We start from the raw sequence: 55,758 nt of genomic DNA on the forward strand, positions 1-55,758 counted from the left end.
ACACGCTGGTGCTCGACCGCGAGGCCGGGTCCATGTTCTTTCTGGGCGAGATCTACGTCGACATGGCTTTGCCGCACAGCGAGCCGGTCAGCGCGCATTGCGGCAGCTGCAGCGCGTGCATCGACGTCTGTCCGACGCAGGCCATCGTCGCGCCGCAACGGCTCGATGCGCGGCGCTGCATCTCGTACCTCACCATCGAGCATGCAGGCAGCATCCCGGTCGAGCTGCGGCCGGCGATGGGCAACCGCATCTACGGCTGCGACGACTGCCAGCTGATCTGCCCGTGGAACAAGTTCGCGAGGAAGAGCACGTTGCCGGACTTCGATGCACGCGAAGGGCTGACGGGGCCGCCGCTGGCGACGCTCTTCGCGTGGAGCGAAGACGAGTTCTTGCGCTTCACCGAAGGCAGCCCGATCCGCCGCATCGGGCACGAGCGCTGGCTGCGCAACATCGCGGTGGCCTTGGGCAACGCGCTGCGTGCGGGCAACGAAGAGGCGCGTGCACCGTTGCTGGCGCGGCGCGAACACGCGAGTGCGCTGGTGCGCGAGCACGTGGCCTGGGCGCTCGAGGCGAGGCCCTAGCCCGCGAATCCGCCCTCGTCCAGGAAGGCTTGCTCTTCTGGCGTAGTGTCCCGCCCCAACACCGCATTGCGATGCGGAAAGCGGCCGAAGCGCGCGATGATGTCCCGATGCAGCACCGCGAAACGCTGCGTGTTCGCGTCGAGCGCGGCGTTCAGCGCGACCGATCGCTCCTGGTCTTCCAGCGATTCGGAATGCATGAAGGGCAGGTAGAAGAAGGGCCGCAGCGCGCTGTCGACTTGCTGGTCCAGGCCAGCCGCGATGGCCGCCCGCGCCACCGCGCGGGCCTTGCCATCGGTCGCGAACATGTGGGCACTGCCGCGAAAGCCGTTGCGCGGAAACTGGTCGAGCAGCACGAGCAGGGCCAGTGCGCTCTCGGCATCGACGGCCCATGCATCGAGCGCACCGGATGCGGCGGCGTGGTGCGCGGCCTCGAAGCGGGACTTGAACTCGGTGTCGAAGGCGTCGTCCTTGGCGAACCATCGTTCGGGGCCGGCGTCGCGCCAGAAGGCGGCGACATCGTGCGCGGAGGGCAGGGGAGCAGGGTTCGTCATACGCCGAATGATGCCATCGCACGATCCCGGCACGCTCTCAAAGTCGGGCTTGCGGCCGACACGCGAAAAGCCGCGTGCTGCCTAGGCTTTTCGTTTCCGACAACGAAGGAGATCCGCACATGAACCGTTATGCCACCCTCTTGCGCGCGGCCCTGGTGGCCGGCGTGGCGACCGCGGCCCTGGCAGGCTGCGGAATGATGTCCAGCTCGAACACGTCGAGCTTCAGCGGCAGCATGAACGCCGCCAGCGAGGTGCCGCCCAACATGACGCGCGGCAGCGGGCTGGTCGAGGCCTGGCTGAACAAGGACACGAACGTGCTCAAGTACAAGATCGTCTACACCGGCCTCAGCGGGCCGGCGACGGCAGCGCACTTCCATGGGCCGGCATCGGCCGGCGAGAACGCCGGAGTGGTGCTGCCCTTCACGAGCGCAGCGAGCCCCATCGAAGGACAGGCGACGCTGACCCCCGCGCAGGCCTCCGACCTGGGTGCCGGCAAGTGGTACGCCAACATCCACACCGCGGCCAACCCGAACGGCGAGATCCGCGGGCAGTTGCTGCCGAAGATGTAGCAATCGGCGCGGGGGTGATCGCGAGTTGATCGTGCAATGGTGTCCAATGGACACCATGCGTACCACCAGCCCCCGCAAGAAGCCGCAGCATCCCGCCACCCCCTCCAAGCCCGCGCGAGGCCGGGTCGACATCAACACCGCGAAGAAGGCCCTGGTGCTGCAGGGCGGCGGCGCACTCGGTGCCTACCAAGCCGGTGTCTACGCCGGTGTGTACGAGAAGAACAAGTCGCTCGACTGGGTGGCGGGCGTGTCGATCGGCGCGATCAACGCCGCGCTCATCGCAGGCAATGCGCCCGAGCGCCGAGTCGATCGGTTGCGCGAGTTCTGGGATCTCGTTTCTTCCGGGCCGGCCCAGCGGCTGACACCCGGCTGGGGCGACCGCACGCTCTTCAATCAGTGGAGCGCGACCTCGGCGGCCTTCTTCGGCGTACCGGGCTTCTTCACGCCACGGCCGGGCGCCGCCTTGCTGCTGGGCGGTGCGTCGCCGGTGTTGAGCTACTACGACACCTCGCCGCTCAAGTCCACGCTCGAACGCCTCGTCGACTTCGACCGCATCAACCATTGCGACATTCGCTTCAGCGTGGGCGCGGTCAACGTGCGCAACGGTAACTCGATCTACTTCGACAACACCACGCAGCGCATCGGCCCAGAGCACATCATGGCCAGCGGTGCGCTGCCGCCCGGTTTCGCGCCGGTGACGATCGAGGGCGAAGACTACTGGGACGGCGGCATCGTCTCGAACACGCCGCTGCAGTACGTGCTGGACACGCATCCGCGCACCGAGCCGCTGATGGTGCTGCAGGTGGACCTGTTCAGCGCGAGCGGCGCCATGCCGCGCACCCTGGCCGAGGTGACGGAACGGCAGAAGGACATCACCTATTCGAGCCGCACGCGCCTCAACACCGACGCGCTGGCCGCCAACCTCAATCTTCAGCAGGCGGTGGCGGACCTGATCACCAAGCTGCCCGCCGCGCTGCGCAGGGACCCGAGCGTGGCCGCGGTGTGCAGCCAGCTCACGCACGAGCCGATCGAGATCGTGCACCTGATCTACCGCGACAAGCCCTACGAGATCGAATCGAAGGACTACGAGTTCTCGCGTGCCTCGGTCGACGAACACTGGGAGGCGGGCCAGCGCGACATCGGCAGCGTACTGGCACATCCCGAATGGCTGCGCAGCGCGTCGCAGGACAACGGCGTGACCACCTTCGACATGCGCGAGCCGAACGCGCCGCGCGTGCGCCGGCCGATGCAGGTGCCGATGAACGGTCCCTCGAACGCGGCGGCTGCGCAGGCCGATCAGCGCTGAACTGCGCCGAACGCCGATGAAGCGCAGTCAGGCTGCCCAAAGGAATCTGCGGCACTCTTCGTCACGGGCACGCCGCTTGCAGGCGCCACCATCCTTTTTCACCATCACCAGAGGAATCCCATGCAACTCAAGGACAAGGTTGCCTTCGTCACCGGCTCGGCCAGCGGCATCGGCAAGGAAATCGCCATCCTCTTCGCGCAGGAAGGCGCCAAGCTCGTCATCGCCGACCTGAACAAGGAAGCGGCCGATGCGACGGCCGCCGAGCTGCGCCAGACCGGCGCCGAGGCGATCGGCGTCGCGGTCGACGTGACGAACGAAGCCCAGGTCGATGCTTCGGTCGAAGAGGCGGCCAAGGCTTTCGGTGGCATCGACATCCTGGTCAGCAACGCCGGCATCCAGATCGTGCATCCGGTCGAGGAATTCGCCTTCGCCGACTGGAAGAAGATGCTGGCCATCCACCTCGACGGCGCCTTCCTCACCACCAAGGCCTGCCTGAAGCACATGTACGCGCAGGGCCGCGGCGGCAGCATCATCTACATGGGCTCGGTGCACTCCAAGGAAGCCTCGCTGCTGAAAGCGCCCTACGTCACGGCCAAGCACGGCCTGATCGGGCTGGCGAAGACGGTCGCCAAGGAAGGCGCGAAGCACGGCGTGCGGGCCAACGTGATCTGCCCCGGCTTCGTGCGCACGCCGCTGGTCGAAAAGCAGATCCCCGAACAAGCCAAGACGCTGGGCATCACCGAAGAGCAGGTGATCAAGAACGTGATGCTCAAGGAGACGGTGGACGGCGAGTTCACCACCACCGACGACGTGGCGCGCGTGGCGCTGCTGTTCGCGGCCTTCCCGACCAATGCGCTCACCGGCCAGTCGCTGGTGGTGAGCCACGGTTGGTTCATGCAGTAAACGCGGGGACCTGGGTCAGAGCTTGAGCTCCCAGGTCTCGCCCACCAGCTGCTGGCCGAAGCCTTTGTAGGCCTCCGACTTCGTCAGCTGGAAGCCGCGCGCCGCGTAGATGCCGCGCGCGGCGGTCAGGCAGCTGTTGGTCCACAGCACCATCTTCTTGTAGCCCTTGCGCCGCGCGAACGCGATGCATTCGTCGGTGAGCCGTGCGCCCAGGCCCAACCCGCGCGCCTGCGGGGCGAGGATCAGCATGCGCAGCTGGGCCACGGTGGCCGACTTGCGCACCACGAACACGGCGCCCACGCGTTCGCCACCCAGCTCGGCGATCCAGCAATGCTCCCAGTCGGGCTGGAACTTGCGCAGGAACTCGGCGCCGATCTCGGCGACCAGTGCTTCGAACTCGCTGTTCCAGCCGTACTCGCGCGCGTAGAGTTCGCCGTGCTGTTGCACCACCCAGCCGATGTCGCCGGGCCGTGGATCGCGCAGCACCGCGGTCGGGGGGCGTGACTGAGCGCCTGGCTCGGGCTCGATCAGCGTCTCGAGCTGTTGCATGGCTTCGACCAGCTGGCGCCGGCGGGGTGCCGACAGCGGCGCGAGCAGGGCGCGGGCTTCGTCGCGCGACTTCTGCTGCAGCGGCGCGAAGGCGGCGTGACCGGCCTCCGTCAGACGCAGCAGGCTCTGGCGCGCATCGCGCGGATGCGGCTCGCGCGCCAGCCAGGCCTTGGCCTCGAAGCGGCGCAGGATGCGGCTCAGGTAGCCGCCGTCCAGGCCCAGGTCCTTGCCGATCTCGCTGGCCACGGCCTGCTCGCGGTGGGCCAGTTCGTAGAGCACGCGCACCTCGGTCAGCGACATCTCGCTGCCCAGATAGGGGTCGAGTGCACCGATGTGGCGGGTGTAGAAGCGGTTGAACCGGCGCACGGCCTTGACGGCGGCAACTTCGTCGGGGGAGGGGGCAACGGCAGTCATGGCTGCCATTGTCAATCGAAATGATTGACTGAGGCAAGCAAATACGAGATCGCGGCCAGTTCGGCCCATGGCCTTCGATTCGACGGGGCAAGCCCTGGCACCTAAAATCGCGGGTTGCCCGAAACAGGGCCACCGCGGCCTGCATTGCCGCTGCACTGCCGCCTGCACCTGCCGCCAAAGTCCCCACATGAACGCCCCCGTCGACGTCTCCTTCTTCGCGCGCGCCGCCAAGCCGCTGACCAGCTACCGCAAGTACTGGGCGGCCCGCTTCGGCACCGCGCGCTTCCTGCCCACCTCGCGCGCCGAGATGGAAGCCCTGGGCTGGGACAGCTGCGACATCGTGATCGTCACCGGCGACGCCTACGTCGACCACCCCAGCTTCGGCATGGCCGTGATCGGCCGCATGCTCGAGGCGCAGGGCTTTCGCGTCGGCATCATCGCCCAGCCCGACTGGCAGAGCGCCGAGCCCTTCAAGGCACTGGGCAAGCCGAACCTGTTCTTCGGCGTGACCGCCGGCAACATGGATTCGATGATCAACCGCTACACGGCCGACCGGAAGATCCGCAGCGACGATGCCTACACGCCCGGCGACGTCGGCGGCCATCGGCCCGACCGCGCGGCGGTGGTCTACTCGCAGCGCTGCAAGGAAGCCTGGAACGACGTGCCGATCGTGCTCGGCGGCATCGAAGGCTCGCTGCGCCGCATCGCGCACTACGACTACTGGCAGGACAAGGTGCGCCGTTCGGTGGTGGTCGACGCCAAGTGCGACCTGCTGCTCTACGGCAACGCCGAGCGCGCCATCGTCGAAATCGCCCACCGGCTGGCCGCGCGCGAGCCGGTGCAGCAGATCACCGACGTGCGCGGCACGGCCTTCGTGCGGCGCGAAACGCCCGCGGGCTGGTTCGAGATCGACTCGACCAGCGTCGACCTGCCGGGGCGCGTCGAAGCGCACGTCAATCCGTACTTGATGGTGTCGGAGCAGGCCAAGGCCAACGGCGCCACCTGCGCGAAGGAAGACGAAGCGCAGGCCGTCGCAGTGAAGGCCGAAGCCGCGGCGAAGCCTGTGCAGTTCGTGCCCAACCCGGCCGTGCGGCTGAAGCCTCCGCCGCGCGACCGCTCGGTGATCCGCCTGCCGGCCTACGAGCAAGTGCGCGCCGACCCTGTGCTCTACGCCCACGCCAACCGGGTGCTGCACCTCGAAACCAACCCCGGCAACGCCCGCGCCCTGGTGCAGGCCCATGGGGAAGGCACGACCGCGCGCGACGTGTGGATCAACCCGCCGCCCATTCCGCTGACCACGGCCGAGATGGACCACGTGTTCGACCTGCCCTACGCCCGCAGCCCGCATCCGCGCTATGCCGACGAGAACGGCAGCCACGACGGCGCGACCAAGATCCCGGCCTGGGAGATGATCCGCTTCAGCGTGAACATCATGCGCGGCTGCTTCGGCGGCTGCACCTTCTGCTCCATCACCGAGCATGAAGGCCGCATCATCCAGAGCCGCTCGGAAGACTCGATCATCAAGGAGGTCGAGGCCATCCGCGACAGCGTGAAGGGCTTCACCGGCACCATCTCCGACCTGGGCGGGCCGACCGCCAACATGTACCGCATCGGCTGCAAGAGTCCCGAGATCGAGGCAGCCTGCCGCAAGCCCAGCTGCGTGTACCCGGGCATCTGCCCGAACCTCAACACCAGCCACGATCCGCTCATCAAGATCTACCGCCGGGCGCGCGCGCTCAAGGGCATCAAGAAGATCCTGATCGGTTCCGGCCTGCGCTACGACCTGGCCGTGCAGTCGCCCGAGTACGTGAAGGAACTGGTGCAGCACCACGTCGGCGGCTACCTCAAGATCGCGCCCGAGCACACCGAGCAGGGGCCGCTCACGAAGATGATGAAGCCCGGCATCGGCAGCTACGACCGCTTCAAGCAGATGTTCGAGAAGTTCAGCGCCGAGGCGGGCAAGAAGCAGTACCTGATTCCGTACTTCATCGCCGCCCACCCCGGCACCAGCGACGAGGACATGATGAACCTCGCGCTCTGGCTCAAGCGCAACGGCTTTCGCGCCGACCAGGTGCAGACCTTCTATCCGTCGCCCATGGCCACCGCGACCGCGATGTACCACACCGACCGCAACCCGCTGCGCAAGATCACGCGCGACAGCGAGACGGTCGACATCGTGCGCGGCGAGAAGCGCCGCCGCCTGCACAAGGCCTTCTTGCGTTACCACGACGCCAACAACTGGCCGCTGCTGCGCGAGGCGCTCAAGAAGATGGGCCGCGCCGACCTGATCGGCAACGGCAAGCACCATCTGATTCCGACCTACCAGCCGATGACCGACGGCAGCTACCAGAGCGCGCGGCGCAAGAACTCGACGCCACTGGCTGCCAAGCCGACGCAAGCGATGAAGCCGGTGCAGCCTGCCAAGGGCCGCATCCTGACGCAGCACACCGGGCTGCCGCCGCGCGACACCGGTGCGGGCCGGGTCAAGCCCTCGCGCAAGGCGCGCTGAGGCCACACCCGCGGATCGCGACCGGCCAAACGCCCAGTCGTTGTATCGTGCGGGGATGATCAGCCGGTCGGCATCCTCTCTGCCCCGCGCCTTGCGCGTGGGCTTGGCGTTGTGCCTTGCAGCCTGTGTTGCCTGTGTGGCCTGTTCAGTCGCAGCCCAGACAGCCGCACTTGACGCCGGCTCGGCGCCGGCCCTGCGCGAGCAGCACCAGAAGCTGGCCGGCCAGTTGGCAGCGAGCCCCCTGAAGCGGCCGATGCACCTGGAATCCACCGAAACCGACGGCGGCCTTCAAGGCGACGTCTACGCCGTGGTCGACCATCCCCTCGACGAGGTGCGCACGGCGCTGGCCAATGGCGGGCAGTGGTGCGAGATGCTGCTGCTGCACATCAACAACCGGCGCTGCCGCGTCAGCAAGCAAGGCCAGGGCGAGGTGCTGACGCTCAGCGTGGTGCAGCGCTACGACAAGCCGGTGGAGCAGGCTTTCGAGCTGCCCTTCGTGCATCGCATCACCAGCAACGGCAACGACTACCTGTCGGTGCGGCTGTCGGCCGAGAGCGGCCCGCTGGGCACCAGCAACTACCGCGTCACGCTCGAGGCCATGCCGCTCGGCGAGCGCCAGAGCTTCCTGCATTTCGGCTACGCCTACGACCACAACATGATGGCGCGGCTGGCCACCAAGGCCTACCTCGCGACCTTCGGCAGCCACAAGATGGGCTTTACCGTGGTCGGCAACAAGCCGAACGGCGACCCCGAATACATCCGCGGCGTGCGCGGGCTCATGGAGCGCAACGCGATGCGCTACTTCCTCACTCTGGACGCCTACCTCGACGGCCTCGACGCGCCGCCGCAGGAGCGAGGCGACAAACGCCTGCATCGCTGGTTCGAGGAAGCCGAGCGCTATCCGAAACAGCTGCACGAGGTCGAACTCGCGACCTACCTCGAGCACAAGCGCGCCGATCGCAAACGCGACGGCGCGAAGTCCAATTAGCCTGGTGGTCTGCTAGCCCTGGGCCTTGCGCCAAGCCTCGTAGAGGTCCTCGCCCTCGGGTCGCACGGGCAGGCTGGTGATTTTCATCTCGCGTTGCTCGACGGGCCTGGCGATCTCGACGTAGCCGCGTTCGGCCGACAGGTCGTAGGGCGCGCCGTCTTCGTTGGAATAGGCGTAGTAGACCTCCTTGACGCCCGCCAGGTACATGGCCGTGAGGCACATCGGGCAGGGGTAGCCGCTCGCGTAGACCGTGCTGCCGCTCAGGTCGGTGCTGCCTTGCACGCGGCAGGCATCACGCACCGCCTGCATCTCGGCATGGGCCGAGGGGTCGCACAGTGCGTCGACCTCGTTGACGCTGCGGGCCAGCACCTTGCCGTCGCGCACCAGCACCGCGCCGAAGGGCCACGTCTTTCGATCGCGCACGTTGCCCATGGCGAGGCCGATGGCGTCGAGCAGATACTTTTCGGTGGTGTCGTCGATGGTGGTCATGCCTTGATTCTCTTCGTGGTCGTTGCGGCCGTCGTGGTCGTGGTGGTCGTCGCGCTCTTCTTGCGGGCGATATACGCAATCACCAGCACGGCGGCCAGCAGCTCGATCGCCGCGACGATGTACAAGCCGGCGCTCACCTTGCCGGTGGCGGTCTTGATCAGGCCCATCACGTAGGGTGCGCCGAAGCCTGCCAGGTTCGAGATCGAGTTGATCAGCGCCACGCCGATCGCAGCCGCGCCGCCGGCCAGGTACATGTTGGGCAGCTGCCAGAACACCGGAATCGCGCTCATGGTGCCGACCAGCGCCAGCCCCATCGCGAGCAGCGGCACCACGGGCGGCAGGCCGGGCACGGTGAGCGCCAGGGCCAGCAGCGCCATGCCGCTCGCGCCGCAGATCGCCGCGCCGCTGAAGTGCCAGCGCACCTCGCCATGGCGGTCCGAATGGCGGCCGTTGAGGATCATGCCGGCGGCGCCGAAGATGTAGGTGGCACCGGCGATCCAGCCGACCATCATCGGCGTGACGAAGCCGGTTTCCTTGATGACCGTGGGAATCCAGAAGGTCAGCGTCGAATTGGCGCACAGCAGGCAGAAGAAGATCGCGATCAGCAGCCACACCTTGGGGTTGGTGAAGAGCTGGCGCCAGTCGGTGCCGCGCTCGCCCTGGGCACGGGCGTCGCGCTCGAGTTCGTCGCGAACGATGCGCTTCTCGTCGCTGCTGAGCCAGTGCGCCTGTTCGGGCTTGTCGGTCATGTAGAAGTAGGCGACGACGCCGGCGAGCACCGACGGAATGCCTTCGATCACGAACAGCCACTGCCAGCCCGACCAGCCCTGCACGCCGCCCATCGAACTCATGATCCAGCCGGCCAGCGGGCCGCCCAGCACGCCGGCGATGGCCGATGCCGACATGAAGGTGCCGAAGGCCTTGGCCCGGCGCTGCGACGGATACCAGTAGGTCAGGTACAGGATCACGCCGGGGTAGAAGCCGGCCTCGAAGGCACCCAGCAGAAAGCGCAGGATGTAGAACTGCGTCGGCGTGGTCACCCAGGCCTGCAGCATGCAGATGAGCCCCCAGCCGATGGTGATCCGCATCACCGTCTTCTTGGCGCCGATCTTCTGCAGCAGCATGTTGGAGGGCACCTCGAAGAAGAAGTAGCCCAGGAAGAAGATGCCGGCGCCCAGGCCGTACACCGCTTCGCTGAAGCGCAGGTCGTCCAGCATCTGCAGCTTGGCGAATCCGATGTTGACGCGGTCGAGCCAGGCCAGCACCCACAAGGCGCCCAGGAAGGGCAGCAAGCGCCACGAGATCTTGCTGTAGGTCGCGTCGACCCGGTCGGGAGCGGCGGTGGCGCCGGGTAGCGCCGCGGAGGGTGTGCTCATGTCGATTCCTTTGTCTCTGGTGTCCGTCGTTGTGGAGAGCCCGCCATGCAGGGCTGCGCCAATGGTCTTCACTCCGGGCCCTGTGCGAAACTGGGCAGGCGCAATAGGGCGCATAGCAAAGTCGATATCCGGAGCCCCACCGCACCGTGTCCCGCGCCGACGACCCCTTCGAGACCTACCTGCTGCGCGTGCTGTGCGCGCTGATCGCGGAGCAGAGCGTGTCGCGCACCGCGATCCGGATGAACCAGTCGCAGCCCGCCATCAGCGCCGCGCTCAAGCGGCTGCGCGAAGTCTTCAACGACCCGCTGCTGGTGCGCGACAAGAACACCATGGTGCCGACCGCACGGGCACTGGCGGTGGCCGCGCAGGCCCAGGCCGCGCTCGGCCTGCTCGACGGCCTGCTGCGCAGCGGCGACGGCTTCGACCCCGCGACCACCGAGCGCAGCTTCACCGTCGCCATGCCCGACTACCTGGCGCCGCCCTTCCTGGCGCAGGTGGTGCGGGCCTTCCGCGCGCAGGCGCCCCACGCGCGCCTGGTGGCGCAGCCGCTCGGGCCGCAGTACGACTACGAGATGGCGCTGCAGGACGGCACCATCGACATCGTGATCGGCAACTGGCCCGAGCCGCCGGAGCACCTGCACATGTCGACGCTGCTCGAAGACGAGGTCGTCTGCATCATGGCGCACGACCATCCATTCGCGGTGCCCGGGCAACTGACCGTCGAGCGCTTTCTTCAGGCGCCGCACCTGGTGCCCATGCCGTATTCGATCGCTCAGCGCGGCGTGGTCGAGTCCACGCTGGCCACGATGCGCGTGAGCCGCGACCGGCGCGTGCAGTGCCCGTACTTCGGCCTCGCGCCCAGCCTGCTGCCGGGCACCGACCTGATCATGACCACCAGCCGGCATTTCGCTGCCTACCATGCGCGGCAATTGCCGATCGCCATCGTGCCATCGCCGATCGAGTTCGCGCGGATGCGCTTCTACCAGCTGTGGCATGCCTCGCAGCACCGGGCCGCCCCGCACGTGTGGCTGCGCGGGCTGCTGACGGCGGCGGCGCCGGTGCTGACGGATCTGCAGGCGGGCTGAGCCGGCCCTCGGCGCAAGGCGTGGGCCACGGACGCGGCCTGTTATGCGCCGTATAACGGCACGCGCCTTTTGGATGCGGCAGCGCCTTCCTACACTGCCGCTCCATGTCCACCGAACTCCACACCCTCGACCTGCGCGCCCTCAACGCGATGGACCGCGCCGCCTTCACCGCCGCCCTGGGCGAGACCTTCGAGCACTCGCCCTGGGTGGCCGAAGCCGCCTGGGCCGCGCGGCCGTTCGCCACCGTGCAGGCCCTGCACGACGCCATGATGGCCGTGGTGCTCGACTGCGGCCGCAGCCGCCAGATCGAGTTTTTGCGCGGCCACCCCGAGCTCTCGGCCGCCGCGGTGCGTGCCAACAGCATGACCGCCGACTCGATGGACGAGCAGAAGAGCGCTGGCCTCGGCACCCTGTCCGCCAGCGAAGAAGACAGCCTCGCGCGCCTGAACAAGGCCTACCGCACGCGCCACGGCTTCCCCTTCATCGCCTGCGCGCGCCACTACACCAAGCCCGGCATCTTCGCGGAGCTGGCTTCCCGCGGTGCGCGCGAACCGGGGCAGGACCTGGGCGAGGCACTGCGGCAGATCGGGTTCATCAGCCGCATGCGGTTGGAGCGGCGGCTCGCTGCCTGAGCGGCCGTGCTTCGGCGGCGAACGGGGCTTCGCGCACGAAATTTAAGGTTCGGTGAGGGATTGCGTAAGCAATTCTTAGCGGCGCGCCGCGCCCGCGATTTCTAGACTTCTTTCCAGCAGGCAGCGCATGGTGCGCCGGCCGCACAAGCGAAAAGAAGTCCTCCCATGAACATCGATCCCCGAGAAATGCGCCAGGTGGCGCAAGCCGTCGCGCCCCGCGTCGACCTCTACGCCGGCATCCACAAGGCGCTGCGTGCGTTGATGGCCGACACCCTGCTGGAACTGGGCCGCGCGGATGCCGACGATGCGCTGGAACTGGCGCAAGCCACGCAGCGCGTGATGCAACTGCTGGACTTCTGCCGTTCGCACCTGCAGCACGAAAACACGTTCGTCCACACCGCCATCGAGGCGCGCGCGCCGGGTGCGAGTGGACAGATCGCGCACGAGCACGGCCAGCACGAAGAAGAAATCGAGGCGCTGTGCGCGCAGGCCACGGCGCTGCTGAACGGCGACTCCGCGACGCGCGAGGCCGGCGCACTGGCCCTGTACCGCGGGCTGTCGCTATTCATCGCCCACAACTTCGAGCACATGCACGTGGAGGAAACCGCCCACAACGCCGTGCTGTGGGCGCGCTACACCGACGGGGAGCTCATGGACATCCACAACGCCCTGGTCGCGTCGATTCCGCCCGAGGAAATGATGTTCACGCTGCGCTGGCTGGTGCCCTTCATGAACCCGACGGAGCGGGCCGCGATGATGGCCGAGATGCGCGCGCACGCCCCGGCGCCGGCCTTCGCCGCCGCGCTCGATGTGGTGCGGCCGCACCTGCGCGAGCGCGAATGGGCCAAGCTCGCGGGCAGCCTGGGCCTGCCCGTCTAGGCGGCGATTTCTTCGAGCAGCACCGGCCGGTCGGTGCGCAGCTTGAAGCGCCCGCGACCCGTCTTCTCGATCCGGATGTCGGCGCAGTTTTCGGCGAGCCGGCGCTGCAGCAGCACCAGCCGCGCCTCGAGGTTGTCCGACAGGTCGGGCAGGCGCAGGGCCGGGTCCAGCCGCAGTTCGCGATTGGTGAACTCGTTGCGGCCCTGGCCCGTGTGCTCGCGCAGCAGCTTGCCCAGGATGGCGCCGGCCACGCCCTTGATCAGGTAACGCTCGCCCACGAAGACGCTGTTGTTGGCGAGGTAGTGGCGCACGGCGAGCGGGGCGCCGCCGGCCACGGGTGCGATGCTTTGCGCCGCGTCTTCCGGCGCAGCGGGCTCGGCGGCGGCCTGCAGCAGGTCGAGCGTGGCGCCCAGGTGGGCCGCCACCGCGACCAGCGCGTCTTCGTCCTCGAAGCCGAAGCGCATGTCCTGCAGGCTTTCGACGAAGAGCACGCCCAGCAGCCGCCCGGCCGACACGATGGGCACCGCCAGCTGGCTGTGCGGCTCGGCCAGGCCGGGGTAGGGAATCTCGGTGTCCAGCACCAGGCCGGGCTGCAACTCGCGCAGGCTGCTGCGCACGGCGTGGCTGTACGAGGCCGCGTTGGTCATGTGGCTGATGCGCACCGGCGTGCGCTCGCGCGCGGCCGTGCCGACGACGCCGTGGCCCATCTCGATCTCCGAGCCGACGCCGGAGGTGGCGTAGCCGCAGCTGGCCACGGTGTAGAGGCGCTGCGCCGCCGCATCGAGCATCAGCACCATGGCGTGCCGCACGCCCAGGTGGTCGCTCAAGGCCGCGAGCGTGGCCTGCAGCAGCTCGTCTGTGGCGGTGCACGCGGCCAGTCGCTCGGCCGAGCGCCGCACGCCGGCCAGCAGCGGCGGGCGTGCCGGCGCCTGCAGGCAATCGCCCTCCAAGGGCTCGACGTGCTCCACCTCGTACACGTCGGAGCCGAGCAGGCGGAACACGCCGGCCATGCCCGAATGCGATGCGATGCCCGCCAGCTGCGCCTTCATGCCCTCGAAGAGCGCGCCCTCGGTTTCGGTGCGCAGGTACCGGATCTGCAGGCGGTAGAAGGCCGCGGTGACGGGGTCCATCACCAGCACGGTGCCGTGCGGGTTGGCCAGGATGTTCTGGCGCGTCTTGTTGAAGAACTGGAACGACAGCGCGATGTGGCGCTCGTCCACGTAGTAGACCTGCGAGATGTAGGCCACGTTCGGCGTGCCGTCCGCGCTGCAGGTCGCCATCATGCCGGGGATCGCACCCTCGAAGCAGGCACGGATGGCGGGCAGGGCGGGGGCGGCGTTCATCGGGCCGGCAAGGGGCTGCCGGCGCGCGGCCCGGGCGTCTGGTCGAAGGCCTGCGAGGGCCGGAAGCTGACGGCCATCATGTCCTCGAGCGGGCAGGCGAGCATGGCGCGCACGAACGGGGCGTCGAAGCCGACGCAGCCCACCTCGTGCTCCATCGATGCAAGGTAGCGGCGCAGCAACGGAAGATCGGCATCGCCCGCCGGGCGGAGCTGCGCCGCCTGCGCCTTGACCTGCACGGTGCGATGGCTCAGCGGCTCGCTGAACACCACCGCCACTTCGCCGGTGGCCGCCACGTCCTGCAGCAACTGGCGCGACTGCGTGCGCGACAGGTAGACCGTGACGTCGGCGCCATCGGGCGAGATGCTCGCACCCACGGCGCGCATGAGGCTGGGCCGGTTCGCAGCGCTGCGCGAGGCCACGATGGCCGAGACGCCCTTGTCGATCATCGCGATGTGCTCGGGCGTGAGCAGCGGGGCTTGCACACTCATGAAGAAAGGGGTAGAGACGGGCCTGGGAGGCAAGACCACATCGTAATTCGAAGTCGCCGAAAAGACGTGCACGCGCCGCGGCGGCATTGCTTTTGCTTCGGAGGAGACATGACCCACACCACCTTTACCCGCACCACGCGCCGCGGCGCGCTCCAAGCCCTGGCGGCCGGCGCCGCGGCCCTGGCCCTGCCAGCCCGCGCCGCCTGGCCCGACAAGCCCGTCAAGATCGTCGTGACTTTCGCGGCCGGCGGCTCCAGCGACATCCTGGCGCGGGTGCTGGCCGAGCAGCTCACGCGCAAGCTGGGCCAGCCGGTGGTGGTGGACAACAAGCCGGGCGCCGGCGGCACCATCGGCGGTGCGCAGGTGGCGGCGGCGCCGGCCGACGGCTACACGCTGATGCTGTCGAACACCACGCCGATCGCGCTCGGGCCCTTCGCGCTCGAGAAGCAGCCTTACGACCCGGTGGCCGCCTTCACCCACATCGCCTACCTGGGTTCGGCGCCGCTGGTGCTGATGGCGAGCAAGGAATCCGGCATCAAGAGCTTCGCCGACCTGGAAGCCCGTGCACGCAAGGACGGCCGGCTCGACTTCGGCTCCGGCGGCCCGGGCTCCGTCGGCCACGTGCACGGCGAGCTGATCCGCAAGATCACCGGTGCCAATCTGGTGCACGTGCCGTACCGCGGCGGGGCGCCCATGACCACCGACCTGATCGCCAACGTGGTGCCGGTGGGCATCGACGTCATCACCGCCTACGTGCCCTTCTTCAAGAGCGGCCAGTTGGTGCCGCTGGCGGTGACCGGCAGCGCACGCTCGCCGCTGATGCCCGAGGTGCCGACGATGGTCGAGCTGGGGCAGCCCAAGCTGGTCTTCGAGAACTTCTTCGGCCTGAGCGGGCCGGCCAAGTTGCCCGCCGACCTGGTCGGCCGACTCAATGCCGCGAGCAACGAATCGCTGGCCTTGCCCGAGGTGCAGAAGAAGCTGGTCGAGCTGGGCATCGTCTCCAAGCCCGGCACGGCCGCGCAGTTCGAGGGCTTCGTGAAGGAGCAGGTCGGCGTGCTCGGTCCGACGGTGAAGGGCGCGGGCATCAAGCTTTGACGCGGGGCGGTGAGCGCGGCTGCGTCGCCGCTCACTAGAATTCCGCGATGGCTACGAGCAAGGTCGACAAGAACAACGAAGCGCAACGACGAACCTCGCGTGGTGCGCGCGGTGAAACCCGGCTGACGCGGTCCCAGATCCTCACGGAGGCGCTTCGCCTGGTCGACGAAGCCGGCATGGCGGCGCTGAACATGCGAGAGCTCGCGCGGCGGCTCGGCGTGTTCCCCACCAGCATCTACTGGTACGTTCCGAGTCGGAATGAACTCGTGTCCGGCATGGTGGAGCTGGCCTTGTCGGACGTGGCCACGGACCTTCGCAACGGCGCCTGGCAGACACGGCTGCGGACCGTGCTGCGCCGCTTTCGCCGGGCCCTGCAGGCGCATCCGCATCTGGCCCACGTGATCGGTGCCGAGATGGTCAGCAACAGCGCGCTCGATCTCCCGCTGCTCGAATATATCGTCTCGGCATTGGAAGATGCCGGCTTCAAGGGCGCCGGCCTGGTCACGGCGTACAACACCGTCATCGCCGCGATGTGCGGTTTCGTGACCCTGGAGCTCGCGCCGCCGCCACCCGAAGACACGGCGGCGTGGGCCGGCAGCCTGCAAGAGGAAATGGCCTCGATCTCCCCCGCCGAGTACCCGGCACTGTCGAGGAACCTGAAGAACCTGGAGAACCGCGCGTTCGTTCTGCGCTGGTCCAGCGGTACCGAAAAGCCCATGGACTCGAGCTTCGACCTCTGGGTCGACGTCATGATCCAGGGGCTCGCGCTGAAGGGCGCCGGTTCGTAGCCGACTCAGCGCGAAAGCCGCGCCGCATGCGCCATGAACGGCTCCAGGCTGTGCGGATTGGCCATGGTGTCGCGATCCACCACGTCGACCGCCGTCAGGCCCAGCAGCAGCTTGCGCACGGGCACTTCCATTTTCTTGCCCGTGAGCGTGCGCGGCACCTCCTCGATGGCGTGCACCTCGTCGGGCACGTGCCTGGCCGACGCCTGCTCGCGAATGGCTTGCCGCACGCGCTGAACAAGCGCCTCGTCGAGCGACCGGCCCGGCGCCGGCACGACGAACAGCAGAAGCAGCGAGGGCCGTCCCAGGTATTCCATGTCGACGAGCAGGGAGTCGGCCACCTCGGGCAAGCTTTCGACCACGCTGTAGATCTCGGCCGTGCCCATGCGGATGCCATGGCGATTGATGGTGGCATCCGAGCGCCCGTAAATGACGGCGCTCCCGCCCGGCGTGAAGCGGACCCAGTCGCCGTGCCGCCAGATGCCCGGGTACATGGCGAAATAGCTTTCGCGGTAGCGGGTGCCGTCGGCATCGTTCCAGAACTGCGTCGGCATGGATGGAATGGGGTGCGTCACGACCAGCTCGCCGGTCTCGCCGATCACACGCTGGCCGTTGTCGTCGAACGCATAGGCTGCCACGCCCAACTCCCTGCATTGCAGCTCGCCAGCGACCACCGGCAACGTGGGTGCGCACGCCACGAAGCCCGAAGCGATGTCCGTGCCCCCGCTGATCGATGCGAGCCAGACGTCGCTTTTGACGGCGTCGTACACCCAACGATAGGCATCGGGCGGCAGCGGCGAACCGGTGGAGTTGATGGCGCGCAGGCTTTGCAGCGCCGCGAACTCGCGCGGCCGCAGCCGGGCCTTCATGCACTGCACCAGGTAGGCGGCCCCGCAGCCGAACAAGGTCACGCGATGCGTGTCGACGAGGCGCCAGACCGATGTTGCGTCCGGCCAGGCCGGGTTGCCGTCGTACAGCACCAGCGTCGCGCCAACCAGCAGTCCGCCGACCTGCAGGTTCCAGACGATCCAGCCCGTGCCGCCGAGGAACAGCAGCCGGTCTTGCGGCTGCAGGTCGTGCTGCAGGCCGAGCGTCTTCAGATGCGTGAGCACAATGCCGCCGTGGCTGTGGACGATGGCCTTGGGCAGCCCGGTGGTGCCCGACGAGTAGACGATCCACAACGGGTGGGAGAACGGCACGCGCTCGAAAACGAGCTCGGCTTCGTGGGCAGTCGCGTCGTCCCATGCCAGCACGTCGAGCGTTCCGCAGTCGATCGTGCCGGCCGCCGGGCCGCCGACGCAGATCACGGCCCGAAGGCCGAGAAGCGACCGCGCGATCTCCGCCATGACGGCGCTGCGATCGTGCACGCGGCCGTTGTAGCTGTAGCTGTCCACCGTGAAGAGCACCTTGGGCTCGATCTGGCCGAAGCGCGCCAGCACGACGCCCGTGCCCATGTCGGGCGAGCAGCTGGACCAGATGGCGCCGAGGCTGGCGCACGCGAGGAACGCGACCACCGTCTCGGCCCGGTTCGGCATGCAGGACACGACCCGATCGCCCGGCCCCACGCCGAGTGCCCGCAGCGTATGCGCCAGCGCGCCGGCCTGCCGCCGCAGGTCCTGCCAGCTCACCTCTGTTGCGCCGTCGACTTCGTTGCAGACGACGAGCGCCGGCTCCGTCGAACTGGCGCGTGCGAACGCATGCTCGGCATAGTTGAGGCGCGTGTTGGGGTACCACTGGGCGCCAGGCATCTTGCGGTCGGCCAGAACGGGCGCTCGCGAGCCCTCGCTGCGCACTTCGAAGAAGTCCCACACCGCGTTCCAGAGCAGATCCGGCTGGTCCACGGACCATTGCCACAGGGCTTCGTAGCTGTCGAACGGGCGGGCGTGCCGCTTCGACAACCATTCGGTGAACGCCGTCAGCCAGGCACGTTGGATGCGCGCCTCGTCGGGCGCCCACAGAACTTCGGCATCTTCCACGGTCATGGCGCGGCGCCTGCGATCACGGCCAGGGCCGAGATCTCGACCGCCATGCCCGGCGTGAGGAAGCCGATGCCCGTGACGGTCGCGCTCGCGGGGTAGGGCGCCGCCAGGTGTCGCTTGCGCGCGTCGTTGACGGCCGCATAGCTGGTGGCGTCGCGCAGGTAGATGGTGAGCGACACCAAGTCCGACATGCTTCCGCCGGCCGCCTCGACGATCGTGCGGATGTTGCGGAAGATGACATCCGCCTGTGCGGCAGCGTCGGGCGGCGATGTCGTGTCCTCTACGACACCCGACTGGCCGGCGATGGCCAGCAGCCGGCCCGGGGGCGCGAGGAGGCCGTTGGAGTAGGGCCCGATCGGGCGCTTGATGCCGGCCGGGTCGATGGCTTGTGCGTGGTTCATGCGAGTCTGCTGCCTGGGGTGCGGTGGGCTCGACTCAATCTTCCAGCACGATATTGGCCGTACGGGCGAGCGCCTGCCAGTTCTTGAGGTCGGCGTCCATGTAGCTGCGAAGGGCGGTGCCGGTGAGGTAGTGCGGCTCCGCGCCCGCGGCTGTCAGGTCTTTGCGGTACTCGGGGCTCGCCGTGATGCCGGCCAGTTCGCGCTTGAGGCGATCGACGACGTCGGCGGGCAGCCGCGCCGGCCCGATGAGCACGAAGTACGAAGTCGGCGTGAGCTTGGGAAAGCCCGCTTCGGCAGTCGTGGGCACCTGGGGAAGCAGCGGATGGCGAGTCGCACCGGTCTGCGCCAGCGCATGGATGCGGCCCTCGCGGCCCACCACGCTGACGGCGGTCAGCGTGCCGAAGGCGATCTGGCCCGACATCAGGTCTTGCAGCAGCGGTGCGCCGCCGCGATAGGGAACGTGCGTCATCGAGATGCCGGTCTGCGCTTCGAGCTCGGCCGTTCCCAAGTGCAGCGCCGAGCCGACGCCGGCGGAGCCGTAGTTGATGTCTTTGCCCTTGCTGCGCGCGTGGTCGACGAACTCGCCGAGCGTCCTGGCCGCGACGGCGTTGTTGGCGACGAAGACCAGCGGGTTGAGAGCGACGGTCGACACGTAGCTGAAGTCGGCTTGCAGCGACCAGGGGGACTTGCGCCGCATCGCGCTGCCGATGGTGAGGTCCGAGCTCTGCAGCATCAGGGTGTAGCCGTCCGGAGCCGCCCGCATCAGCTCGTGGGTGGCGATGAGCGTGGAGGCGCCGGGCTTGTTGTCGACGACGACCGGCTGCCCCAGGCTTGCCTGCAGCCGGTGGGCCACGGCGCGCGCGATGCCATCGGCCCCGCCGCCCGCCGGGTAGCCCACGAGCAGCCGCACTGGGCGCACCGGGTAGCTCGGCGATGAATCCTGTGCGGACACCTGTGCGGACACCTGTGCGGACACCTGTGCGGACACCGGTGCCTGCGCGCCCAGCAGCAGGCTTGCCAACACCAGCACCAGGCGCCGGCGAGAAGGCGCGAATCGATCGTCAGACTGCATGGAAATGCTCCAGTGAAATGAGAAGGGGGCGGATCAAAGTTGCAGCACCAGCAGCGGGCTCTTGCTGCGTGAAACGCAGGCGCACATGAGTCGGCCCTCGGCGCGGTCTTCGTCCAGCAGGAAGTCGTCGCGATGATCGATCTCGCCCTGCTGCACCGTGACCAGGCAGGCGCCGCAGTTGCCGGCGCGGCAATCGGCACGGACGGCAGCCCCGGCCGCGAGCAGCGCATCAAGCAAGCTCTGGTGCGGCGGCACCCGCAGCGTCAGGCCGCTGACGTCGAGCCGGACCTCGAAGGCGCCTGCGTCCTCGGTCGCGGCCGCTTCGAACCGTTCGAAGTGCACGTACGACGGCGCATGGCCGGCGTCGGCCGCATGCCGGCGCATCGCGTCGATGAAGCCCGCGGGCCCGCAAACGTAGAAGTTCGAAATGCCCGGCGTTCGCATGGCGATGCCCGCGAGCCGGCGCTCGATGTCGTCGCGCGACAGCCCGAAATGCGTGTGCACCGCCACGCCCGGCAGCGCCTCCAGATCGGCCAGGAACGCGGCCTGCTCGGCGTCGTGGCAGAAGTAGTGCAGCACGGCGTCTGCGTGCTCGCGGGCAAGCCGCTCCGCCATGCAGAGCAGCGGCGTGATGCCGATCCCACCGGCAACCAGCACGTGCGCCCCGGCATGCGGGACGAGCGCGAAGGCATTGCGTGGAGGCTCGCATTCCACGATGCTGCCCGCTCGCACGTGGGCGTGCAGATGGGAGGAACCGCCCCGGCTTCGCGGGTGGAGCAGCACGCCGATGTCGTAGCTCGGCACCGCCCGCCCGGGTTCGGGCGCGTTGAGCAGCGAATAGGAACGCGCAACGACCGCGCCATCGCCGAGCGGCAGATGCAGCACGACGTGGGCACCCGGTTCGAATGACGGGAGCACGCCGCCCCCGGCGGGGCGCAGCACGTAGCGCATCACCCGCGTCGTCTCGCGCCGGACTTCGGTCACCACGAGCTTCATGGCGACCCCCTTCGGGCATACACCGGGATGTCCAGGCCGTTCCAGCTCAGGTTGACGAATTCGTGGGTGTCGTGAATCGAGCCGTCGAAAACCTCCACGGCATCGCCCGGCCGCACCGGTCCGCCCACGACCACGTCGATCATCACGCCCAGGTCCTGGTGGCCGAAGTTCTTGACGAGTGCTTGCGGAATGCCGGCATCCTTCGTGCCCGACGCCGGATCGATCATCGTGATCGCGCAGCGGCGCGTGGGCATGATGACGTGCCCCACGGCGCCACCCAGTCGCATGGACCGGCCCACCCAGCGCAGCTCGTCCCACGGCTCGACGCCGTCGATGTAGACGTTGGCGCGAAAGCGCCTCGGGTCCAGCGCGTCGCGCTTCATGCGCCCGGCCAGGTCGCGCACGGTGGCCAGGTTGATGACGGACACGGTCGAATGCAGCCCGGCGTCGACCATGGCCATGTCGGTGAAGATGTTGCGACGGCCGCGCACGAGCCGAGGCCGTCCCTGCGGCACCAGCTGCAAGTGGTCGATCACGAAGTCGATGAAGCCTTCCACGCTTTGCGGGTCGTCGAGTCGCACGGTCACCGCGCGCCCACCCGGGGCAGCGCAAGTCAACGAACCGGACGCTTCGTCCATGCGCAGGTTCAACCTCGATAGCCCGCTGTGCGCCAGCAGCGCGATGAATTCCATCTTCGCCCTGGGCTTGTAGGTGTTGTCGTCGTAGCGCCAGGTGCCGTCGGTGACGGCGAATTCGCGGTCGAGCGGAAAGCCCTGTCCAGGAACGAGCTCGACCGCGTCGAGCGACTCGCCCGAGAAGCCCTTGACGGGATAGCGAAACAGTGAGGCGATGGCGGACAAGTGCGATTCCTGCTGGCAGTACGTTGTCGATGCCCGCGATCGTCGTCGGCGCCGTCATCGCCATCTGTCATCGCAACGACAGTTGGCCGCCGGTTCATCCGACGTCGGGCCAACCGTTCGTGCCGATGGCACGCAGACGGGCGGTGTCGAGCACCGTGATGGCGCCGTACTCCGTCGCAATGACGCCGGCTGCGCGCAGGCGCGCCAATGCGCGGTTGCAGCGCTGCCTGGAGAATCCGGTGAGGCTCGCGAGTTCCTCCTGGGAGACATGCAGCGCGCGCGACGCACCCGGATTGAGGTCCGGATGGAACATGCCGGCCAGCGCCCGCGCCACCTGGTCGTCCACCGGCATCGTGGTCCGCGCCGAGAAGCTGCCGATGAACCACTGAAGCCGATGGTTGATGTTGCGCAGCAGGGCGGCGTTGAAGGGCAGGCTCTCTTGCAGCAGCCAGTCGAAGACATCTTGCGGCATGCAGCTCACGCGGCTCTCGCGCAGCGCGACGATGTCGCCGTGCCGGGGAAACCGGCCGAGCAGCGTGCCGTGGCCGAACCAGGCGTCGACGCCGAGGCTCGAGAGCGTGACCTCGCGGCCGTCGCGGTTGCAGAGCGACCACTTGAGCAAGCCCTCCAGCACCGAGTAGGCGTGCGTGGCGACCTCGCCGCCGCGGGCCAGGTACTGACCCGGCGCCAGGCGCCGCTCGGTCATGCGCGAGGCGACCCAGCGCCGTCGTTCGCCATCGATGGCTCGATACCAGGCCGTCTGGTCCAGAAAGCCTTGCAGGCTCGTCGGGTTGCCGGGGGGAACTCGCTTCAAAGCTCGCATGTACCGCTCCTGATGCGCGAAATGGTGGCCTCCGGTTGAATGTACGGTGTACAGTTAGTGCTTGTACAGCGTACATCGAATGCGTATCATCCGGCCATCGCCGAACAACGTGGAGTCGTGCCGTGCATATCGAAGACGGGATCGACCGAGCCCTTGGCCAATGCATCGACGCGTATGTCGACCGCACGCCGGAAAGCCGAAAGCAGTTCGAGTTCGCACAGCGTCACCTGCCTGCGGGAAACACGCGCTCCGTTCTGTTCTACGAGCCTTATCCCTTGGCGATGAATCGTGGAGAGGACGCGCTGCTCTGGGATCTCGATGGCCATCGCTACGTGGATTTTCTGGGGGAGTACACCGCGGGCCTCTACGGGCACTCCAACGCCGTCATCCGTGCCGCGCTCCACCGCACCATCGATGCCGGCTTGAGTCTGACGGGGCACAACGAACTGGAAGGCCGCCTCGCCGCGCTCATCTGCAGCCGCATTGCGTCGCTCGAGCGCATTCGCTTCACCAACTCGGGTACAGAAGCCAATCTTCTGGCGGTGGCGGTTGCAAAGGCGTTCACGCGACGGTCGATGGTCATGGTCTTCGAGGGCGGCTACCACGGCGGCGTGCTCACCTTTGCGCAGGGGCCGGCGACGATCAACGTTCCGCACGATTTCCTGCTGGCCCGCTACAACGACATCGACAGTGTCGACCGTCTGTTCGAGCGCCATGGCACGGAGATCGCCGTCGTGCTGGTCGAGCCCATGCAGGGGGCCGCCGGCTGCATCCCGGGCGATCCGGCGTACCTCGAACACTTGCGCCAGCGAAGCAGCGAACACGGCGCGCTGCTGGCCTTCGACGAGGTGATGACCTCGCGGCTGGCACCTGGCGCACGCCAGGATCAGATATCGGTTCGGCCCGATCTGACCACCCTGGGCAAGTACATCGGCGGCGGCATGTCGTGTGGCGCCTTCGGGGGGCGCAGCGACATCATGGACCTGTTCGATCCGCGCAGGAAAGATGCGCTCCCGCACGCGGGAACCTTCAACAACAACGTGATGAGCATGGCCGCCGGCATCGCCGGGCTGGAACAGGTGTTCACGCCGGACGCCTGTATCGATCTGAACGCCAAGGGCGATGCGTTGCGCGATCGCCTCAACGGCATCTGCGCGCAGAGGCGGCTGCCGTTCCAGTTCAGCGGGCTGGGGTCGACCATGAACTTCCATCCGACCGGCAATGCGATCAGGTCGACCGCGGATCTTCGGAGTTGCGACACCCGGTTTCGCGATCTCTTCTTCTTCTCGATGCTCGAACAGGGCATCTATGTCGCGCGCCGCGGCTTCGTGGTGCTTTCGCTGCCGACCACGCTGGCCGACATCGACCGGTTTGCCGAGGCTTTCGACAACTTCGCCGACAAGTGCGGGCCGCTGCTGGGCTGAACGCCGAGACCCGCGCGGGGATCACGCGAGTGTGAGCAGCGGCAGGTCTCGCTCGCGCGCCAGCGCGTCTAACTCGGCGCGTGTGCGGGTGTGCAACCACGCGGCGATGGCGTCGCGCGTGGAAGGCGCCATCATGTCCTGCGTGCCCAGCCCGGCGGCGTCGCACAGGCGCGCGGCAAAGTGCGGCTCGAGCGCCGCCACCGCCACCCGGCCGTCGGCGCAGGGATAAACGCGGTAGCCCGCATGGGCCCCGCCCACGGCGCCGTGGACTTGCGTCAGCCCCCATTGCCGCGGCAGGGCCAGCCAGTCGGCAGCTGCATTGAGCGCGACTTCGAGGTAGACGCCGGCGCCCGTGCCGGCGCCGGTGCGCTTGTGAAGCACCGCCTGTAGCACGGCTTCGGTGGCCAGCAGCGCCCCGCCCATGTCGGCGAACAATGTCGGCGGCAGTTCGGTGCCGTTGACCAGGCCATATTCGGCCAGGTAGGTCAGGTCATGTCCTGGCTCCTCGGCGCGTGCGCCGGGCGCGCCGACGATGGCGACTTGCGACAGTGCCGGGTGGCGTTCATGAAGCGGCTCCCAGCCCAGGCCCAGCTTGGCCAGCGCCGAAGGCCGGAAGGAAGTCAGCAGCACGTCGGTCTGTGCCAGCGCACGGTGCAGTTGCTCGCGGTCTTCCTCCGTCTTCAGATCGGCGGTGTGGACCTCCACGCCCTCATGCAGGGCGGCGTAGGCGTCGCGGTTGTAGTGCGCCATCGGGTCGCCGGCCGGCGGCTCGAACTTCAGGCAGTGCGCGCCCATCGTGCGGCAGCGCAACAAGGCCGCCGGGCCGGGCAGGTTGAGCGCGAGGCTCAGCACGCGCACGCCGGCCAGGGGCGCGAAGGCGAACGTGGTTTCGGTGGAAGCAGGGGGCATCGGGCGTCTCCTCGGTCGCAACGGACTGTCACCTTGGGAGCTTACCGGCTCGGGCTGCCCGTTCTACGATGCGCTTGCATCCGTTCCCCAACCCGACCCAAGGAGACATCCATGTATCAGAGCGACCTGATGGCCGGCCGGCGCATCCTCGTGACCGGCGGCGGCACCGGCCTGGGCAAGGCGATGGCCGAGCGCTTCCTCGGCCTGGGCGCGGACGTCGCGATCTGCGGCCGCCGCCAGCCGGTGGTGGAAGAGACCGCTGCGCAATGGCGCGAGCAATTTCCCGGCCGGCGCATCGACGCCTTCGGCGTCGACATCCGCGACGCGCAGAGCGTGGAACAGATGATCGATGCGCTGTGGCAGGGCGGCGGGCTGACCGGCCTGATCAACAACGCCGCCGGCAACTTCGTCGCGCCGACCGAGAGCCTGTCGTCGCGCGCCTTCGATGCCATCGCCAACATCGTCTTTCACGGCAGCTTCTACGTGACGCAGGCGGTGGGCAAGCGCTGGATCGCCGAGGCCAAGGCCGGCCAGTGGAAGGCCGGCGACCCCTACCGCAGCGTGATGAGCATCATCGTCACCTGGGTCGACAACGGCGGCCCCTACGTCGTGCCCTCGGCCATGAGCAAGGCCGGCGTCGAAGTGATGACCCGGTCGCTGGCCATCGAATGGGCGCGCTACGGCATCCGGCTCAACGCCATCGGGCCGGGCGAGATCCCGACCGAGGGCATGAGCAAGCGCCTCAACCCCGGCGAGGAACCCGGTGCCCGCAGCAAGGCGAGCAACCCGATGGCGCGCACCGGCGAGATGAGCGAACTGCAGAACCTGGCCGCGTTCTTGATGGCGCCGGGCCAGTGCGACTGGCTGACGGGGCAGAGCATCATGATGGACGGCGGTCAGGCGCTGGCGACGGGGGGCAACTTTTATGAGTTGCGGGAGTGGAGCGATGCGCAGTGGGTGGAGGCGAGGGAGCGGATCGAGGCGCAGAACAGGAAGGATAAGGAGCAGAGGTGAAGCGCAAGGGAGGGGCGCCGTTCGTCTCGCATCTGATTCGTCTTGATGTTTAGAGGCTTCCATCAGAGTTATCGGCGTTCGAACGCAGCTCGGCGCGCTCGTGGCAGCTTGCGTTGAATTCTGATTATTTCTGCTTTTTGACGCGACTAGGTTTTGGGGGCGGCTAAGGTCACGGCCCCAGAGTTCGCAAGAGCAGAAAAATTGAGAAAGTTCTATGCGAGGCAGGCCGCATCTGCCTCGGATTCAGGCATATCCACGCCTGATGAGCGTGTCGACGCTTGGTGTCGCCCGTCGTCAGATGAATGCAGAGTCGCATCCAACTCGAGCGTGATCAATGCATCAGCGATGCAGCGTTCGAACGATGCCGGCTTGCGTTCGTGGCGTGATGCCTTCGCGCGTCTCCCGCGTTCAAATGAAGAGTTCTTGCCACGGGTCGAAGGACCGCTCAAAGCGTTCTTCCCTTACCGCAGATTGATCCTTGGCCACGGAGAACTGATAGCCCTATCGAACGGACACGACGGCGTCTGCCTACGGCAATTTGCAACCGCTTTGGCGTCGGAGCATCCGCGTCATTGATGCGCAAAAAAATTTACTCCCGATTTCGAGTTGAAAAGCCAACGTGTAGGCAAGCGAGGTCTCTTAATTAAAAATTCTTTCAAGTAAATTCATGATTGAAATATTTTTATTGCTAATCGGCGCTGCACTAGGTTTCTTCGGTTCACTAATGGCTGAAGGGGATGTTGCCGTCACATTGATGCGATGCGCTGCATACGCTTTAGTGGGATTTTCTGGGGCCATTTTTTTCCTTTCTTCAGCGATCAAAAATGCTGTGCGCAAACTTCCAGAGAGCGAGCGCGGCGTGATGGGCTTGCTAAATGTGGCCCTCAACGGCGAAGCAGACCGACTTAAATTGTTCATTGCATGCGTTCTGATTTGCTTTCTTTTTGTCGTAGCGGGCGTCGGTGTTGGCGCTCTGTTTTTTGTGTTTGTTGCTTCTAGGTAAAGTATGAGTGGTGTTTCGCCTTATGAGTTAGCTGGATCTCTTTCGAATCTCTCGGGTGCTGTGCGCGATTTTGCAAACAATGGAGTACTTCCGAACCTCGGAACAGCCGACGCTGCTGCAACTACGCTTGGGGCTGCACTTACAACCAGTCAAGCGACTTTGGCCTCGCTTGGCCTTTCAAGGGCTGCATTCAACTTGGGTGCAGCAGGAATCGCAGCCAATGCGCTTGCACTTGATATCGCCGAGAAGCAGACAGCACACGCTGAGGCCATCGGCGACTCATCCGGATATTGGGCGGGAGTCTTTGGTCAAGTTTCTGCTATAGGCGGAATTGTGGCTGGCGTGCCATTTTTGCCGCCCAACGTTAGAGCATTAGGTCTGGCCTTAAATCTTGGTGGCGCGCTCGCGAAGGAAGTCATTTCTAATCGAGAAGCCATCTGCAACGCCATTGGCGAGGTATTCGATGATCTCGCTCGCGAGTTGGGCAAGCTGATGGATGATCAGCCAGGAATGGGAGGAGATCCGTTCACTGGGATGCCTTGGCCCGGAATCGATCTTCAGGTCGATCAGTTGTTCGATACGGCTCGTGCCTGGCGCCAACCCGTAGACCCTCTGATGTTGGACCTCGACGGCGACGGCCTCGAGTTGAAGCGCGCCGATGGCTCCATCCTCTTCGACCACAACGCCGACACCATCCGCACCGGCACGGGCTGGATTGGCTCCGACGACGGCATCCTCGTTCGCGACCTAAACGGCAACGGTGCCATCGATTCCGGCCGCGAGCTCTTCGGCATCGATACCGTCAAGGCCGATGGCAGCGACGCCGTCAACGGCTTCGATGCCTTGGCCGACCTCGACTCCAACGCCGACGGTCAGTTGACTGCCGCCGACTTGGCTTGGGGCGAAGTCAAGGTCTGGCGTGACCTGGATCAGGATGGTGTGTCCGACGCGGGCGAGGTTGTCGGCCTCGATGCCTTGGGCATTACCCGCATCGGTGTGGCCGGCAGTGCCGCGAACACCACTGGCGGCACCCAAGCCGGTTCCACCGTCAACGGCAACCTCATCGCCCAGAGCGCCAGCTTCACCCACACCGTGGATGGTGTGTCGGTGAGTCGCACCGTCGGCGCCATCGATCTCGAATCGAATCCGTTCTATCGCGAGTTCATGGGTGTTGTGCCGCTGACCGAGCAAGCCCGGTCCCTGCCCGACATGCAAGGCTCCGGCCGAGCCCGCGACCTGGCCGAAGCCGCCAGCCTGAGCGCTTCGCTCGGCATCAGCCTTGCCGCCTTCAGCACCGCCACCACCCGAGACGCCCAACGTACCCTGCTTGATCCGCTCCTGACCGAGTGGTCGCAAAGCTCCGACTTCTGGCAGAGCCTGGAAACCACCCTGGACGGCAACGTCAAGATCAGCGGCCTGCCCGCAGGCATGACCGAAGCCCAGTACCGTAACCTCGTCGGCGTGCTCGAAGTGTTCAACGGCGAGCGCTTGTACAGCACAGGTGCACAGGGCACTGCCATGACGGCAGGCACGACCCGCACGGACAGTACTGATGCAGCAACCCTGGTCACACGCGCCGGCTACGGCCTCGCCCCACCAGCGGCCCAGTTGGCCCTGCTGCAGCAAAGCTACGACGCCCTGAAGGAAAGCATCTACGGCGCGCTGGTCGTTCAAACCCGCCTCAAGCCCTACCTCGACACCATCTTGCTCACGATCGACGAGCACGGCCTCCGCTTCGACACCGCCGCACTGGCCGGCCTGCTCGACCAGCGCAAGGCAGCGGACGAACGCAATGCCATCCTCGACCTGGCCGAACTCAATCGGTATGCCCAGCCCACCCTGCAGGCCGTGGGCTTCGTCGGCCTGGACACTCTGCGCGGCTGGGTCGAGGCCTTGCCTTCCGACTCGACGCTGCGCGGCGAACTGACCACCCTGGACGTATTCACCGCTTCATCCACCAGCGGCACCGGTGCATCGGACATCTATCTGGGCAACGCCGGCAACAACAGCTTCAGCGGCGGTGCAGGCGACGACCACATGACGGGCGGTGCCGGCGGCGACAGCCTGGACGGTGGTGCGGGCGACGACACGCTGCTGGGCGGGGACGGTGACGACGGCCTCTATGGCCAGTCGGGTGCCGACGTGCTCCTCGGCGGCGCAGGCGACGACCAGCTCTTCGGCGGCGGCGCCTACGGTGGCGGCGACTGGTTCGGTGACGACGACACGCTCGACGGCGGCGCGGGCAATGACTGGCTCACCGGCGGCTTCGGCAGCGACACATACCTGTTCGGCCGCGGCGACGGCCGCGACACCATCAACAACGACGCCGACGGCTGGAACGGCTATGCCGACGCCGATCCGAACAAGCTGGACGTGCTGCGCTTCAAGGAGGGCGTTCGCCCCGAGGACGTGCGCGCCACGCGCAACGGCGACAACCTGGTGCTGAAGATCGACGGCACGGCCGACGAGGTCACGGTCCACGGCTACTTCACCGGCGACGGCATCAGCGCGCGCGGCTGGGCTATCGACCGCATCGAGTTCACGGACGGCACCGCCTGGACACTCTCGGACATGAATACAAGGGTACTGCAAGCGACCGATGGCAAGGACGCCATCACCGGCTACGCCAGCGACGATACGCTTGCCGGCCTCGCAGGCAACGACACCTTGCAGGGCCGTGGCGGCAACGACGTGCTGCAAGGCGGCGAGGGCGACGACAGCCTGTACGGCGAAGAAGGCATCGACCTGCTGGACGGCGGTGCAGGCAGCGACAGCCTGGACGGTGGTGCCGGCAACGACACGATCGTCGGCGGCGATGGCGAGGACATGTTGTTCGGCCAGGGCGGCGCCGACGTGCTGCGGGGTGGCGCGGGCAACGACAGCCTCTTCGGCAGTGGCTACTACGGTGGCGGCGATTGGTTCGGCGATCACGACACGCTCGACGGCGGCACCGGCAACGACTGGCTCACCGGCGGCTTCGGCAGCGACACGTACCTGTTCGGCCGGGGCGACGGTCAGGACGTCATCAACAACGACTCCGACCGCTGGAACGGTTATGCCGACGCCGATCCGAACAAGCAGGACGTGCTGCGCTTCAAGGAAGGCATTCTGGCCAGCGACGTGCGGGCGAGCCGCAACGGAGAAGACCTGGTGCTCAAGATCGACGGCACCAACGATCAGGTCACGATCCAGAACTACTTCGTCGGAGAAGGTGTCGCAGCGCGCGGCTGGGCAGTCGATCAGATCCAGTTCGCCGACGGCACGACCTGGAAGCTGGAGGACGTCAAGACCCGGGTGCTGCAGGGGACCGACGGCAACGACGCCCTGGCTGGTTTCGCAAGCGACGACACGCTCATGGGCCTCGCAGGCAACGACACCCTGCAGGGCCGTGGCGGCAACGACGTGCTGCAGGGCGGTGAAGGCGACGACAGCCTGCACGGCGAAGAAGGCATCGACCTACTGGACGGCGGTGCGGGCAGCGACAGCCTGGACGGCGGTGCCGGCAACGACACCCTCCACAGCGATGCAGGCAACGATCTTCTGCAGGGCGGGAGCGGCGACGACACCCTGCGCGGCGGCTCAGGCAACGACCTCCTGGCCGGCGGCCGCTACGACACCTGGAACGGCATCTACGACGGCTCGGGCAACGACACCTACGAATTCCACCGCGGCGACGGCCAGGACCGCATCGTCGATATCGACCCCACGCCCGGCAACACCGACGTGGTGAAGTTCGGCCCCGACATCGATGCCGACGATCTCTGGTTCCGCCAGGCCGGCAACGACCTGGAGGTGAGCATCATCGGCACCGACGACAAGCTCACGATCGACAACTGGTACGCCGGCCGCGCCCACCAGGTCGAGCAGTTCAAGGTCTCGGACAGCGCGGCGCTGCTCTACAACCAGGTCGATGCCCTGGTCGCGGCGATGGCTGCGTTTGCGCCGCCCGCTTCGAGCCAGATCTCGCTGCCGCCCGACTACCAGACGGCGTTGAACCCGGTGATTGCGGCCAACTGGAAGTAAGCCCGCCCCAGGGTTGAACCGCCCCCTCGCGTTGCCCAGAAGTCAGGTCTGGCCGCAACGCCGGGGGCGTCGCAGCGCAATGAAAAGAAACACAGACTGATGGCAGACGACCACACCGACAGTGCCGATCGGCGCCTAATGATCGTCGAGCCCCCGCCCACGGCAACCAGCGAGCCCCCCGTAGCCGCCAAACCAGACACCGGCCTGGCCTGCCTCGTGATGGTGGCCCGCCTGCACGGTGTGGCAGCCGACCCTCATCAACTGGCCCATGAGTTCGCTAAAGCCGGGAGCGAGTTCGGCGTCACCGACATCCTGCTCGCAGCGAAGCGACTCGAACTGAAGGCCAAGGCGGTCAAGATCGACATCGCGCGCTTGTGCAAGACGCCGTTGCCCGCCATCGCGGTCGGCATGGACGCCGCAGGCAAGCCCCGCTTCTTCGTCCTGGCACGACTCGACGGCGACCGGCTCCTGGTGCAAGACCCGGCAACGGGCCGGCCGGAAGCATGGAGCCTGGCTCAACTGCAATCGCGCTGGACCGGCGACGTGATCCTCGTCACGTCCCGCGCCTCGATCGCCGGTGAGCTGGCGAGGTTCGATTTCACCTGGTTCGTCCCGGCGATCGTGAAGTACCGCAAGCTCCTGGGTCAGGCGCTGTTGGTGAGCTTCGTCTTGCAGATTCTTGCCCTCGTCACGCCCCTGTTCTTTCAGGTGGTGATGGACAAGGTGCTCGTCCATCGCGGCTTCACCACCTTGGATGTGATCGCCGTGGGGCTGACGGTGGTCGTGCTGTTCGAGGTGTCGCTCACGGCATTGCGCAGCTACGTGTTCGCCCACACCACGAGCCGCATCGACGTGGAACTGGGCGCGCGGCTCTTTCGGCATTTGCTCAGCCTGCCACTGAACTACTTCCAGGCGCGGCGCGTCGGTGACTCCGTGGCCCGGGTGCGCGAACTCGAAAACATCCGTGCCTTCTTGACCGGCAACGCCATCACGCTGGTGCTGGACCTGTTGTTCGCAGTGGTGTTCATCGCCGTCATGCTGTACTACAGCGGCTGGCTGACGCTGATCGTCGCGCTGTCGCTGCCGTGTTACGTCATCCTGTCGCTGGCGTTCACCCCCGTGCTGCGCGCCCGGCTGCACGAGAAATTCGACCGCGGCGCAGAGAACCAGGCCTTTCTGGTGGAAACCGTCAGCGGCATCGACACCGTCAAGGCGATGGCCGTGGAGCCGCACTGGACGCGGACCTGGGACAACCAGTTGGCAGCGTACGTGTCGTCGAGCTTCAGAACCGTCACCCTCGGCACGCTGGCCAACGGCGGCGTGAGCCTGATCTCCAGGCTGGTGACCGTGGGCACGATGTACGTCGGTGCCCGTTTGGTGATCGACGGTCGATTGTCGGTAGGGCAGCTGATCGCCTTCAACATGCTCGCGGGGCAGGTGGCGCAGCCGATGATGCGACTGGCGCAGTTGTGGACCGACTTTCAGCAGACAGGCATCTCCGTTCAGCGCCTGGGCGACATCCTGAATACCCGGACCGAGGTGACGGGCGCCAAGAGCGCTTTGCCGCCGCTGGTCGGCCGCATCACGCTGGACGGCGTGATGTTCCGCTATCGCCCCGATGGTCCCGAGGTGCTCAAGGGCATCGACCTGGACATCCGCCCCGGCGAGGTGGTCGGCATCGTGGGGCGCTCCGGCTCGGGCAAGAGCACGCTGACCAAGCTGCTTCAGCGGCTGCATGTCCCGCAAAGCGGCCGGGTGCTGGTGGACGGCGCCGACCTGGCTTTGGCTGAGGTCAGCTCGCTGCGCAGGCAGATGGGCGTGGTGCTGCAGGAGAACGTGCTGTTCAACCGATCGATCCGGGACAACATTGCGCTGGCCGAGCCCGGCGCGCCGTTGGCGGCTGTAATTCGCGCGGCCAGGCTAGCCGGTGCGCACGACTTCATTCTGGAGCTGCCCGAAGGCTACGACACCCTGGTGGGCGAGCATGGCTCGACGCTGTCGGGCGGGCAACGGCAGCGTATCGCCATCGCGCGCGCACTCATGGCCAACCCGCGCATCCTGATCCTGGACGAGGCGACGAGTGCGCTCGACTACGAGAGCGAGCGCATCGTTCAGAACAACATGAAGGCCATCTGCCAGGGCCGAACGGTGATCGTCATCGCGCACCGGCTCTCGGCGGTGCGGCATGCCGACCGCATCGTGGTGATGGACCGCGGTCGGATCGCGGAAAGCGGCAGCCATGAGGAACTGCTGAGACACGAGGCCGGCCACTACGCGCGGCTTCATCGCCTGCAGCAAGGGTGAGTGTGACCATAAACGCGAAGCCGGAGCTTCGGGCCGCCGGGGATCTGTGGCGCCGCTACACGCAGGCGTTCGCCCAGGCATGGCATCGGCAGGCACAGATGGAACCTGTGGAGCGCCTGCCGCATGAGGCGCAATTCCTGCCCGCCGCACTCTCGCTGCAAGAGAGCCCGGTGTCACCTGCGCCACGCGTCGCCTTGTGGATGCTGCTGTTGTTGGCGCTGTCGGCCCTGCTCTGGTCGGTGTGGGGTCATATCGACGTGGTGGCGACCGCGCAAGGCAAGGTGGTCCCCAACGACCGTACCAAGACGATCCAGGCGTTCGAGACAGCCACCGTGAAGCACATCCTCGTCAGCGACGGGCAGCCGATCCAGGCCGGTGATGTGCTGGTCGAGCTCGACGCCACCAACGCACAAGCCGACAGGGACCGCGTGCAGGGCGATCTGTCCGCGGTGCGCCTGAAGGTCGCACGCGCGCAGTCGTTGCTGACGATGATCGACAAGGGCGCGGGGCTCGTGCTGGCTCGCCCGGAGCAGGTGACCGACCAACAGTTCATCGGCGCGCAGCGCCTGCTGGCCGGACAACTGAGCGAATACCGCGCCAGGCTGGGACGCATTGACGCCGACGTGGCACGGCGCGAGGCGGAACTGCGTTCGACGTTGGCACTGGTGCGCAAGCTGGAACAGACCGTGCCGATCGCCCAGCAACGCGCCAGGGACTTCAAGCATCTGGTTGAACAGAACTTTGTCTCCAGGCACGGCTATCTGGAGCGGGAGCAGGCGCGCATCGAACAGGAGGCGGACCTGGCCAACCAGAGCAGCCGCCTCATGGAAATCGAAGCCGCGTTGCGTGAAGCGAGGGGCCAGCGCCATGAGCTGACGGCGGAAACCCGCCGCATCGCGCTCGACAGCATCACCGACGGGCAGCAGAAAGGCGCGGCACTCGAACAGGAGCTTCTGAAAGCCGATATGCACAGCAAGCTGATGCGATTGACTTCACCCGTCGATGGCACCGTGCAGCAGTTGGCCGTGCACACGGTCGGCGGCGTGGTCACTCCGGCACAGCCGCTGATGGCGATCGTGCCGCGCGACAACCCGCTGGAGGTCGAAGCGTTCATCGAGAACAAGGACATCGGATTCGTCAAGCCCGGCCAGGAGGCGGAGATCAAGGTCGAAACCTTCCAGTACACCAAGTACGGCACGATCCACGCGACGGTGAGCTCGGTTTCGCACGACGCGATCAACGACGAGAAACGCGGGTTGATCTATTCGACCCGGGTGAAGTTGGCCAGGTCCGCCGTGCTCGTCGATGGCACGGAAGTCAGGCTCAGCCCCGGCATGGCGGTGTCCGTCGAAGTCAAGACGGGCAAGCGGCGCGTGATCGAGTATTTTCTGTCGCCCTTGATTCAGCACGCCGGAGAGAGCCTGCGAGAGCGTTGATTCAAAACGCTAATCCACGATCTCCGCCCCGCGCTCCTTCAGCAGCGCACGCAAAAACGATCGATGGCACTTCGCCTCGTCCTCGCAATAGCAACCCATTGAAAAATCGCTCTGCTGCGACAGCGCGGCGAGCAGGTCCAGGCTGCGGCTGGCGTCGGGCTCGGCCATCTCCGACTTGAACTTGCGGCCGAAGGCGGCCCATTCCGCGGGCTTGCCGGAGGCCACGGCGGCCTGGGCCTGTTTCATGGTGTCGACCGAGGGTGCGAGGTTGGGGTACCACACGTCGTACCAGTTCTGCGAGGCGAACTCGCTCTTGGGCACGCCGCGCGGCGGGCGGCGCACCGTGCCGATGCGCAGGCCCTCGCCGGGGGCGCGCTCGCTGCCGAGGCGGACGATTCGGATGGCCATGGACTGTCTCCTCCTGGATGGCGTCGCTGTTGACTGCGCGACAGCCGCGATCATCGCCGAGCCGCGATACTCGTGGCGCCCTGAACGGAGACACACGCGCCATGAATGAACGCATCGAAGCGATCCGCCACCCCGACGGCGTGGTCGAACTGCATCTTGCCCGCGCCGACAAGATGAACGCGCTCGATCCCGCGATGTTCGATGCGCTGATCGAGGCCGGCGAAGCGCTCTGCGGCGACGTGCGTGTCCGCGCCGTGGTGATCGCCGGCCGTGGCAAGGCCTTCTGCGCGGGCCTCGACATGCAGTCCTTCGAGCGCATGGAGCAAGGGGCAGGTCCGGGGCCGGGGCCGGGCTCGGACTCGCCTAGTGCGCTGCTCGGCAAGCAGGCATCGGCCGACCTGGTCGAGCGCACGCATGGCCTCTCGAACGCGGCGCAGCGGGTGGCCACCGTGTGGCGCGACGTGCCGGTGCCGATCATCGCCGCGGTGCACGGCGTGGCCTTCGGTGGGGGGCTGCAGGTGGCGCTGGGTGCCGACATCCGGCTGGTTGCGCCGGACGCGCGGCTGTCGGTCATGGAGATCAAATGGGGCCTGGTGCCCGACATGGCCGGCATGGTGCTGATGCGCGAGCTGGCGCGTGCGGACGTGGTGCGCGAGCTGTGCTTCACCGGGCGCATCTTCTCGGGTGAAGAGGCGGTGGCGCTGGGCCTGGCGACGCGCGTGTCGGCCGATCCGCTGGCCGACGCGCTGGCCATGGCCCACGACATCGCGCAGAAAAGTCCCGACGCGATTCGTGCCGGCAAGCGCTTGCTGAATGCGGCGATGGGGCACAGCGCCGCCGAGCTGCTGCTGGCCGAATCGGTGGAGCAGAAGGCGCTGATCGGCAGCGCCAACCAGGCCGAGGCGGTGCGGGCGAACCTGGAGCGGCGTGCGCCGCGCTTCGATCTGCAACCCTGAGGCGCCGGCGCGATGCCTACGCAGTGCCGCCGGTGCCGCCGGTGTGGCCGAATGCAGTGACGATCTGCAACACCTGCACCCCGCTGGGCAGCTCGATCAGGAACTCGGGATCGCGCGCCAGGTGATGGATGCGGCGCGGGTCCGGGCCAGCGAAGCGCGACATCGCCTCGACGCTTTCCCAGTACGAGATGGTGACGAACTCGCTGTCGGTTTCGCGGTCTTCGCGCAGCAGTTGCACGCCCAGCGCTTTTTCTTCGAGCGGGCGGATGCCTTCTTCGTACAGGTAGGCCGCATAGGCGTCGGCCTTGTCCCGGGTGGTGCGGCCGCGCCAGATGCGGGCGATGGTGGGCTTCGAAGCGTGGGTCATGCGGATCCTTTGCAGAGAATGAATGACGCGAGGCCCGGATTGTCGCGGCATACTCTGCGCGATCTCAACCTGCCTGAATTCCACGTCGAATGGACAAAGAAGTCGAACCCGCGGTGCTCGCGGTCATCAATGAAAAGCGCCTGTCCGGCGAAAAGCGTACGCCGGTCGACATCATCGCCAAGATGGGCGTGCCCGACGCCCGCGACAAAGCCTCCGATCAGGCCTGGATCGCGACCGGCGACAACGTGATCGCCACGGTCTGGGCCGAACTCGTGAGCATCGGCGCCGGCGGCCGGTGGTTCTTCATCGAATCGCTCGACACGCAGCGTCGCATCGGCGGCGGCGACCGCAGCGCGCTGCAGATCCAGCGGGCCAAGGACCGGCTGGGCCTGCTCAAGCGGTCGCTCGACGCGGGGCAGGGCGTCAGGGCGGTGCTGCAGACCAACCGCGTGGCGATCCGCGAGGCCGAAAGCGACAAGGCGGCCCGGGTGTCGACCCGCGTGCCGGACGACGAGGAATGGCATGTCGCGCAGTGGGAGCCCGCGCGCAAGTTCGCGGTGCTGGTGCGCGGCGCGCGCGGCTGGCTGCCGGGCGACGAGGACATGCAAGCCGCGCGGACGCGGGCGAACATCCCCTCCGACGCGCCGGAGGCCGGGCCTGGCGGGGCATCGGCCGACGATCCGCAGGCGGCCGCGATGGGCTACCTGGCCAGCCACTTCGCGAGCTATGGCTACAAGGCAGAGGACGTGTCAGCGCAGAAGCTCGGCTACGACATCGAGGTGTCGGACAAGAAGGGCAAGGTGCTGCTGCAACTCGCCGTGAAGGGCACCGCGACGGGCAAGACCGGCTTCAGGCTCTCGGCCGAGGAACGCGCCGTCGCGGCGAAGGGCGACCCCTGGCGCCTGGCGGTGGTCACCGACGCCTTCGGGCCGGCGACGCAGCACAAGCTGTACCGGTCGTCCGAGATGGACAAGGCGCCGGGCCTCGAGCCCTTCTGACCGCTGACAGCTACCTGCCCTGATCGGCCGTCGCAGCGACGCATTGCGCGGCTGCATCGCGCGGCAGCATCACCGCGCTGCGCCGCACCTGTTTCAGGCGGCCGCGGCAGGCGCATCGCCGCCCGCGCGGCTGCCGCTCAGCATCCGGCTGAACAGCCGGGCGGTCTTCGCATCGCAGGCCATGCCGTGGTCCAGGTGCACGTTCATGGCGAAGCCGTCGAAAGCCATCAGCACCACGCCCGCGATGATGCTTCCCTGCGCCGGCGGCACGTCGAGGCATTCGCCGATCCACTGCGCGACGCGCCCCTGGAACAGCTCGCGCAGGTGCGGGCTGTAGCTGTCGCTGACGCTGCTGGTCGACAGCGCTTGCATGATGTTCTTGGCGAAGCCGTTGGTTTCGCGCGGCAGGTCGCGCCATAGCGCCGTCAACAGCCGCTCGAGCCGTGCCTCGGGCGATGCGATGCGCTTGAGCGAGCGCTCCAGCTTCTCGAGCCGCTCGGTGAGCCAGGGCTCGTAGAGCGTGTACAGAACCTCCAGCTTCGACCCGAAATACACGTACACGTTGGCCGTCGAAATACCGGCTTCGCGCGCGATCGCCGGAATCGACGTGTCGATGTAGCCCTGTTCCGAGAACAGGCGAAAAGCCGCGTCGAGGATGGCCGTTCGGACGTCTTCTTTCTTTCGTTGTGACATGTTGGTGCCGATCGTGTTCCGGGGTGGTGCGCCGCATTCTCTCAAAACTGAATGGTATTCGCTATTGACACGCGAGAGCTTGACTTCTAAATTTGTTGGAACGCTTCACGAACCTTCGACGACTCGTTCAGGAACCCCACGATGATGCAAGCTGCCATCCGCACGCAAGAGCTCAACCCGGCGATGCTCATGTCGCTCTTTCGCAAGCAGTTCGAGCTGTGCCGCGTCACGCCGGGCCAGACCGTGGCGATCGTCAGCGACCTGGGCACGCGGCGCGAATACATCCAGGCCGCCTTCGCCGCGGCGAAGGACATCGGCTTCGACATCTACGAGATGTGCGTCAACGCGATTCCCGGCTGGACCAGCGTCGGCGTGCCGACCATCGGCAAGTGCAAGGGCACGCTCGAGGCGCTGATGGCGGTCGACATGGTGCTGATCTTCCACGTGCCGCTGTTCTCCAAATGGCTGCGCGACGTGCAGGCCAAGGGCGTGCGCGTGCAGATGATCATCGACGCGCCGGACGACCTGTACCAGCTGCAGTCGCCTCCGGGCTTGAAGGAAGCCGTCCTCCATGCCACCGCGCTCTACAAGAAGACGCGCGAGGCGCGCGTCACGAGCAAGGCCGGCACCGACCTCACGTACCGCTGCGGCGAATACCCGGTGATGAGCCAGTACGGCATGGCCGACGAGCCCGGCCGCTTCGACCACTGGGGCGTGGGCCTGCTGCACACTTTTCCGAACGAAGGCAGCGCGCAGGGCAGGGTGGTGATTGCGCCCGGCGACGTCATCATCCTTCCGTACTGCCGCTACGTGCAGGACGCGATCGAGATCGAGGTGCGCGAGGGCCACATCACGAGCATCGAGGGTGGCCTCGACGCGGCCCTCATGCGCGAATGGCTGGCCGAGGGCGAGGAACATGCGGGCGACCGCGACCCGTATGCGCTGTCGCACCTGGGCTGGGGCCTCAATCCGCAATGCCGCTGGGATTCGCTGGCGCTTTACGGCGACGCACCCGAGCGCAGCCGCGCCGCGGCGCGCAGCTTCCCCGGCAACTTCCTCTTCAGCACCGGCCCGAACACGCAAGGCGGCGGCAAGCGCACCACGCGCGGCCACTACGACGTGCCGATGCGCGGCTGCACCATCGCGCTCGACGGCAACGTGGTCATCAAGGACGGCCGCGTGGTCGACCCCGAGATGATCGTCAAGCGCGTGGCCCGCTGAGGCGCTGCATCGACGCACGACAAGAAAGACACCCCATGCTGATCGAAGGCCAATTCCCCATCGCCGCATCGCGCGAGGCGCTGATGGTCCACCTGTTCGACGCGGGCCTGATGGCCTCGTGCCTGCCCGGCTGCGAGAAGCTCGAAGCCATCGATGCCGACAGCTACCGCGCCGTCGTCGTCATTTCGATGGCGGGCATCAAGGCCCGCTTCAACCTCCAGGTCGCCATCACCCGACGCGATGAGCACAACGTCTGGGCCGTGACGCGCGGCGACGAAGGCGGCAAGGCGAGCAACCTGCAGGCCGACAGCCAGGTCAACCTCGAAGACGCGGCCGAGGGCACGCAGGTGCGCTACCGCTCCGAGGTGTCGGTGACGGGCCGGCTCGGCCGCTTCGCGCTCGGCATGATGAAGAAGAAGGCGCAGAGCATGGGCGACGAGTTCGCCGTCAACCTGCAGCGCAAGCTCGAACAGGTCGGTGCCGCGGCCGCCGCGCCCGCGCACGAAGGGCATTGAACATGCCGACCCTGCAGGGGCTCTATCGCCCGAAGACCGTCGACGAGGCCACGGCCTTGCTGGCGCAGGATGCCGAGGCCAAGCCGCTGGCCGGCGGCGCGACGCTGGTCGCGATGCTCAATGCGCGGGTCATCGAGCCTGCCGCGCTCATCAGCCTGGCGGACATCGACGAGATCAAGGGCATTTCGGTACTCGCCGATGGCCGCGTGCGCATCGGCGCCTTCACGCGGCATCGCGACACCGCCGCGTGCACGCTGGCGCTGGGTGCGGCCGGCGTGGTGCCGCATGCCGCCTCGCAGATCGCGAACGCGACGGTGCGCAACATGGGCACCATCGGCGGGTCGATCTCGTTCGCCGATCCGGGGCTCGACTATCCGCCGGCGCTCGTCGCCGCGGGCGCGGTCATCGAGATCGCGTCCGTCGACGGACGGCGCACCGTGCCCGCGGCCGAGTTCTTCGTCGACTGGTACCTGACCGCGCTCGAACCCGGCGAAATGGTCACGGCCGTGCTGCTGCCGCCGCCGGACCACGGCGTGGGCATCTACGTCAAGCATGCGCGCGTGGCCGGGGACTACGCCACCGCCTCGGTCGCGGCCTGCCTGCACGACGATGGGCGCATTGCCATCGCGGTGGGCGCGTGCGGCCCCACCCCCTTGTCCGACGCCGAGGCCGATACGCTGCTGTCGTCCGACCGCAGCGATGCGGCCATCGCGCGCGCGGCCAAGATGCTGGAGCAGCGCGCCGACCCGCTCGACGACGTGCGCGGCAGTGCCGACTACCGGCGCCTGTTGATTCCCCGCCTGCTGTCGCGCGCGGTGCGTGCGGTGGAGGCCTCGTCGGCAACATCGCAGCGGAGCATGGCATGAGCAGCGCGACGACCCTCGTCACGCTCGACGTGAACGGCAACGAAGCCCAGGTCCCGGCCGCGCTTCACGACACGATGCTCACCGTGCTGCGCGACGGCCTGCAATTGACCGCTGCCAAGCGAGGCTGCAACCAGGGCGTGTGCGGCGCCTGCACCATCAGCATCGACGGCGTGCCGATGCGCGCCTGCCTGAGCCTGGCCCATGCCTGCGAGCATGCCGAGGTGCGCACGCTCGAAGGCTTGCAGGGTGGTCGCGAGATGCGCGCCCTGCAGGCGGCTTTCGCCCGATCGGGCGCGTTTCAGTGCGGCTTCTGCACCGCCGGCATGCTGGTCGCTGCGCACGCGCTGCTGCAACGCGACCCCGCGCCCGACGAGCAGGCGGTGCGCAAGGCGCTCTCCGGCAACCTGTGCCGCTGCACCGGCTACGTCAAGATCATCGAGGCGGTGCAACACGCCGCGCGGTCGCTGCAGCCCGAAGGAGTCGCATCGTGAGCGGCACCGTCATGCAGCCGCCGCGTGCGCGCGAGGCCGCCGAGGAAGACGAGTTCCGCGGCGCCGTCGGCCAGGCCATCCCGCAGCTCGAAGCCGACGAGAAGCTCACCGGCTCCGCGCAATACATCGCCGACATCTACCGCCCCGGCATGCTCTTCGGGGCGATCCTGCAGAGCCCCGTGGCGCATGCGCGCATCCGCGGCTACGACCTCGCCGAGGCGCTGGCTCTGCCGGGCGTGCGCGCCATCGTCACGGGCGACGACTTGAACGATGCCCACAAGATGGGCGCCTTCATCAAGGACGAGCCGGCCTTCGCGAAGGGCAAGGTGCGCTACGTCGGCGAAATCGTCGCCGCCGTGGCCGCCGACACCGAGGCCATCGCGCGCCAAGCCACGCGGCTGATCCGCGTCGACTACGAAGAGCTGCCCGCGGTGCTCGACCCCGAGCAGGCGCTGGCGCCCGGTGCTGCGCTGGTGCACGACGATGCGGCCTCCTACGTGTCGGTGTTCGACTCCGGCACCGACGGCAACCTGTGCTCGCGCACCTCCTTCCGCGCCGGCGATGCCGACGCGGCATGGGCCGATTGCGACGTCGTCGTCGAGGGCCACTACCAGACCCAGGCCCAGGCCCACCTGTCTCTGGAGCCCTGCGGTGCGCTCGCCGAGGTCGATGCGGCCGGCCGCGTCACGCTGTGGTCGGCCAACCAGTCGGTGTTTCGCGTGCAGGCCAGCGTCTGCGAATCGCTGGGCCTGCCGATGACGCGGCTGCGCTCGCTCACCCCGCGCATCGGCGCCGGCTTCGGCAACAAGATGGAAGCGCACGTGCAGCCGGCGGTGGTGCTGCTGGCGCTCAAGGCGCGCCGGCCCGTCAAGCTCATCCTGAGCCGCGAGGAAGACTTCGAGACGGTGCGCGCGCGCCACCCGGCCACCATCCGCATCAAGACCGGCGCGAAGCGCGACGGCACGCTGGTCGCGCGCGAGGTCGAGCTGCTGCTCGACGGCGGCGCCTACGGCGACGACAGCCCCGGCGTGCTGGGCTATGCGCTGCTGATGAACTGCGGGCCCTACCGCATTCCGCACGTCCATGCCCATGGCCGCGTGGCCTACACCAACAAGCTGCGCTTCGGCGCCTTCCGCGGCTTCGGCGTGCCGCAAATGACTTTCGCGTCCGAGACGCAGCTGGACGAGATCGCGCGTCGCTTGTCGATGGACCCGATCGCCTTGCGCCGCCGGAACATGCTGATGGGCGACGACCCGTGGTTCGGTGGCCAGCCCATTCTTTCGAACGGCCTCGCGGAATGCGTGGACCTGGTCGACAAGGCATCGGGCTGGGCCGCAAGGGCGACGGCAAGCGCGTCGCAGCCCGGCCGCCGCCGCGGTTTCGGCGTGGCCCTCACCGCCCACATCAGCGGCCTGCTGGCTTCGGGCGCCATCGTGCGCATGCTCGAAGACGGCACCGTGCTGCTCAACACCGGCGCGGTCGACATCGGGCAGGGCTCCAACACCGTGCTCACGCAGATGTGCGCGGAGGCGCTCAAGCTGCCGGTGGAGCGCGTGGCCATCGCCAGCCCCGACACCGACGGCTCGCCCTACAACTGGGGCACCACCGCCAGCCGCGTCACCTACGTGGCCGGCCGCTCGGTGGTCGGCGCGGCGGCCGAGGTGGAAGGCAAGCTCAAGGAGCATGCGAGCCAGATGCTCGAATGCGCGGTGGACGATCTCGAACTGCTGCCCGGCGGCAAGGTCGCGATCAAGGGCGTGTCGCAGCGCGCGGTGAGCTTTGCCGAGATATCCGGCCGCGCCCACTGGGCCGCCGGAGGCCCGATCATCGGCACGCACAGCTGGGTGTTCGACCAGAAGACCATCGACCCGAAGCGCGCCGTCGCGCAGGGGCTGCCGTTCCCGCAGATCGGCATCTATTCGTTCAACGCGATGGTGGTGGAGGTCGAGGTCGACGATGCCACGGGCAAGGTGCGCGTGGTCAACGCATGGTCGGCCTGCGACATAGGCCGCGCCATCAACCCGACCCTGGCCACGGGCCAGATCGAAGGCGCCTTCGTGCAGGGCATGGGCTACGCGCTCACCGAAGAAATGGTGTGGGACGGCCCGCGGCTCGCCAACCCGAGTCTGATGGACTACAAGATCCCGACCATGGCCGAGCTGCCAGAGAGCCTGCGTGCCTACATCGTCGAATCGAACGAGCCCAGCGGGCCCTTCGGCGCGAAGAGCGTAGGCGAGATCGGCATCAACGGCGTCGCCGCGGCCATCGCCAACGCGGTGGCCGATGCGACCGGCGTGCAGTTGCACCAGTTGCCGCTGACGGCCGAGCGCGTGCTGCGCGGCTTGTTGGCGCAGGAGCAAGAGCAAGCGAAGGCGGAGGCCGCATCGTGAAGCTCGAACTCTATCCCCCGCAGGAGCCGCTGTCGCCGCTGGGCCAGGCCTACCAGGCGCGCATCATGGCGCTGGGCGAGGGCGTACAAGGCCATGAAGCCGCCTATGGCGACGATCCCTACCAGTCGCTGGCCGTGTTCCCTGCGATCGATCCGAGCGGCGACGTGCTGGTCTTCTTGCACGGCGGCGGCTGGACCAGCGGCTACAAGGAGTGGATGTACTTTATGGCGCCCGCACTCACTGCGGCGGGCGTGACGCTGGTCAGCGCAGGCTACCGGCTGGCACCGGGTCATGTGTTCCCCGCGGGCTTCGAAGACGCAGCCGATGCGGTCGCCTGGGTGTATCGCCACATCGAAGCGCATGGCGGCGACCCGCAACGCATCTTCGTCGGCGGCCATTCGGCAGGCGGCCACTACGCGGCACTGCTCGCGGTGTCCTCGGCCTGGCGGCAGGCGAGGGCGCTGCCGTCGGATGTGCTGCGCGGCTGCCTGCCGGTGTCAGGCGTGTATCGCTTCGGCGAAGGCAGCGGGCTCAACGTGCGGCCGCGCTTCCTGGGCATCGGCGACGAAGCGCAGGTCGACGCCGCGGCTTCACCGATGCAGCGCATCGAGCGCGCAGCCTGCCCGCCGTTCCTGATCACCCACGGCACCCGCGACTTTCCGCACCTGATCACGCAGGCGCAGCAAATGCAGGCGGCGCTGCTGGCCGCCGGCGTTCCCGTGCAAGCCCACGTGCTCGAAGGCGCAGACCACTTCGATGCGAGCGTCGCCTGTGGCGACCCGTCCTCGGAATGGCCGGCACTCGCAGCAGCGTGGATGCACCGCATCCGCAAGCCCTGAGCCGGCGCACCGAACCCACCTCGTCAACAGGAGAACCAAGATGCAGAGCCCCACTTCGAATCGCAGGCTGGTCGTGAGCGCCATGGCCTCGATCGCCGCCCTGGCCTTCATGGCGGCGGCGCCCGCCGCGCGTGCGCAGGCCGACAAGCCGGTGCGCATCGGCTTCTCGATGGCGCGAACCGGCATGCTGGCCAACGCCACGCCTTCGCAGTCGAACACCTACGAGCTGTGGAAGGAGCAGGTCAACGCGCGCGGCGGGCTCGACGTGGGCGGGCAGAAGCGCCGGGTGGAGTTCGTCACCTACGACGACCAGTCGAAGCCGGAGCAGGCCGTGCGCATCTACGAGAAGCTGATCACCGACGACAAGGTCGACCTGCTGCTCGCGCCCTGGGGCACGCCCTTCCAGATCGCCATCGCGCCGGTGCTGGAGAAATTTAAGTTCCCGATGGTCGGCAACACCGCGGCCTCGGTCGCGCTGCGGCAGGTGAAGCCGGGCTACATCTGGTTCCCGACCTCGGCCATTCCCGACCGCATCGGTGTGGAACTCACGGCGATGCTGAAGGCCAACAACGTCAAGACGGCCGTGGTGCTGGCCAACGTGCTGCCTTTCACCAAGGAGATCAAGAACTACCTCGAGCCCGAGCTCAAGAAGGCCGGCATCGAGATCAAGCTCTCCACCGAGTACCCGCCGGACATCAAGGACATGACCTCGATCCTCACGCAGGTGAAGCAGGCCAACCCCGATGCGGTGCTGGCGCTGGCCTACCCGGGCGATTCGGTGCTCTATGCCAAGCAGGCCAAGGAGCTGGGGCTGGCGAGCCCGGTGCAGTTCATCGCCATCGGCCCGAGCGATGCCTTCTTCGCGAAGGCCGTGGGCACCTCGGCCGCAGAAGACGTGATCACCATCGCCCACTGGTCGCCGCGGCCCGAATGGAAAGGCTCGCAGGCCTTCCACGACGCCTACGTGAAGAAGTTCGGCGAAGACCCCGACTACCTGAACTCCGCGCTGGCGTGGATGTCGCTCGAGATCCTGGAGACGGCGGTCGCCAAGAATGGGCTCGACAAGCCGAAGATCCGCGAGACCATCAGCAAGGACACCTTCGAGACCATCAACGGCAAGGTCAAGTTCGAAGGCGTGCAGAACTCGATCACGCCCACCGCCTTCGTGCAGACGCAGAAAGGCAAGCTGCAGATCATCTGGCCGCAGTCGATCGCGACCGGCAAGTACGCGCCCAAGAAGTCCTGGTAGCGCATGCCTATCGTCGACGTGCTCACGTCGGGGCAGCTGCTTTTCGCTGCCCTGGTCACGGGGTCGGTCTACGCGCTGGTCGCGCTCGGGCTCAACCTGGTCTACGGCACGATGCGCATGCTCAACGTGGCGCACGGCGACCTGGTCATGCTGGGCGCCTACGCGGCCTACTGGGCCTTCAGTATCGCCGGCATCTCGCCGCTGCTCGCCGCGCCCGTGGTGGCCGGCCTGGGCGCGCTGCTCGGCTGGGCGCTGTACCGCGGGCTCTTTCGCCGGCTGCTCGCGGTGGCGCCTGCCGATGCGGGCCGCATGGAGGGCAACTCGCTGCTGCTCTTCTTCGGGCTGTCGATCATCCTGCAGAACGCGGCGGCCATGCTCTTCACGCCGAACAACCGCGCCATCCAATATCTCGACGAGGTCTGGCGCGTCGGCAACGTCGCAATGACGGGTAACCGCATCGCCACCTTGCTGCTGGCCGGCACCACCTGCATCGGCATCGCGCTGTTCCTGGCGCGCAGCACGGCCGGCCTGGCGATGCGCGCGGTGATCGAGCGGCGCGAGGCGGCCTACATCGTCGGCGTCGACGTCGACCGCGTGCAGTGGGGCAGCTTCGCGCTGGGCTTCGCCAGTGCCGCGCTGGCCGGCGTGCTGATGTCGATGCTCGAACAGTTCTCGCCGTTCTCGGGCTTCCCGTTCACCATCGCGGGCTTCATCGTGATCATCCTCGGCGGCCTGGGCAACGTGATGGCCGGGCTGGTGGCGGCGTTGCTGCTCGGCGTGATCGAAACCTACGGCGTCGCCCTGACGTCGGCCAACCTCCGCTCCGTGCTGCTCTATGGATGCTTCGTCGCCGCGCTCCTCCTCTTTCCCAACGGCCTCCTTGCCCGCACGGCCCGCCGTTGACATGAAGCTCCCACGCAGCGAGCGCGCCTGGCTGTCCGTGCTGGCCGCCGGCGTGGTGGCGCTCGCGGCGCTGCCTTTCGTGGCCAACGACTACCTGGTCGGCACCGGGCTCACGCTGCTGATGTGGCTCGCGCTCACGCAGAGCTGGTGCGTGCTGTCGAAGATGACGGGCTACGTGTCGCTCGGCCACGTGGTGTTCTACGGCCTGGGCGCCTACCTGATGGTGGTGACCTGGCAGCAGCTGCCCTTCGTGCTGGTCATCCTTTTCGCCGGTGGGCTGGCCGCAGCCTTCGCGGCGCTGGTCGGGCTGCCGGTGCTGCGCGTCAAGGGGCCGTACTTCGTGATCCTCACCTTCGGCCTGGCCGAGCTGGTGAAGTTCAGCATCATGGCGGGCGAGGCCGCCAGCGGCACCGCGAGCCGCATCCTCTTCGGCACGCCCGACCTGGTGGTCGTGTACTTCCTGATGTTCGCGCTGGCATTGCTGGCCACCGGGCTGCTCACCTGGGTCAGCCGCTCGCGCTTCGGCCACGGCCTGCGCTCGCTGCGCGAGAACGAAGAGGCGGCCGAGACGCTGGGCGTGCCGGTGGTGCGCTTCAAGCTGCTGGCCTTCGTGCTGTCGGCCGCCATTCCGGGCATGGTCGGTGCGGTGATGGCCTTGCGCTCCACCTACTTCGTGGTGGGCGGCGTGTTCGATCCGATGATCTCCATCACCGTGATCGCGATGGCCATCCTCGGCGGTGGCGACAACGCGAAGGGGCCGCTGCTCGGCGTGGTGTTCCTGTTCGCCATCCAGGAGCTGCTGTGGGCGCATGCGCCGCTGCTCTACATGATCATCCTCGGCGCGATCCTCATCACCTTCGTGCTGGTGCTGCCGAACGGGCTGGTGGGGCTGCCCGAGGCCTGGGCACGACGGCGCACGGCGCGTGCGTCGGGAGATCGAGCATGAGTCCCTTGCTGGCCGTGCGCGGCCTGGGCAAGCGCTTCGGCGGGCTCACGGCGCTGCACGGCGTCTCGTTCGAGGTGCCGGCCGGGCACATCGTCGGGGTGATGGGCGCCAACGGGGCCGGCAAGACCACGCTGTTCAGCCTGATCGCCGGCAACACGCGGCCCAGCGAGGGCCGCATCGACTTCGACGGCACGCCCATCGTCGGCCTGCGGCCGGACCAGATCTGCCGGCTGGGCGTGGCGCGCACTTTCCAGATCGTCAAGCCCTTTCCGTCGCTCACGGTGCTGGAGAACCTGCGCACCGGTGCGATGTTCGGGCATGCGCAGTTGCATCGGCGCCAGGATGCCGACGCCGCGTCGATGCAGGTGCTCGACGAGGTCGGCCTGGCCGACGTGGCGCACCGGGCCGCGTCGTCGCTCACGCTGTCGGGGCAGAAGCGGCTGGAGATCGCGCGCTGCGTGGCCACCGGCGCGCGGCTGCTGCTGCTCGACGAAGTGATGGCGGGGCTCACGCCGACGGAGGTCGGGCAGATGCTCCAGACGCTGCGGCGCATGCAGGCTGCGCGCGGGCTCACGCTGCTGGTCATCGAGCACGTGATGCGGGCGCTGATGGAGTTGTGCGGGCGAATCGTGGTGTTGCACCACGGGGAGCTGATCGCGGAAGGGACGCCGGCGGAGATCGGGGAGAACGAGAAGGTGCTGTCGGTCTACTTCGGAGCGCATGCATGACCCCCGCCATGCTCGAAATCGATTCGCTCGTCACCGGCTACGGCCAGACAAGGGTCGTGCACGGCCTCACGATGCAGGTCCGCGAGGGCGGCGTCACCGCGCTGCTCGGCGCCAACGGCGCCGGCAAGACCACGCTGATGAAAACGCTCTGCGGCCTGCTTCCCGTGCAATCCGGCGCGCTGCGCTTTCTCGGTGAAGACATCGCCAAGGTCGCCGCCAACCGCCGCGTGCTCTCGGGCCTAGTACTGGTGCCCGAGGGCCGCATGGTCTTCCCCTCGCTCACGGTGCACGAGAACCTGCGCCTGGGCGGCATCAACGACCGCGCACGGCCGCGCTGGCGGCAGAACGTCGACCGGGTGTTCGACATCTTCCCGCGCCTGCGCGAGCGCAGTGCGCAGCAGGCGGTGACGCTGTCGGGCGGCGAGCAGCAGATGCTGGCCGTCGGACGCGGCCTCATGGCCGAGCCCAAGCTGATGCTGCTCGACGAGCCCACGCTGGGCTTGGCCCCGGTGATGGCGCTCGAGATCTTCGCGCTCGTGCGCCGGCTGGCCGCGGACGGGCTCACGCTGCTGCTGGCCGAGCAGGATGTGCAGCGCACGCTCGACGTCGCGACCCATGCCTACGTCGTCGAGAACGGCCGCATCGCCGCCGAAGGCCCGGCCGCGGACATCGCCGGCGATCCGCGCATCCGGCAGGCTTACCTAGGACTTTGACCATGACCCCCACCACCCATCGCACCTATCGCATTCCCGGCACGCCCGCATTGGCCGTCGACCTGGCAGCCGACGTGGCGCCCGGCCCGCTCGCGCTCTTCATGCACGGCATCGGCGGCAACCGCGGCAACTGGCGCGCGCAGCTGCCGGTGTTCGCGCCGCACTTCTCGTGCGTGGCCTGGGATGCACGCGGCTACGGCGGCAGCGATGACTACGACGGCCCGCTCGCCTTCGACGACTTCGTGGGCGACGTGCTGCGCGTGCTCGACCACTTCGGCGTGCAGCGCGCGCACCTGGTCGGCCTGTCGATGGGCGGCCGCATCGCGATGCGCACGGCGCTGCTGCACCCCGAGCGCATCGCCACGCTCACGCTGCTCGACACGCACGAAGGCTTCGAAGCCTTCACGCCGCAACAGCGCCAGGCTTTCGTCGACAGCCGGCGCGCGCCGCTGCTGGCGGGCCAGGCGCCGGCCGACATCGCCGATGCCGTGGCGCGCTCGCTGGTCGGCCCGAAGGCCACGCCTGCGCAGTTGCAGCAGCTGGTCGACAGCATCGCCGCGCTGCACAAGGATTCGTACATCAAGTCGCTGCAGGCCACGGTAGAACAGGTCACGCTGGGCGACATCTCGCAGATCGGCGCGCCGGCCCACTTCGTCGTCGGCGCCGACGACCGCCTGACGCCGCCCGCCATGCATCACGAGATGGCTGCCAAGCTCGGCGGCGCACCGGTCAGCGTGCTGCCCGATGCGGGGCACCTCAGCAACATCGAGAACGCCGAGGCCTTCAACCGGGTGGCGCTCGACTGGCTTCTGCCGCGTGCCGGCCTGGGCGACGTGCCCACCCGCTGGCCGCTGTAGTCGCTACGACGCCGCGGTGCCCGTGCGCGGCAGCAGGGCCGGCACCAGCGGCCGGTCGAGCCGGTCGCGCCACCAGCGCAGCGCACGGCCTTCGCTGCCGGTCTTCCAGGCGAGCCAGAAGGTCTCGGGCGCGCGCGGCTCCTCGGTGGCCAGCTCCACCAGCGAGCCGCGCGCCAGCTCGCCAGCGATGCAGGCGCGCGGCAGGTGGCCATGGCCCAGGCCCTCGACCTGGCAGGCGATCTTGGCGGCCATGCTGGGCACGGCGATGCGCGGCTGCCCGGCCAGCAGGCCCACGGTGCGGTCCGAGGAGGTGCGCGCGCTGTCGCCGACCACGATGGCGTTGCAGTGGATCAGGTCGCCGCGCTGCAAGGGCTGGTCGAGCCGGGTGAGGGGATGGGTGGGCGCGACGCAGAAGGCGAAGTCCAGGCTGCCCACGTTCACCGCCTGGTAGCCGCCGCCGGCCGGCCCCTCGCCGGCGGCGATCACGATGCGGCGCGGCCTTCGCGCAGCGCCTCCCAGGTGCCGGTGAGCGCCTCGCAGCCGATGCGCAGGCGCGTGCCGCAGCGCAGGTCTTCGAAGGCGCGGATGTCGCCGATCAGCGCCTGGGTGGGAATCAGCGAGTCGTGCACCAGCCGCAGCTCCGACTCGTAGCCGGTGGCGATCTGCCGCATGCGCGATTCGAGGTCGCGGGCCGCGGTGAGCAGCCAGCGGCCCTCCTTGAGCATTTCGTCGCCCGCCGACGTGAGCGTGACGCGCGGGCCGTTGCGCTCGAAGAGCTGCATGCCGAGCTGCTCCTCGAGCTTGCCCACCGCGTACGAGATGGTCGAAGGCACCTTGTTGAGCCGCACGGCGGCCGCGGCGAACGACCCGTGGCGGGCGATGGCATCCACGAGTTCGATGGCTTCGAGGGAAAGCTTGAGCATGCGTTGCTCCGAAAAAGGTCGGCGTGAGCGATGTTCGAAAAATTCGATCGTCGACGCCTAAAAGTTTCGCCAACGACCGGGCTCGGCTTCGACATGATTGCGTCCATGCCGAGGGGAAATATTCAACAAGATCCCCGACGCAGATTGTGAATTCAATCGAATTCGAACGGAAGCAGAAGGCCATCCATTTCACACGGCCCGCTTCTTCCGCCCTTCAACGCCATGTCATCGACCCAGGAGCCTCTCATGACCGTCAAAGCCACCCCCACCGCCGGCGCCAAGCTGCTCACGCCCACCGACCACACGCTGGTGATGATCGACTTCCAGTCGCAGATGGCCTTCGCCACGCACTCGATCGACGCAGTGACCCTGCGCAACAACGCCGCGCTGGTGGCACAGGCGGCCGCGGGCTTCAAGGTGTCGACCATCCTGACCACCGTCGCCGAAAAAAGCTTCTCGGGCCCGATGTTCGGCGAGATCACCGACGCCTTCCCGGGCCAGAAGCTGCTCGACCGCACGTCGATGAACACCTGGGAAGACGCGGCCGTCATCGACGAAGTCAACCGCATCGGCAAGCCGCGCATCGTGCTGTCGGGCCTGTGGACCAGCGTGTGCATCGTCGGCCCGGCGCTGTCGGCGCTGGACCAGGGCTTCGAGGTCTACGTGATCGCCGACGCTTGCGGCGACGTGTCGGCCGAAGCGCACAACCGCGCGATGGACCGCATGGTGCAGGCCGGCGCACGCCCCATGACCTCGCTGCAATACCTCCTGGAGCTGCAGCGCGACTGGGCCCGCGGCGACACCTACGACCTCACCACCGGCATCGCGAAGAAGGTGGGCGGCGCGTACGGCCTTGGCATCACCTACGCCAAGAGCATGTTCAACGCCCACGAAGGCTGATCGTCGAGTCGAAGGCGCCGACCATGAAGCCCTACCTCGTCTCCCTTGCGCTGGGCCTGCTGGTCGGCGTGATCTACGCGCTCTTCCAGGTGCGCTCGCCGGCGCCGCCGGTGATCGCGCTGGTCGGCCTGCTGGGCATCCTGCTCGGAGAGCAGATTCCACCGCTGGTCAGGCACGTGTTCCACCGCGACACGGTGAGCACGTCCTGGCTGCATCACCAAGTCAAGCCGCATGTGTTCGGCGAGCTGCCGAAGTGCGCGCAGCCGTCGAATGCATCGGCCACCCCTTCATCCGGAGACCGAAGCGCATGACATCATCTTCCGACCCCGGGCGCCGCCGCTTCCTCGGCGCGATCGGCGCCACCCTGGCCGCACCCGGCTTCGCGCAAATCCCCAACACGAGCCCATCCGCCATGTCCGACACCCAGACGCCCGACCTGATCCTGCGCAACGGCCGCATCACGACGCTGGACCGTGCCAATCCCATCGCCAGCGCGGTGGCCATCCGCGGCGGCCGCTTCACGCACGTGGGCCGCGACGAGGACGTGCTGCCGCTGGCCGGCAGCGCCACCCGCGTCATCGACCTGAAGGGCCGGCCGGTGCTGCCGGGCCTGATCGACAGCCACCTCCACATCATCCGCGGCGGCCTCAACCACAACCTGGAGCTTCGGTGGGACGGCGTGAAGAGCCTCGCCGACGCGATGGCGATGCTGAAGCGCCAGGTGGACGTCACGCCCGCACCGCAGTGGGTGCGCGTGGTGGGCGGCTTCACCGAACACCAGTTCGCCGAAAAGCGCCTGCCCACGCTCGACGAGATCAACGCGGTCGCGCCCGACACGCCGGTGTTCATCCTGCACCTGTACGACCGCGCGCTGCTCAACGGCGCCGCGCTGCGCGCCGTCGGCTACACCAAGGACACGCCACAGCCGCCCGGCGGCGAGATCACGCGCGATGCCGCCGGCAACCCCACGGGGCTGCTGCTGGCCAAGCCGAACGCGGCCATCCTCTACGCGACGCTCGCCAAGGGCCCGAAGCTGCCGATCGAGTACCAGGTCAATTCCACCCGCCACTTCATGCGCGAGCTCAACCGCCTGGGCGTGACAGGCGCCATCGACGCGGGCGGCGGCTTCCAGAACTACCCCGAGGACTACCAGGTCATCCAGCAGCTCGCCGATGCCGGCCAGCTCACCATCCGCCTGGCCTACAACCTGTTCACGCAGAAGGCCAAGCAGGAGAAGCAGGACTTCCTCAACTGGACTTCCACGTCGAAGTACAAGCAGGGCGACGACTACTTCCGCCACAACGGTGCCGGCGAGATGCTGGTGTTCTCGGCCGCCGACTTCGAGGACTTCCGCCAGCCGCGGCCCGACATGGGCCCCGAGATGGAAGGCGAACTCGAGGAAGTCGTGCGCGTGCTGGCGCAGAACCGCTGGCCCTGGCGCATGCACGCCACCTACGACGAGACCATCACGCGCTCGCTCGACGTCTTCGAGAAGGTGAACCGCGACACACCGCTCGCGGGCCTGAACTGGTTCTTCGACCATGCCGAGACCATTTCGGACAAGTCGATCGACCGCATCGCCGCGCTGGGCGGCGGCGTGGCCGTGCAGCACCGCATGGCCTATCAGGGCGAGTACTTCGTCGAGCGCTACGGCGCCGCCGCAGCCGAGGCCACGCCGCCGGTCAAGCGCATGCTGGAGAAGGGCCTGAAGGTCGCTGCGGGCACCGATGCGACCCGCGTCGCGTCGTACAACCCGTGGGTGTCGCTGTCGTGGCTGGTCACGGGCCGCACGGTGGGCGGGCTCCAGCTGACCCCGCAGCGCAACTGCCTCGACCGCGAGACGGCGCTTCGGCTCTGGACCGAGAACGCGACCTGGTTCTCCAACGAGGAAGGCAAGAAGGGCCGCATCGCGGCCGGCCAGCTGGCCGACCTGGTCGTGCCCGACCGCGACTACTTCGCCTGCCCTGAATCGGAAATAGCCGACACGAGCGCGCTCTTCACCATGGTCGGCGGCAAGGTGGTCTGGGCGGCCGGCGACCTGGCGGCGCACGACGAGGGCTCGGTGCCGCCCGCCATGCCGGACTGGTCGCCGGTGCGCCGCTACGGCGGCTACGGCGCCTGGGGCCGCAGTGCGAACAGTGAAGGCGCGCCGCTGCAGAAGGCGATGCGCCAGGCCGCCATGTCCTGCAGTTGCGCCAGCAGCTGCGGCGTGCATGGGCACGCGCATGCGTCTGCCTGGGGCAGCAAGCTGCCGGTGTCGGACCTCAAGAGCTTCTGGGGCGCGCTCGGCTGCGCCTGCTGGGCGGTATGACGATGCGCTGGACCACTTCTCCCGCGCTGCGCTGGATCGCCTTGCTGCTGCTGTGCGCGGCCTACCTGCAGGGTGGGCTGCAGAAAGCGTTCGACTTCCCCGGGGCGATCGCCGAGATGAACCATTTCGGACTCTCGCCCGCGGCCCCGATGGCCATCGCGGTGATCGTGCTCGAGCTGGGCGCCGCGGCGCTCATCCTGGCCGGCCGCCTGCGCTGGCTCGGCGCCTCGGCGCTCGGGCTCTTCACGTTGCTGGCCACTTTCGTGGCGCTGCGCTTCTGGGAGATGCCTGCGGGGCAAGCGCGCTTCATGGCGGCGAACGCCTTCTTCGAACATCTCGGCCTGGTCGGCGGCTTCATGCTCGTCGCCTGGCAGGACCTGCGGGAGCGCGCTCATGTCTGATGTCCAGTCCGCCGCGAAAGCGGCTCCCGCGGCGGGCGCCTTCGCGCCGCTGCGCCAGCCGGTCTTCGCCGTGCTCTGGGCGGCCACGGTGCTCGGCAACATCGGCAGCTTCATGCGCGACGTGGCGAGCGCCTGGCTGGTGACCGACCTGTCGGCCAGCCCCACGGCCGTGGCGCTGATCCAGACGGCGGCCACCTTGCCGGTGTTCCTGCTCGCGATTCCGGCCGGGGTGCTGTCGGACATCCTCGACCGGCGCCGCTTCCTGATCTTCGTGCAGCTGGTGCTGGCGGCGGTGAGCGGCACGCTGCTGGCGCTGTCGTACAGCGGCGCGCTGACGGTCGAGTACCTGATCGCGCTGACCTTCGTCGGCGGCATCGGCGCGGCGCTGATGGGGCCGACCTGGCAATCGATCGTGCCCGAGCTGGTGCCGCGCTCGGACCTCAAGGGCGCGGTGGCGCTCAACTCGCTGGGCATCAACATCGCGCGCTCCATCGGGCCGGCGGCCGGCGGCTTGATCCTCGCGAGCTTCGGCGCAGCGGCCACCTACGGTCTGGACGTGCTGAGTTACGCCTTCGTCATCGCCGCGCTGCTGTGGTGGAAGCGCCCGCCCGCCACCGACACGGCGCTGTCGGAGAACTTCCTCGGTGCCTTCCGCGCCGGCCTGCGCTACACCCGATCGAGCCGCGAGCTGCACCGGGTGCTGCTGCGTGCCGCCGTGTTCTTCGTGTTCGCCAGCTCGGTGTGGGCGCTGCTGCCGCTGGTGGCGAAGCAGATGCTCGGCGGCGGCGCCGGCTTCTACGGCGTGCTGTTGGGCGCGGTGGGGGCGGGCGCCATCGGCGGCGCGCTGGTCATGCCGCGGCTGCGCGCCCGGCTCGATGCCGACGGCATGCTGCTGCTGGCGGCGTTGCTGGCCGCCGGCGTGATGGGCAGCCTGGTCTTCGCGCCGCCGCGGTGGCTGGCCGTGGCGCTGCTGCTGTTGCTGGGCCTGGGTTGGATCGTGGCGCTGACCACGCTCAACAGCGTGGCGCAGGCTATCCTGCCGAACTGGGTGCGCGGCCGCGGGCTGGCCGTGTACCTGACGGTGTTCAACGGTGCCATGGCCGCGGGCAGCCTGGGCTGGGGCCTGGTCGCGCAGGCCATCGGCGTGCCGGGCACGCTGGTGGCGGGCGCGGTCGGCCTGGTGCTGACGGGGCTGCTGTTCCATCGCGTCAAGCTGCCGAAGGGCGAGGCCGACCTGCAGCCTTCCAACCACTGGCCCGAGCCGCTGCTCACCGAGCCCGTGGCGCACGACCGTGGC

The 55,758-nt window shown here is 67.8% G+C and carries 52 protein-coding genes and 1 pseudogene (2 of these 53 running past the window's edge); 36 read left to right on the forward strand and 17 right to left on the reverse strand.

Features of this window, described 5'->3' with window-relative positions:
* Positions 1-581 carry the 3' portion of a tRNA epoxyqueuosine(34) reductase QueG gene (queG, locus tag B0W80_RS05395; protein WP_076998083.1) on the forward strand. The gene continues 487 nt to the left of window position 1, outside the view, so 581 of the gene's 1,068 nt are visible here — the last part of the coding sequence; its start codon lies beyond the left edge, outside the window; the stop codon is at positions 579-581.
* Here the strand turns inward: queG and B0W80_RS05400 are convergent.
* Positions 578-1,132, reverse strand: a complete 555-nt coding sequence (locus B0W80_RS05400; RefSeq protein ID WP_076998084.1) for a DUF924 family protein — start codon at positions 1,130-1,132, stop codon at positions 578-580. The genes queG and B0W80_RS05400 overlap by 4 nt on opposite strands.
* A gap of 119 nt (positions 1,133-1,251) precedes the next feature.
* Here B0W80_RS05400 and B0W80_RS05405 point away from each other — a divergent pair, with 119 nt between their 5' ends.
* The 3 genes from B0W80_RS05405 to B0W80_RS05415 all read left to right on the forward strand — a co-directional run bounded on the left by B0W80_RS05405 (position 1,252) and on the right by B0W80_RS05415 (position 3,910).
* Positions 1,252-1,701, forward strand: coding sequence for a CHRD domain-containing protein (locus B0W80_RS05405; RefSeq protein ID WP_076998085.1), 450 nt, complete (start codon positions 1,252-1,254; stop codon positions 1,699-1,701).
* Positions 1,702-1,747: 46 nt separating this feature from the next.
* Positions 1,748-3,007 (forward strand): patatin-like phospholipase family protein, encoded by a 1,260-nt coding sequence (locus tag B0W80_RS05410; protein ID WP_076998086.1) that lies wholly within the window; start codon positions 1,748-1,750, stop codon positions 3,005-3,007.
* A gap of 120 nt (positions 3,008-3,127) precedes the next feature.
* The gene (locus B0W80_RS05415; protein ID WP_076998087.1) at positions 3,128-3,910 is read left to right on the forward strand and encodes a 3-hydroxybutyrate dehydrogenase; all 783 of its coding nucleotides are present in this window, start codon (positions 3,128-3,130) and stop codon (positions 3,908-3,910) included.
* A gap of 15 nt (positions 3,911-3,925) precedes the next feature.
* Here the strand turns inward: B0W80_RS05415 and B0W80_RS05420 are convergent, their stop codons facing one another.
* Positions 3,926-4,873: a GNAT family N-acetyltransferase gene (locus tag B0W80_RS05420; protein ID WP_373038238.1), complete on the reverse strand. Its 948-nt coding sequence runs from the start codon at positions 4,871-4,873 to the stop codon at positions 3,926-3,928.
* A 187-nt stretch (positions 4,874-5,060) separates the two neighbouring features.
* On the opposite strand from B0W80_RS05420, the gene B0W80_RS05425 reads away from it, so the two are divergent.
* Complete coding sequence (locus B0W80_RS05425) at positions 5,061-7,382, forward strand: YgiQ family radical SAM protein (RefSeq protein ID WP_076998089.1); 2,322 nt, start codon at positions 5,061-5,063, stop codon at positions 7,380-7,382.
* A 253-nt stretch (positions 7,383-7,635) separates the two neighbouring features.
* Entirely contained in the window at positions 7,636-8,370 is a 735-nt protein-coding gene (locus B0W80_RS05430) for a hypothetical protein (protein WP_256856494.1), read from the forward strand.
* Positions 8,371-8,382: 12 nt separating this feature from the next.
* Here B0W80_RS05430 and B0W80_RS05435 read toward each other — a convergent pair whose 3' ends face one another.
* Together B0W80_RS05435 and B0W80_RS05440 are read right to left on the reverse strand one after the other, a co-directional pair.
* A complete protein-coding gene (locus tag B0W80_RS05435; protein WP_076998091.1) occupies positions 8,383-8,859 on the reverse strand; it encodes a nucleoside deaminase in 477 nt (158 codons plus the stop codon).
* Positions 8,856-10,235, reverse strand: a complete 1,380-nt coding sequence (locus B0W80_RS05440) for an MFS transporter (protein WP_076998092.1) — start codon at positions 10,233-10,235, stop codon at positions 8,856-8,858. Before B0W80_RS05440 ends, B0W80_RS05435 begins: the two co-directional genes overlap by 4 nt.
* Before the next feature lie 146 nt (positions 10,236-10,381).
* Here B0W80_RS05440 and B0W80_RS05445 point away from each other — a divergent pair, with 146 nt between their 5' ends.
* From B0W80_RS05445 to B0W80_RS05455, 3 genes are all read left to right on the forward strand, one after another.
* Complete coding sequence (locus B0W80_RS05445) at positions 10,382-11,320, forward strand: LysR family transcriptional regulator (protein ID WP_076998093.1); 939 nt, start codon at positions 10,382-10,384, stop codon at positions 11,318-11,320.
* 104 nt (positions 11,321-11,424) lie between these two features.
* Positions 11,425-11,952 carry a 2-oxo-4-hydroxy-4-carboxy-5-ureidoimidazoline decarboxylase gene (gene uraD / locus B0W80_RS05450; RefSeq protein WP_076998094.1) on the forward strand — a complete coding sequence of 176 codons (528 nt, stop codon included), beginning with the start codon at positions 11,425-11,427 and terminating at the stop codon, positions 11,950-11,952.
* 165 nt (positions 11,953-12,117) lie between these two features.
* The gene (locus B0W80_RS05455; protein WP_076998095.1) at positions 12,118-12,831 is read left to right on the forward strand and encodes a hemerythrin domain-containing protein; all 714 of its coding nucleotides are present in this window, start codon (positions 12,118-12,120) and stop codon (positions 12,829-12,831) included.
* On the opposite strand, the gene B0W80_RS05460 is transcribed toward B0W80_RS05455, so the two are convergent.
* Positions 12,828-14,174 carry a GAF domain-containing protein gene (locus tag B0W80_RS05460; protein ID WP_076998096.1) on the reverse strand — a complete coding sequence of 449 codons (1,347 nt, stop codon included), beginning with the start codon at positions 14,172-14,174 and terminating at the stop codon, positions 12,828-12,830. The genes B0W80_RS05455 and B0W80_RS05460 overlap by 4 nt on opposite strands.
* A complete protein-coding gene (locus tag B0W80_RS05465) occupies positions 14,171-14,662 on the reverse strand; it encodes a pyridoxamine 5'-phosphate oxidase family protein (RefSeq protein ID WP_076998153.1) in 492 nt (163 codons plus the stop codon). The genes B0W80_RS05460 and B0W80_RS05465 overlap by 4 nt, the downstream gene beginning before the upstream one ends.
* Positions 14,663-14,770: 108 nt before the next feature.
* Between B0W80_RS05465 and B0W80_RS05470 the strand changes: the two genes are divergently transcribed.
* Positions 14,771-15,757: a tripartite tricarboxylate transporter substrate binding protein gene (locus B0W80_RS05470; RefSeq protein ID WP_076998097.1), complete on the forward strand. Its 987-nt coding sequence runs from the start codon at positions 14,771-14,773 to the stop codon at positions 15,755-15,757.
* A 47-nt stretch (positions 15,758-15,804) separates the two neighbouring features.
* Positions 15,805-16,545, forward strand: a complete 741-nt coding sequence (locus B0W80_RS05475) for a TetR/AcrR family transcriptional regulator (RefSeq protein ID WP_076998098.1) — start codon at positions 15,805-15,807, stop codon at positions 16,543-16,545.
* Positions 16,546-16,550: 5 nt separating this feature from the next.
* Here B0W80_RS05475 and B0W80_RS05480 read toward each other — a convergent pair whose 3' ends face one another.
* The 6 genes from B0W80_RS05480 to B0W80_RS05505 form a co-directional block, all read right to left on the reverse strand.
* Positions 16,551-18,524: an acetoacetate--CoA ligase gene (locus tag B0W80_RS05480; protein WP_076998099.1), complete on the reverse strand. Its 1,974-nt coding sequence runs from the start codon at positions 18,522-18,524 to the stop codon at positions 16,551-16,553.
* Complete coding sequence (locus B0W80_RS05485; RefSeq protein ID WP_076998100.1) at positions 18,521-18,922, reverse strand: RidA family protein; 402 nt, start codon at positions 18,920-18,922, stop codon at positions 18,521-18,523. Before B0W80_RS05485 ends, B0W80_RS05480 begins: the two co-directional genes overlap by 4 nt.
* A gap of 34 nt (positions 18,923-18,956) precedes the next feature.
* Positions 18,957-19,994: a tripartite tricarboxylate transporter substrate binding protein gene (locus B0W80_RS05490; RefSeq protein ID WP_083745192.1), complete on the reverse strand. Its 1,038-nt coding sequence runs from the start codon at positions 19,992-19,994 to the stop codon at positions 18,957-18,959.
* Positions 19,995-20,027: 33 nt separating this feature from the next.
* Positions 20,028-20,945 carry a PDR/VanB family oxidoreductase gene (locus tag B0W80_RS05495; protein WP_179106839.1) on the reverse strand — a complete coding sequence of 306 codons (918 nt, stop codon included), beginning with the start codon at positions 20,943-20,945 and terminating at the stop codon, positions 20,028-20,030.
* A 41-nt stretch (positions 20,946-20,986) separates the two neighbouring features.
* Positions 20,987-21,850, reverse strand: a complete 864-nt coding sequence (locus tag B0W80_RS05500) for an MOSC domain-containing protein (RefSeq protein WP_076998102.1) — start codon at positions 21,848-21,850, stop codon at positions 20,987-20,989.
* A 94-nt stretch (positions 21,851-21,944) separates the two neighbouring features.
* Positions 21,945-22,673: a Crp/Fnr family transcriptional regulator gene (locus B0W80_RS05505; RefSeq protein WP_076998103.1), complete on the reverse strand. Its 729-nt coding sequence runs from the start codon at positions 22,671-22,673 to the stop codon at positions 21,945-21,947.
* A gap of 122 nt (positions 22,674-22,795) precedes the next feature.
* Between B0W80_RS05505 and B0W80_RS05510 the strand changes: the two genes are divergently transcribed.
* The gene (locus B0W80_RS05510; RefSeq protein ID WP_256856495.1) at positions 22,796-24,097 is read left to right on the forward strand and encodes an aspartate aminotransferase family protein; all 1,302 of its coding nucleotides are present in this window, start codon (positions 22,796-22,798) and stop codon (positions 24,095-24,097) included.
* A 21-nt stretch (positions 24,098-24,118) separates the two neighbouring features.
* On the opposite strand, the gene B0W80_RS05515 is transcribed toward B0W80_RS05510, so the two are convergent.
* A complete protein-coding gene (locus B0W80_RS05515; RefSeq protein WP_076998104.1) occupies positions 24,119-25,006 on the reverse strand; it encodes a CaiB/BaiF CoA-transferase family protein in 888 nt (295 codons plus the stop codon).
* 111 nt (positions 25,007-25,117) lie between these two features.
* On the opposite strand from B0W80_RS05515, the gene B0W80_RS05520 reads away from it, so the two are divergent.
* From B0W80_RS05520 to B0W80_RS05540, 5 genes are all read left to right on the forward strand, one after another.
* A complete protein-coding gene (locus tag B0W80_RS05520) occupies positions 25,118-26,020 on the forward strand; it encodes an SDR family oxidoreductase (RefSeq protein WP_076998105.1) in 903 nt (300 codons plus the stop codon).
* 667 nt (positions 26,021-26,687) lie between these two features.
* The gene (locus B0W80_RS34715) at positions 26,688-27,023 is read left to right on the forward strand and encodes a hypothetical protein (protein ID WP_143684485.1); all 336 of its coding nucleotides are present in this window, start codon (positions 26,688-26,690) and stop codon (positions 27,021-27,023) included.
* 195 nt (positions 27,024-27,218) lie between these two features.
* Positions 27,219-31,046: a calcium-binding protein gene (locus tag B0W80_RS05530; protein WP_179106840.1), complete on the forward strand. Its 3,828-nt coding sequence runs from the start codon at positions 27,219-27,221 to the stop codon at positions 31,044-31,046.
* 99 nt (positions 31,047-31,145) lie between these two features.
* Positions 31,146-33,350 (forward strand): type I secretion system permease/ATPase, encoded by a 2,205-nt coding sequence (locus tag B0W80_RS05535; protein ID WP_373038246.1) that lies wholly within the window; start codon positions 31,146-31,148, stop codon positions 33,348-33,350.
* A gap of 2 nt (positions 33,351-33,352) precedes the next feature.
* A complete protein-coding gene (locus B0W80_RS05540; protein WP_256856496.1) occupies positions 33,353-34,786 on the forward strand; it encodes an HlyD family type I secretion periplasmic adaptor subunit in 1,434 nt (477 codons plus the stop codon).
* A gap of 9 nt (positions 34,787-34,795) precedes the next feature.
* Here the strand turns inward: B0W80_RS05540 and B0W80_RS05545 are convergent, their stop codons facing one another.
* Positions 34,796-35,194, reverse strand: coding sequence for a DUF488 domain-containing protein (locus B0W80_RS05545; protein ID WP_076998108.1), 399 nt, complete (start codon positions 35,192-35,194; stop codon positions 34,796-34,798).
* Positions 35,195-35,295: 101 nt separating this feature from the next.
* Between B0W80_RS05545 and B0W80_RS05550 the strand changes: the two genes are divergently transcribed.
* Complete coding sequence (locus B0W80_RS05550; protein ID WP_076998109.1) at positions 35,296-36,150, forward strand: crotonase/enoyl-CoA hydratase family protein; 855 nt, start codon at positions 35,296-35,298, stop codon at positions 36,148-36,150.
* A 16-nt stretch (positions 36,151-36,166) separates the two neighbouring features.
* On the opposite strand, the gene B0W80_RS05555 is transcribed toward B0W80_RS05550, so the two are convergent.
* Positions 36,167-36,517, reverse strand: a complete 351-nt coding sequence (locus B0W80_RS05555) for an antibiotic biosynthesis monooxygenase (RefSeq protein WP_076998110.1) — start codon at positions 36,515-36,517, stop codon at positions 36,167-36,169.
* Between the two features lie 89 nt (positions 36,518-36,606).
* Here B0W80_RS05555 and B0W80_RS05560 point away from each other — a divergent pair, with 89 nt between their 5' ends.
* Complete coding sequence (locus tag B0W80_RS05560) at positions 36,607-37,515, forward strand: DUF3883 domain-containing protein (protein WP_076998111.1); 909 nt, start codon at positions 36,607-36,609, stop codon at positions 37,513-37,515.
* Positions 37,516-37,608: 93 nt separating this feature from the next.
* Here the strand turns inward: B0W80_RS05560 and B0W80_RS05565 are convergent, their stop codons facing one another.
* Positions 37,609-38,208, reverse strand: coding sequence for a TetR/AcrR family transcriptional regulator (locus tag B0W80_RS05565; protein ID WP_076998112.1), 600 nt, complete (start codon positions 38,206-38,208; stop codon positions 37,609-37,611).
* Between the two features lie 141 nt (positions 38,209-38,349).
* Here B0W80_RS05565 and B0W80_RS35355 point away from each other — a divergent pair, with 141 nt between their 5' ends.
* Genes B0W80_RS35355 through B0W80_RS05625 form a run of 12 tightly spaced genes read left to right on the forward strand, consistent with a single transcriptional unit; the run spans position 38,350 to position 49,926 of the window.
* A complete protein-coding gene (locus B0W80_RS35355) occupies positions 38,350-39,429 on the forward strand; it encodes a hypothetical protein (RefSeq protein WP_076998113.1) in 1,080 nt (359 codons plus the stop codon).
* 35 nt (positions 39,430-39,464) lie between these two features.
* Positions 39,465-39,944, forward strand: coding sequence for a CoxG family protein (locus B0W80_RS35360; RefSeq protein WP_076998114.1), 480 nt, complete (start codon positions 39,465-39,467; stop codon positions 39,942-39,944).
* A gap of 2 nt (positions 39,945-39,946) precedes the next feature.
* Positions 39,947-40,810: a xanthine dehydrogenase family protein subunit M gene (locus tag B0W80_RS05580; protein ID WP_076998115.1), complete on the forward strand. Its 864-nt coding sequence runs from the start codon at positions 39,947-39,949 to the stop codon at positions 40,808-40,810.
* Complete coding sequence (locus tag B0W80_RS05585) at positions 40,807-41,301, forward strand: (2Fe-2S)-binding protein (protein WP_076998116.1); 495 nt, start codon at positions 40,807-40,809, stop codon at positions 41,299-41,301. The genes B0W80_RS05580 and B0W80_RS05585 overlap by 4 nt, the downstream gene beginning before the upstream one ends.
* The gene (locus B0W80_RS05590; RefSeq protein WP_083745194.1) at positions 41,298-43,691 is read left to right on the forward strand and encodes a xanthine dehydrogenase family protein molybdopterin-binding subunit; all 2,394 of its coding nucleotides are present in this window, start codon (positions 41,298-41,300) and stop codon (positions 43,689-43,691) included. Before B0W80_RS05585 ends, B0W80_RS05590 begins: the two co-directional genes overlap by 4 nt.
* Positions 43,688-44,530 carry an alpha/beta hydrolase gene (locus tag B0W80_RS05595; protein ID WP_076998117.1) on the forward strand — a complete coding sequence of 281 codons (843 nt, stop codon included), beginning with the start codon at positions 43,688-43,690 and terminating at the stop codon, positions 44,528-44,530. The genes B0W80_RS05590 and B0W80_RS05595 overlap by 4 nt, the downstream gene beginning before the upstream one ends.
* Positions 44,531-44,570: 40 nt before the next feature.
* Positions 44,571-45,779: an amino acid ABC transporter substrate-binding protein gene (locus B0W80_RS05600; RefSeq protein ID WP_076998118.1), complete on the forward strand. Its 1,209-nt coding sequence runs from the start codon at positions 44,571-44,573 to the stop codon at positions 45,777-45,779.
* A gap of 3 nt (positions 45,780-45,782) precedes the next feature.
* Positions 45,783-46,682, forward strand: coding sequence for a branched-chain amino acid ABC transporter permease (locus B0W80_RS05605; RefSeq protein WP_076998119.1), 900 nt, complete (start codon positions 45,783-45,785; stop codon positions 46,680-46,682).
* A 1-nt stretch (position 46,683) separates the two neighbouring features.
* Positions 46,684-47,628 carry a branched-chain amino acid ABC transporter permease gene (locus B0W80_RS05610; protein WP_076998120.1) on the forward strand — a complete coding sequence of 315 codons (945 nt, stop codon included), beginning with the start codon at positions 46,684-46,686 and terminating at the stop codon, positions 47,626-47,628.
* A complete protein-coding gene (locus B0W80_RS05615) occupies positions 47,625-48,356 on the forward strand; it encodes an ABC transporter ATP-binding protein (protein WP_076998121.1) in 732 nt (243 codons plus the stop codon). Before B0W80_RS05610 ends, B0W80_RS05615 begins: the two co-directional genes overlap by 4 nt.
* Positions 48,353-49,069 carry an ABC transporter ATP-binding protein gene (locus tag B0W80_RS05620; RefSeq protein WP_218668871.1) on the forward strand — a complete coding sequence of 239 codons (717 nt, stop codon included), beginning with the start codon at positions 48,353-48,355 and terminating at the stop codon, positions 49,067-49,069. Before B0W80_RS05615 ends, B0W80_RS05620 begins: the two co-directional genes overlap by 4 nt.
* 2 nt (positions 49,070-49,071) lie before the next feature.
* Entirely contained in the window at positions 49,072-49,926 is an 855-nt protein-coding gene (locus B0W80_RS05625) for an alpha/beta fold hydrolase (RefSeq protein WP_076998122.1), read from the forward strand.
* 3 nt (positions 49,927-49,929) lie between these two features.
* Here the strand turns inward: B0W80_RS05625 and B0W80_RS05630 are convergent.
* Positions 49,930-50,849, reverse strand: a pseudogene (locus B0W80_RS05630) (LysR family transcriptional regulator).
* Positions 50,850-51,095: 246 nt separating this feature from the next.
* Between B0W80_RS05630 and B0W80_RS05635 the strand changes: the two are divergent.
* The 5 genes from B0W80_RS05635 to B0W80_RS05655 form a co-directional block, all read left to right on the forward strand.
* Entirely contained in the window at positions 51,096-51,749 is a 654-nt protein-coding gene (locus tag B0W80_RS05635) for a hydrolase (protein ID WP_076998123.1), read from the forward strand.
* 23 nt (positions 51,750-51,772) lie between these two features.
* On the forward strand, positions 51,773-52,060 hold the full coding sequence (locus B0W80_RS05640) for a DUF1427 family protein (protein WP_076998124.1): 288 nt from the start codon (positions 51,773-51,775) through the stop codon (positions 52,058-52,060).
* Positions 52,061-52,161: 101 nt separating this feature from the next.
* Complete coding sequence (locus tag B0W80_RS05645) at positions 52,162-54,060, forward strand: amidohydrolase (RefSeq protein WP_076998160.1); 1,899 nt, start codon at positions 52,162-52,164, stop codon at positions 54,058-54,060.
* Positions 54,057-54,461 carry a DoxX family protein gene (locus B0W80_RS05650; RefSeq protein ID WP_218668872.1) on the forward strand — a complete coding sequence of 135 codons (405 nt, stop codon included), beginning with the start codon at positions 54,057-54,059 and terminating at the stop codon, positions 54,459-54,461. The genes B0W80_RS05645 and B0W80_RS05650 overlap by 4 nt, the downstream gene beginning before the upstream one ends.
* Positions 54,454-55,758, forward strand: the 5' portion of a protein-coding gene (locus B0W80_RS05655; RefSeq protein WP_076998125.1) for an MFS transporter. It continues 294 nt past the right edge of the window; only the first 1,305 of its 1,599 coding nucleotides appear in the window; the start codon lies at positions 54,454-54,456; its stop codon lies beyond the right edge, outside the window. The genes B0W80_RS05650 and B0W80_RS05655 overlap by 8 nt, the downstream gene beginning before the upstream one ends.

It is taken from the genome of Variovorax sp. KK3, assembly GCF_001984055.1.
Classification (GTDB): domain Bacteria; phylum Pseudomonadota; class Gammaproteobacteria; order Burkholderiales; family Burkholderiaceae_C; genus Variovorax.

What these genes read in the sequence shown, in the direction of transcription:
- B0W80_RS05400 (WP_076998084.1), bottom strand. Translation starts at nt 1,132, where the DNA reads ATGACGAACCCTGCTCCCCTGCCCTCCGCGCACGATGTCGCCGCCTTC.
- B0W80_RS05405 (WP_076998085.1), top strand. Translation starts at nt 1,252, where the DNA reads ATGAACCGTTATGCCACCCTCTTGCGCGCGGCCCTGGTGGCCGGCGTG.
- B0W80_RS05410 (WP_076998086.1), top strand. Translation starts at nt 1,748, where the DNA reads ATGGACACCATGCGTACCACCAGCCCCCGCAAGAAGCCGCAGCATCCC.
- B0W80_RS05415 (WP_076998087.1), top strand. Translation starts at nt 3,128, where the DNA reads ATGCAACTCAAGGACAAGGTTGCCTTCGTCACCGGCTCGGCCAGCGGC.
- B0W80_RS05420 (WP_373038238.1), bottom strand. Translation starts at nt 4,873, where the DNA reads ATGACTGCCGTTGCCCCCTCCCCCGACGAAGTTGCCGCCGTCAAGGCC.
- B0W80_RS05425 (WP_076998089.1), top strand. Translation starts at nt 5,061, where the DNA reads ATGAACGCCCCCGTCGACGTCTCCTTCTTCGCGCGCGCCGCCAAGCCG.
- B0W80_RS05430 (WP_256856494.1), top strand. Translation starts at nt 7,636, where the DNA reads ATGCACCTGGAATCCACCGAAACCGACGGCGGCCTTCAAGGCGACGTC.
- B0W80_RS05435 (WP_076998091.1), bottom strand. Translation starts at nt 8,859, where the DNA reads ATGACCACCATCGACGACACCACCGAAAAGTATCTGCTCGACGCCATC.
- B0W80_RS05440 (WP_076998092.1), bottom strand. Translation starts at nt 10,235, where the DNA reads ATGAGCACACCCTCCGCGGCGCTACCCGGCGCCACCGCCGCTCCCGAC.
- uraD (WP_076998094.1), top strand. Translation starts at nt 11,425, where the DNA reads ATGTCCACCGAACTCCACACCCTCGACCTGCGCGCCCTCAACGCGATG.
- B0W80_RS05455 (WP_076998095.1), top strand. Translation starts at nt 12,118, where the DNA reads ATGAACATCGATCCCCGAGAAATGCGCCAGGTGGCGCAAGCCGTCGCG.
- B0W80_RS05460 (WP_076998096.1), bottom strand. Translation starts at nt 14,174, where the DNA reads ATGAACGCCGCCCCCGCCCTGCCCGCCATCCGTGCCTGCTTCGAGGGT.
- B0W80_RS05465 (WP_076998153.1), bottom strand. Translation starts at nt 14,662, where the DNA reads ATGAGTGTGCAAGCCCCGCTGCTCACGCCCGAGCACATCGCGATGATC.
- B0W80_RS05470 (WP_076998097.1), top strand. Translation starts at nt 14,771, where the DNA reads ATGACCCACACCACCTTTACCCGCACCACGCGCCGCGGCGCGCTCCAA.
- B0W80_RS05475 (WP_076998098.1), top strand. Translation starts at nt 15,805, where the DNA reads ATGGCTACGAGCAAGGTCGACAAGAACAACGAAGCGCAACGACGAACC.
- B0W80_RS05480 (WP_076998099.1), bottom strand. Translation starts at nt 18,524, where the DNA reads ATGACCGTGGAAGATGCCGAAGTTCTGTGGGCGCCCGACGAGGCGCGC.
- B0W80_RS05485 (WP_076998100.1), bottom strand. Translation starts at nt 18,922, where the DNA reads ATGAACCACGCACAAGCCATCGACCCGGCCGGCATCAAGCGCCCGATC.
- B0W80_RS05490 (WP_083745192.1), bottom strand. Translation starts at nt 19,994, where the DNA reads ATGCAGTCTGACGATCGATTCGCGCCTTCTCGCCGGCGCCTGGTGCTG.
- B0W80_RS05495 (WP_179106839.1), bottom strand. Translation starts at nt 20,945, where the DNA reads ATGCGCTACGTGCTGCGCCCCGCCGGGGGCGGCGTGCTCCCGTCATTC.
- B0W80_RS05505 (WP_076998103.1), bottom strand. Translation starts at nt 22,673, where the DNA reads ATGCGAGCTTTGAAGCGAGTTCCCCCCGGCAACCCGACGAGCCTGCAA.
- B0W80_RS05515 (WP_076998104.1), bottom strand. Translation starts at nt 25,006, where the DNA reads ATGCCCCCTGCTTCCACCGAAACCACGTTCGCCTTCGCGCCCCTGGCC.
- B0W80_RS05520 (WP_076998105.1), top strand. Translation starts at nt 25,118, where the DNA reads ATGTATCAGAGCGACCTGATGGCCGGCCGGCGCATCCTCGTGACCGGC.
- B0W80_RS34715 (WP_143684485.1), top strand. Translation starts at nt 26,688, where the DNA reads ATGATTGAAATATTTTTATTGCTAATCGGCGCTGCACTAGGTTTCTTC.
- B0W80_RS05535 (WP_373038246.1), top strand. Translation starts at nt 31,146, where the DNA reads ATGGCAGACGACCACACCGACAGTGCCGATCGGCGCCTAATGATCGTC.
- B0W80_RS05545 (WP_076998108.1), bottom strand. Translation starts at nt 35,194, where the DNA reads ATGGCCATCCGAATCGTCCGCCTCGGCAGCGAGCGCGCCCCCGGCGAG.
- B0W80_RS05550 (WP_076998109.1), top strand. Translation starts at nt 35,296, where the DNA reads ATGAATGAACGCATCGAAGCGATCCGCCACCCCGACGGCGTGGTCGAA.
- B0W80_RS05555 (WP_076998110.1), bottom strand. Translation starts at nt 36,517, where the DNA reads ATGACCCACGCTTCGAAGCCCACCATCGCCCGCATCTGGCGCGGCCGC.
- B0W80_RS05560 (WP_076998111.1), top strand. Translation starts at nt 36,607, where the DNA reads ATGGACAAAGAAGTCGAACCCGCGGTGCTCGCGGTCATCAATGAAAAG.
- B0W80_RS05565 (WP_076998112.1), bottom strand. Translation starts at nt 38,208, where the DNA reads ATGTCACAACGAAAGAAAGAAGACGTCCGAACGGCCATCCTCGACGCG.
- B0W80_RS35355 (WP_076998113.1), top strand. Translation starts at nt 38,350, where the DNA reads ATGATGCAAGCTGCCATCCGCACGCAAGAGCTCAACCCGGCGATGCTC.
- B0W80_RS35360 (WP_076998114.1), top strand. Translation starts at nt 39,465, where the DNA reads ATGCTGATCGAAGGCCAATTCCCCATCGCCGCATCGCGCGAGGCGCTG.
- B0W80_RS05580 (WP_076998115.1), top strand. Translation starts at nt 39,947, where the DNA reads ATGCCGACCCTGCAGGGGCTCTATCGCCCGAAGACCGTCGACGAGGCC.
- B0W80_RS05585 (WP_076998116.1), top strand. Translation starts at nt 40,807, where the DNA reads ATGAGCAGCGCGACGACCCTCGTCACGCTCGACGTGAACGGCAACGAA.
- B0W80_RS05600 (WP_076998118.1), top strand. Translation starts at nt 44,571, where the DNA reads ATGCAGAGCCCCACTTCGAATCGCAGGCTGGTCGTGAGCGCCATGGCC.
- B0W80_RS05605 (WP_076998119.1), top strand. Translation starts at nt 45,783, where the DNA reads ATGCCTATCGTCGACGTGCTCACGTCGGGGCAGCTGCTTTTCGCTGCC.
- B0W80_RS05610 (WP_076998120.1), top strand. Translation starts at nt 46,684, where the DNA reads ATGAAGCTCCCACGCAGCGAGCGCGCCTGGCTGTCCGTGCTGGCCGCC.
- B0W80_RS05615 (WP_076998121.1), top strand. Translation starts at nt 47,625, where the DNA reads ATGAGTCCCTTGCTGGCCGTGCGCGGCCTGGGCAAGCGCTTCGGCGGG.
- B0W80_RS05620 (WP_218668871.1), top strand. Translation starts at nt 48,353, where the DNA reads ATGACCCCCGCCATGCTCGAAATCGATTCGCTCGTCACCGGCTACGGC.
- B0W80_RS05625 (WP_076998122.1), top strand. Translation starts at nt 49,072, where the DNA reads ATGACCCCCACCACCCATCGCACCTATCGCATTCCCGGCACGCCCGCA.
- B0W80_RS05635 (WP_076998123.1), top strand. Translation starts at nt 51,096, where the DNA reads ATGACCGTCAAAGCCACCCCCACCGCCGGCGCCAAGCTGCTCACGCCC.
- B0W80_RS05640 (WP_076998124.1), top strand. Translation starts at nt 51,773, where the DNA reads ATGAAGCCCTACCTCGTCTCCCTTGCGCTGGGCCTGCTGGTCGGCGTG.
- B0W80_RS05645 (WP_076998160.1), top strand. Translation starts at nt 52,162, where the DNA reads ATGTCCGACACCCAGACGCCCGACCTGATCCTGCGCAACGGCCGCATC.
- B0W80_RS05650 (WP_218668872.1), top strand. Translation starts at nt 54,057, where the DNA reads ATGACGATGCGCTGGACCACTTCTCCCGCGCTGCGCTGGATCGCCTTG.